The following is a 54,281-nucleotide window of genomic DNA, read 5'->3' on the forward strand; positions in this document are numbered from 1 at the left end:
GCGTGCCGTGCTCGTCGGTGGCGCAGATGTAGAGGACGTCGTGGCCACGCTGGCGGAGGTACCGGGAGTACACATCCGCCGGAAGCATCGACCCGACCATGTTGCCCAGGTGCTTGATCCCGTTGATGTAGGGAAGCGCGCTGGTCACCAGGTGTCGAGCCATCCTCGGATGCTCCATTTCGTACGTACGGCGCCGGTGGCGCTGCCACGGCGGGGCCAGGTCGGGAGGCCGCAACGACGCGGACCAGGCAGGTCGCGGGGGAGCGTCACACGAGGTGACGGATCGTGGTTGCAGGCCGCCGCCATCGTATCGAAGGTGCTGGACCCCTTCGCGGTGATTTGAGCGCCGGCCTGAACGGCCGAAAGTGCTCGGCCGTGCGGGACAGGCGGCCAAGCGAGTCCCGTACGGCCGAGGCACCCCTCATTCTCGGACTGGGGGCTGCCGTGGAGTCGCCGCCGAAGCCCGACGCAATGGGTGTGAGCCCACGGCGGCGCGCCCAGGAAATCGGCGAGACAGCAGCTCAGCGCGCGGTATGGGAGTGCCTTGCAGGAGACCGGCATCATCGCCGAGATCACCGGCTTCCTCGGCGTCTACACCAACCCGAACCGCATCGTCGCCCTACACCGACGGCGAGATCCGCCCGCAGTACGGGAACACCTACATTGGCCGCCCCGTCGGCGCCGCAGCACCTGCGGTGATACTGCGGGCTGTGCACAACGGGCGGCGGAACGAGGCGGGGCCAGCCCAGCCGTTCCAGCGAATACGACTTCGCTTGCTCCCCGGTGATCCACACTGTTGGTTCAGCGAGATGCCCCGTGGGAAGGCGTAGCTACAAGCGAAGTCCCAGACGCCGCGTATCGCTATGCCTCCGGTGTTCCGTCCGCCGAGATGCGGCGGAAGCCGAGGTACGGGAAGAGGGATTCGGGAAGGACGATGGAGCCGTCCTCCTGCTGACACTGTTCGAGGAGCGCGGCCAGGGTGCGGCCGATGGGGAGGCCGGAGCCGTTGAGGGTGGCGACGAGCTTGGGCTTGCCGTCCTCGCCTCGGGTCCGGATGTTCGCCCGGCGGGCCTGGAAGGTGCCGAAGGTGGAGACGGAGGAGATCTCCCGGTACGTGTTCTGGCTCGGGATCCAGACCTCGATGTCGTACGTGAGTTGGGCAGAGAAGCCCGTGTCGCCGGCGGGCAGCTTGATGACCCGGTAGGCGAGGCCGAGTTCCTTCAGGCACGCCTCGGCGTGGCCGACCATCGTCTCCAGCTCGGCGTCCGCCGTCTCCGGGTCAACGATCTTGACCATCTCGACCTTGGCGAACTGGTGCTGGCGGATCAGACCGCGGGTGTCGCGGCCGTACGAGCCGGCCTCCGAGCGGAAGCACGGGGTGTGGGCGGTCATGGCCAGCGGCAGCTCGGCCCGCGGGATGATCTCGTCGGCGTAGAGGTTGGTCAGCGGGACCTCGGCCGTCGGGATGAGGAAGAGCTCGCGGTCGGCGACGCCGGTCTTGAACAGATCCTCCTCGAACTTCGGCAGCTGGCCGGTACCGGTCATGGTCTTGCGGGTGACCAGGTAGGGGACCGCATACTCGGTGTACCCATGGCGGCGGGTGTGGATGTCGAGGAAGAGCGTGGCCAGCGCCCGCTCCAGGGCGGCGCCGGCGCCCCGCGAGACCGCGAAGCGCGGCCCGGACAGCTTGGTCGCCCTACCGAAGTCGAGGATGCCGGTGGCCTCGCCGAGATCGACGTGGTCCTTCGGCTCGAACGCGAAGGCGGGAGGAGTTCCAACGCGCCGAATCTCGGCAGCGAACTCCTCGGAGTCGCCGTCGGGGGCCGAGTCGTCCGGCAGGTTCGGGATGCTCAGGAGCAGTTCGCGGAGCTGTGCCTCGATCTCTTCCTGGGCGGCCTCGATCTCGCGGATCTGGTCCTTGATCTCGCGGGCGCGCTCCTTCAGCTTGCTGATGTCGCCGCCCTGCTTGGCCGTCTGCTGAACCTCACTCGCCACCCGCTTGGACTCGGCCCGCAGCTCATCGGCCGAGCGGATGTTCTGGTTGCGACGAGACTGGAGGGACTCCAGCTCGGACAGGTCCAGGGAGTAACCGCGACGAGCGAGCCGACGAACCGCTTCGGCACCCATTTCAATCAGGGCGCGGGCATCATGCATCAGGAAGATCCTTCTGATCCAGCGAGTGATGGGCTACGGGATCGACGGTAGCAACTGCAGAAGTAGCGCCGATCTGAATTTCCGTCGACCACGTAGCACTGGGCAACCGAGTGCTCGTGGCCGCTCTTGTCTTCTCTACGAGTGCCGCGGAACCCCGAGAGCACTGGTGGTCACCACTCACGAGGCAGGTATCTCAGTGTCGAGGTACTGCTGCACCGGGTAGCGGCGGACCATGCTTCATGCGTCCAGCCAATGAGCCATTCTGGCCGTCCGTCTCAGGTCTCCCGCGAGGCTGCAGCCCCGGCTGCTGGCGGCTCAGATGTGAAAGGCAGAATCGGATCATGGACGCTGGACTCGCCGCACTGCTCGGCGCTGCCGTAGGTTCGCTCGCCACCCTCGGCGCGGCGATCGTGAACGGGCGGGCGGCGGCACGCTCGCAGTTCGGCCAGTGGCGCAGGCAGCACCGCAGGGACGCCTACGCCAACTACCTCGGCGCTCTTCATGACCGTGACATCGCCATGGACGCCATCTTCGCGGCGCTGCATCCGAACACTCCTGACCTGCAGGATATCGACGAGAAGGTGCAACGCTTCGTCGTGCTGGCGCGGGAGGTCCATCGTGCCGTCGAGATCGTCGTCCTTGAAGGACCGTCTTCCGTGGTGAAAGCAGCCGAGCAGGTGACTCACACATCCGGCAAGCTCTCTGAGGTTATGCGGCGCATGGTGCAGAACGCCCACGCAGGCGACGCCTCACTCAATGCAACGGACGGCGCTCTGGCCGCCGAGCGACAGCACCTGCTCTACCAGGCCGTGAAGAGCTTCCGCACGACAGCCGGTGATGTCCTCGGCAGCGCAGACTGACCATCCCGTGACGACGGCGCCGCGCAGCCGGTCAGGGGTGATCAGGCGTATACGGCCCCGCCACGTGGGGCAAGTTGGGGCAGAGGAGATCCCACGAGGCTCTTACGCCTTGCCCTGTGGTCCCCACCCCGATTGAGCTTCCCGAGGCTGGAAGCCCGACGAGGCGTTCACCAACTGCTACTTGGTCGCGATGACGTAGACGCTCGCCCACTGCCGCTTCGGGTTGGCCATGCGAGGGTCGAAGTCGGCCCTCTCCTCGGACAGGTGGAGAGGTTGTCGAACTCCCAGGGGGCGTGGTGCCAGGCTTCCGGGACCTGGCCCGGGGTGAACAGCCGGGCCGCCCGAGCCAGGCATAGCGGGGCTGGCTTAGTTCAAAGCGGTGTGTGATTGATCAAGCGTCCGGGCGGTGCGGTACGCGGGCGCGCGCCGCACCGCCGCAGGGGAGGAGCGTCAGGCGAGCTCGCCGAAGCGGTCACGCACGATGCCCTCGTGCACGTAATTCGGGAGCGGTACGCCGCCGACGGACACGCGCTTGGTGGCGACCTGCTCTTCGGTCTCGTCCGGGAAGCCCTACAGCTGGAGGCACTGCTTCACCCACTCGCGGGACTTCTCCCAGTCGCCTGTGTCGCGCCTGCGGACGGCGAGCGCGAAAGGCGGTCTCCGTCGGGGCCTGGCCGCAGGCCACATTATGGGGCCGATTCACAGAACGCGGGTCCATCGCAGGCCGCAGTACAGCCAGCAGAAGCCGTCGACCCAGTGGTTGGCGTCATCGGGCGTTGCCGCGACGGACAGGCCGTCGCGAGCGAAGCTGGCGATACCGTGGGATCGCCCTGTGGGCGTGGCCAGGTCCAGAATCATGGCTTGGCCCTCAGGGTCAGTTGCTCTGGACCGTCGCGGGGGTGGGCCCGCTCTCGACTGCACCGGCGTCGGCGAAGAGGAGGGTGGGTTCGGCGAGGATGTCGCGGCCGGCCTCGCTCTTGTAGATCTCGTCGACGCTGCCGAAGCGGGCTTCGGAGTAGTCGAGTTCGAGCAGGGCGGCCGCCTGCCGGACGGATGCCTCGTCGGGTCCTTCGATCTCCAGGAAGGTGGGGAGGTCGGGCCAGGTGTCGAAGTCGAAGGCGACCTCTCCCAGGCGCCACTCCTCGCGGTAGTTCTCCTGGTAGCGGACCTCGGTGAGGCCGAGCCGGCGGAGGATGTCGGCCATGGCGTGCAGGTCGGTGACCTCGGTCTCGATCTCGGTCGTGCCGTCGATCGTGGTGGCGTCGGTGACCTGCTTGAGCGTGAGCGTCGAGCGGGTGCCCTCGTCCCGCAGGCGGAGCCACGCACCGCCGTCGAGGGCGTCGTTCTCGAAGATCTTGCGGGTGAGGAGGGTGCTCGGGAACGCCTGGACGGCGCCCAGGGTCGTGAGCTTGGCCTGAAGGTCGGCGACGTCGACGGCCAGGAACTTCGCCTCGTACTCGTGCTTCATGAGTCCTTCTTTCCGTATCAGTGGGGGCGGGTGAACGTTCGGGCCGCGAGGAACAGGCCCATGCGATGGGTGTGGTCCTGGAGCTGGCCGATGTGCGCCCGCTCGGTGAACTCGTTCGTGCGCAGCGTGAGCAGCACGTCCCAGTCGCCGATGAAGTGTTGCCGCAGACGTTCGGGGGAGGTGTAGTGCTCGACCAGGTGGTGGCGTTTCTCGACGGGCATCATGAACTCCGCGCCGAACAGCCCGCCCGGATGGACCAGACGCTGCATGCGGTCGACGAACTCGGCGAGTGGACGGTGGTGGTTGGCACTGTAGTGCCATGAACAGCTCGTCCAGATCGCGTCGCACGGGATGCGCAGGGGCTCCCCGTGAAGGAAGTCCTCTTCTACGATCCGCACGCGGTCGTGGAGTTCTTCGAGTTTGAGTCGGTCGATCAGGCCCATCGCTTGGGCGTGATTGTCACCCGGGAGGTGGACCTCTCCACCGTGCAGGGCGAGTGCGTCGCGTTCGATGGCGATGACGCGGTATCCGGCGGCGGCGAGCGGCAGGACGAACTTGCCGTCGCTCGCGCCGACGACCGCGACGGTGGCGTCAGGGGCAACCCGCTCCCTCAGCGTGGCGAGGAACTGGGGGAAGAAGGTGAGGGTGTGCTCCCACAGGCTCTGTGTCTGCACGGGAGTGTGCTCCTTGCGTGTCGGTGGCGACGATTGCCTGGAGGACCTCGTGGGGGCTGAGGTCCGTGGTGTCCACGCGGTGCATCGGGAACGGGGCGTAGGCGTCGGTCACTCGGTCCGTGACGGTCTCGACGAGGGCGTCCCAGTGGGAGACCGGCTTGTCTCTCGCGGCGAGGCGGCGACGGCGCTCGTCCTCGGCGCAGACAAGGTGGTAGGTGACGGGCTGGGGCAGGGCGGGCGGCAGCGTGATGCCGAGGCCGGCCCCGAGGGCGCGGTGGTTGGCGAGGCAGCGGGCGAAATAGCTCTCGACGACGACGGGGACGCCGGCCGTCAGGTGGCGCCGTATCTCGTCGGCCGCGGTGAACAGTGCGGAGAGGTAGAAGCACATCCGTGCCTCGACGTTCTTCCGCTTGTCCACCTCATGCCTCAGGGGCTGGAAGATGGGTGGCACGGTGGGGACGAGGACTGCCTGGCGGGCCTCGGCCAGCATCGGCGCGATGGTCGACTTACCGGTGCCCCGTAAGCCTTCGAGGCTCTCGAACAGTGGGTGGTCAGGCACGGGCGTACACCACGTCCGGCACCGCGAGCGTGAGCTCGTCCGTGGCGGAGGGCCGGTGGACGATGTGGTTGGCGGACTTCTCGTACCAGAACGCGTGCGAGTCCTTGCCGACGGCCTTGCAGGACATGGTGAGCGCGCCGCGCGGGTCGGCCTCGATCCGTTCGATCTCACCCGGGCCGTCGGCCGGCGCGCAGATCTCAGGGGCGCCGTGCTCGGACAGGTCCTCGTCGACGATGACCTCGATGGACAGTTCGGCCGTCTGGAGTTCCTCGCGGAGCCTGCCGTAGGCGGTCGGGTCGGTGACCAGCATCTCGGGGTGGTCCGCGGCGTTGCCGACCGCCCGCAGGTGGTGCAGCTTCAGCTGACGCACCCCAAGGCGCGTGAGGGTACGTGCCAGGGGCAGCACTTCGTTGATGTTCTGGGAGGTGACCGTCATGGTGACCCCGGTGGGGACACCGAGTCGTCGTGCGAGGGCGAGGGCTTCGAGCGCGCTCTGGTAGCTGCCGGCCTTGCGGATACGGTCGTTGGTCGAGCCGATCCCTTCCAAGGAGACGCGCAGCAGGTCCAGGTGGGGAGCGATCTCGGTCAGGCGCCGCTCGATCCGGTACCCGTTGGTGCAGATCTCGACATGCTGGCCCAGTTCCTCCTTGGCGTGTCGGACGACCTCGGCGAGGCCCTTGTAGACGAACGGCTCCCCGCCGAGCAGGGTGACGGCCTCGGTGCCGTACTGCTCGCGCATCAGCGTGATGATGTTGATGGCTTGCTCGGAGGTGAAGGCGTCGGCGTGCTGGAGCCTCTTGCCGTGGAAGCAGTGGTCGCACTCGAAGTTGCAGCGGTACAGCAGCTGGAGATAGAGCATCCGGATCTTCCGGATCCCGGTGACTTCGCCGATCACGTGGGCTCCTTGGGCTGGTTGCCTGATGGGAGCCCTGATACTGGCCGAGCGTCCGGGGACCCCATCACCGCGTCTAGGGACAGCCCAAGGACGTCCTGGGACGTTTTCCGTGCACCGCGAAGGTCTCCAGGAACCCTAGAAGCTCTGCGGTATCCGACAGATCCGGCAGGACCACGGACGCGCCGGCAGCGGCCAGCTCCTCGGAGCTGTGGATGCCCGAGGCGACCGCGATGATCCCGGAGTCCGTGGCAAGGGCAGCCTCGACATCTCGCGGCGTGTCCCCCACCAGCACGATGGGCACGTCGGCCGCCACGTCGTGGAGCCGCCGGGCCCTCTCGCGGGCGACCGCTACAAGGTCGGGGCGGAGCTCAGCGTCAGCGCCGTAGGCGCCCGCGGACAGGTCCAGGAGGGGATCGAGGTCGAACGCGGACAGTTTCACACGGGCGTTAGCGGCGATGTTGCCGGTGAGGACCGAAGACACCCAGTCATCATGTGCCGAGGCCGCCTTGAGTGCCTGGCGCACGCCTGGCAGAGCGGTGCCCCGTAGCCGCAGATCGCCGAGACGCTCCTCCCCAGCGCGGGCGAGGGCGGCCTCGACAGCGGGCCAGTCCGGCTCCGGCAGACCATCCCGAAGGAACATGTCGCGCATGATCAGGCGATCCGTACGCCCCTCGGTCCGCGCCGGCCCGGTCGGCCGACGTCCCGCGAGTGCCGAGAAAGCGGCCGCGTAGATCTCCTTACTCACCCCCGCGTTCTCGATGAGGGTGTGGTCGATGTCCCACAAGACGATGAGCTCCATGCCGCCAGGGTAGGCACCCGACGCGACAGAGGTCCCACGAGAACGTCCCATAACGTCCTTGCGTGATCACGCCGGGCACCGCTTCCATAACTCCGTGAACGAGCGACTGCACTCCGTACTCGCCCAGCGCGGCGTCTCACCCGAATCGCTCGCGGAAGTCTGCGAGGTGGACCCCAAGACGGTAAGTCGCTGGCTCGGAGGGCGCGTTCCCCACCCACGCCACCGCTTCCGGGTCGCGCGCCACCTGCGCGTGGAGGAGACGTTCCTCTGGCCCGCCCCACCACGACAGGTCGCGCGGCGCGGTGGCGGGTTAGGCACCGAGCTCGTCGGTACCTACCAGAACCGCGCGAGCGTCCCGCGGGACATGTGGATCTCCCTGCTGCGAGGGGCACGGGAGGAGATCGGCGTCCTCGTCTTCTCCGGCACCTTCTTCGCGCAGTCCAACCCGCACGTCGCCAAGATGCTCGCCGAGCGCGCAGCCGACGGCGTCCGCGTACGGCTGTGCTTCGGCGACCCGGAAGGTCAGGCAGTCGTCATCCGGGGCCGAGAAGAGGGCATCGGCGACACCCTGGCCGCCAAGATCCGCGCCTCCCTGACGTACTACCGCCCCCTGCTTGCCGAGGCCGGATGCGAAGTGCGGCTGCACGACACCACGCTCTACACGTCCCTGTTCCGCTACGACGACACCCTGCTGGTCAACCCGCACGTATGGGGCCAGCCGGCCAGCGCCAACCCCCTGCTCCACCTCAACAAGGTCGACGACACGGGGTGGTTCGACAACTACGCTCAGAGCTTCGAAGCCGTCTGGGCCGGCGCACGGCCCTGGACACCCGACCAGGAGGGGACCGCCGCACATGGGCAGGACTGAGTACTACAACGACCCCGCCGCACCAAAGGCGAACACCCTCATCCCCGCCAGCAACCTGCTCGTCGTCGACGACAGCGGCGCGATCCTGCTCCAGCGCCGCCGCGACACCGGCCAGTGGGCCCTCCCGGGCGGAGCTCAGGACATCGGCGAGACCGCCGCTCAGTGCGCGGTGCGGGAGTGCCTGGAGGAGACGGGCATCGTCGCCGAGATCACCGGCTTCCTCGGGGTTTACACCAACCCGAACCACATCGTCGCCTACACCGACGGCGAGATTCGCCAGCAGTACGAGAACACCTACATCGGCCGTCCCGTCGGTGGTGAGCCCACCATCAACGACGAGGCCGACGGTGTCCGCTTCGTCCAGCCGGCCGACCTCGACCAGTACGACATCCACCCCAGCATGCGCCAGCAGATCGGCGACTACCTCGCCGGCACCTACCCATACCTCGGCTGAGCCGCCAGCCCCCTCTCTACCTGCTCCACGGCGGCGAAGATCTCCGGCGCCGCCCGACGGATGAACCGCCCGACGATGCTGTCGGCACCGTAGCGGCCGACGATCTCTGCGACCCGCTCCCTGGCGGTGGTCTGGTCGCCGTGGGGCGTAGTTGTCATGTCGCAATAGACCAGCGCGTCCACCAGGAGTGGTTCCTCCAGCAGCGGGAACTCCGTCTCCAGCTCCTCCCGCAGCCCGCGCTCCTCGGCCTCCAGCAACGCGAACGAGTGGTTCGCCACCAACCGCACCAGCCGCTCATCAGCGCCGTGTGCCTCACGGAGGAACCGGGCGCCGTCGAGCGGATGGAACCCCGTCGCGGCCAAACGGGGCGCATACCCGACGTCATGCAGCACCGCGGCGGCGATCAGCAGGTCTCCATCCTTCCCTAAGATCCGCCCGATCTTGGCCGCGCGGGATGCGACTCCCTGGCTATGCGCCCACCGCCGAGGGAGCGCATCACCGAGCTCAGCCTCTGCGATCTGCCTGGCCCAGTCCACCATCACCTCATCCATGGCCCACTACATGCCCGAAAGGAGTGGCTTCCAGTCGTACTGGCTCTTGTCCCTGGGGCATGCCATTCCCGAATGATGAGGGCCGAGCGATAGCAGACCGAGAAATCCCTCGCACAGGGGGAAGGATTCCCTCACCCTTGCAGAATGCCGCACATCGTCACGCCGCGCCTGCAGTACGCCTCCACCGCCGCACGCCCGCGCTGGGGCGACCTTCCACCGGGCATTCGCCAGCTGATCTCACGGCACCTGGGCGGTGCAGTGGAGGCAGAGCCAAGCGCAGGTAGCGGCTTCACCAGTGGCTTCGCCGCGGTGGCCCACGGGACCAGCCGCACACAGTTCATCAAGGCGGTCAATGGCGAGTCGAACCCCGTGATCGCCAATTGCTACCGCCGGGAGGCGTTGATCAACCAGGTGCTCCCCGCGGAGGTTCCGGCACCACGCCTCCACTGGATCGAGGAACAGGACGACTGGGTTGTTCTCGGCTTCGACGCCGTCGACGGTGGCCGCATGCCCGCCGAGCCCTGGCAGCCCAACGAGCTGGATGCCACCCTGACCGCCTACGCCACGACGGCCGAGGCGCTCGCCGCCCCCTCTCCGCAGATGCTGGAACTCGGTCTCAAACGAGTTGACGCCGAGGGTGACTTCACCGACTGGCGTGACCTCCAAGCAGGCAGAACCAAACCGGAAACCCTGCCTTCATGGATACCGCTCCGGCTTACGTCACAGCTGGCCGACCTAGAGAACCACTGGCGGACGGCCACAGCGGGCAACGCCGTCCTGCACCACGACCTGCGCAAGGACAACGTGCTCATCGACACCAGCGATGCCGCGTGGATCTGCGACTGGAACTGGCCCTGCCTCGGGGCAAGCTGGTTCGACCTCGTGCTGCTCCTCGCCACGGCATTTGCCGACGGCCACGACGCCACCACCCTGTTCGCCGCACATCCCGCCGCCCACGGAGTCGCTGACGAACAGCTCGACGCAGCCCTCGCCGCGCTCTCCGGCTTCTTCCTCGTCTCCGGCGCACAGCCCCCGGCGGACTGGTCACCGCATCTCCGCCAGCATCAGACATGGTGCGGCGAAGTCACTCTGCGATGGCTGTCCGACCGGCGCAGATGGACGTTCTGACCGCGTCGCGGAAGACGAGTGATGCGGCTGGCCGGCGCAGGCAGCACACGCACTTCCAGTCCGACGCAGCCCTCGCCCCAGTGAGGGGAACGGGCGGCAACCCGCGCGACTTCGCCAGCCGCGTCGTCGCGGCCGCGCAGTTGGCGCCGGGGCATGCTGCTGCGCTTCAGCGATGCGCGACGACAGCCCTGAGAGACCGCTCGGGCACGAGCTAGAAGTCGTACACCGCGAAGTCCATTACCGGGCGGTAGCCGACACGCTGGTACAGGCCGTTGCTGGTGGAGTTGGCCAGGTCCGCGAACAGCAGCACCTCCGCAGCGCCCGCCGCCAGTGCCGCCCGGCTGACTTCGACTGTCGCCGCGCCCGCGTAGCCGCGGCCGCGCAGATGGGCCGGGGTGTATACGGGGGCCACCCTGATCTGGCCGGCGACCAACGGGGTCATGCCCGCCATCGAGACGGGGGTGCCGTCCGGGGTTTCCCAGAACGTGACGCGTTCGTGGGCGATGCGCGTATCGGCCCAGGATCCGGGGTCCGCGGAGGCAGTTCCCCCGATGGCCGCGACGAACTCTCTGTACCAGCACATGAGTTGATCGCGGTCCTGCTCGCCCGCGACGCGACCCCGGCCCTCCGGACGCGGCTCCGGCAAGGTGAGCGTGCCGAGGCGACGCGCCGGTGTGCCGTTGCCATGCCTCGGCGAAGGCGGCGGCGGTGTCGCGGTCCGCGCTGACGCCGTGGACGGGGAGGCCGAGGGTGGCCAGATGGGCCGCGAGGGCTTCGGACTCGTCGGGGGTCAGGGGGGTGAGGTTCAGGCGGTGGGGCGGGGTGCGGAAGTAGGTCGCGCGGACCTCTCCCGCCCTCTCCAGGATGCCGAAGACGGGGTCTTCGGCGCCGTACGCGTGCGGTCCGCGCGTACGCAGCGCCTCGGTCACCGTCAGCGGGATGGTGTGCAGGGCGGGTCGCGAGTGCAGGAAGTCTCCTGCGCGGGCTAGGAAGCTGTCGACGTCATCGGTGAGGTACCAGTCGTCCGGGCGCATGCCTCATGATCCCGCGTGTTCACGGACTGCGCCCGTGGTTTTCCGACGGGGCGAGGTGACGGGGCGCGGTCAGGCGCCGCCCCGGCCCGCCACGCCGGAGACGGTGATCGAGCTCCCACAGTGCCGTCCGGTTGGAGTCCCACTGCACCGCCTTCATCGCAGCGTCGAAGGCGAACCACCTGTACTCAGTGTGTTCATCGGAGAGAAGCAACTCTGCGTTGGCGACTCGGACCCCGAAGGCGAACTCGGGGATCACCAGTACATCCGGCCCCCATGTGAACTCACCAGTGACGTGCACCACCGGGATCGTCGCCCGCGCGTCCAGTTCGAGGAACTCGAAGTCGCCGACCAGACCTGCTTCCTCGGATGCCTCTCGCCTGGCGGCCTCCAGCGGTGATTCTCCTGCCTCACCACCAGCTACGCCCTGCCAGTAGGCACCGTCCGAGCGGCGGAACAAGGCGTAGAGCAGGCCCGCCTCGGTCTGCCGGACCGGCAGCACCAACACCTGAAATGCAGCGCGACGGCCCACAGCTTCAGCCATCGCTCCACCCTAGAGCAGACGGGCTCGCGGCCGCTGTCTCGTCGGGGAACCCCGCGTTCTCGCAATGGCCGAAACGGCCATCTCAATCGGAGGCACAGGGCCACGGAATCAGAAGGGCTTCGAGTCTCGTACCCACAGGCGGTGGGTACACGGCCGGGTGTATCCCCGAGTCGCACTGCGTCCTACTGCGGGTGATCTACTGCCCGTTGCTTCCTGTGACCGTTGAACAGCCTAAGGGCCGCTGCGCGGCCATGCGGTGGCCGGCAGACCGTGTCGATTCACTCCGAGAGTAGATCACTCTGATGTCCTGCTTGCGCCGCGCCAGGCTTGGGTGAGGGCTTTGACCGAGGTGAATCGGTCGGCCGGATCAGCAGCAGTGGCACGTTCGATGACCGCGAGCTGTGAAGGCGAGCCACGCCACTCCTGCTCCTCGTCGCCGGCATCCAGCAACAGTCGCAGCACCCGGCCCAGTACATAGACGGTCGTGCGAATGTCGATAGTCGAGCCCTTGACGAACTCTTCAGGCGCCATGAAACGCCGCGAGCCAGGCAACGGGTCGGCCTCCAGCACGAACGGCCCAGGCCGATACTCGTCCAGATCGCACAACACCATGCGACGCGCTTCGAAGTCGTACAAGAGACACCCGTCATACAGATCGACAGCAACAAAGCGGGCCTGCTCGACCGCCAGGTGCGCGTTGAGGATCTCGTCCAGGGCCCGCAGGATCTCAGATACAGGAAGCGTGCGGAACCGGGCCATCGGACTCTCCAGAGCCGACCGCCCACCGCGGCGGGAGGCAGTCGGGTGATACAGGACCTCACCCTCGACCCACGGGTAGACCAGCGCCAGACCGCCTCGGACCCGGAAGTGGTGACGCAGGGGCACAATCGCCCCGTGCCGTACCGCGTCATGCACCTCTACGGCGCGGCGCAACGATGCCGTTGCTGACGGAGTGGTCGCACCCTTCACGAACCACCGCTCGTCGTCGACAGCGACTCCGAACGAGACACAGCCCGAGTCCTGATCCCGGAAGGCTCGGAATACGGTGCCCACTTCTTCCAGGTACGTCTCCAGAACGTCGACGGATTTGGCACTCAGCAGCGGGTGCGGTGACATGGCACACGATCCTGTCAGCTTGGCCGCAACCACGCCCGTGAACCGACGGGGTCCTACCGGCGGGGACGAGTGGGCAGGGGGATGACGGTGAGTAGCTCCGCGCTGGCTGAGTCCAAACCGTCTGGGGCCTCGACGCTGTCGAGCTGAGCGAGGTGACGTTCGATCGCGGCGACATTGGCCGAGTTGTCGATGGCGGCGACACCGTTGACGGTGACTTTGAGCGGGTTGGCGACCAGCGCGGCGAGTTGGCGGTCCGGCGTCGGCCTCGGTGTCCGCGGCCAGGCCGGCGGCCGGATGGGAGACTGTTCGGGTGAATGCGTTTGGATCTTCAGCATCCGGGGCCGTCACCCCGGTCGGCGCCGTGCGACGGCGCGCCGTGGTGGACGCGCTGCGGCGCGGCGCCGTCCCCGAGAGCGGCCTTGACCTGCTCGCCACCGGCCTGGGCCGCTTCGAGCAGGCAGTCGACGAGGAGCTGGACACCGTCGCCGCTGGCGGCTCGGTGTTCAAGGCCGTGCGCGGCGAGTACGGATCCGGCAAGACCTTCTTCACCCGTTGGCTCGGCGAGCGCGCCAAACGACGCACCTTCGCCGTGGCCGAAGTGCAGGTGTCGGAGACCGAGACTCCGCTGCACAAGCTGGAGACCGTCTACCGGCGACTCACCGAGCGCCTGACCACCGTGAGCTTCCCGCCCAGCGCCATGCGGCCGGTCGCTGACGCCTGGTTCTACGCGCTGGAGGAGGACGCGCTCGCCGATGGCGCGAGCGAGCACGAGCTGCCGCAGGCCGTGGATCGGCTTCTCACCGCCCGGCTTGCCGAGGTCTCCCGACACGCCCCGGCCTTCGCCACCGCCCTACGCGGATACAAGCAGTCCCTGGACGCCGGAGACGAGGCCACCGCCGCCGCGGTCATGGCCTGGCTGGGCGGCCAGCCACACGTCGCCGCAGCGGCCCGGCGCAGCGCAGGTGTCCGCGGCGACCTCGACCACTTCGGTGCATTCGGCTTCCTGCAGGGCCTGCTCACCGTGCTCCGGGACGCCGGGCACGCCGGACTCGTCCTCGTCCTGGACGAAGTGGAGACCCTGCAGCGGGTTCGCTCCGACGCCCGCGACAAGGCACTCAACGCGCTACGGCAGCTCATTGACGAGGTCCACTCCGGCCGCTTCCCTGGCCTGTACCTCGTCATCACCGGAACGCCCGCCTTCTACGACGGACAGCAGGGCGTACAGCGACTTGCACCGCTCGCCCAGCGCCTCGCCACCGACTTCACCACCGACCCTCGGTTCGACAATCCCAGGGCTGTCCAGATCCGGCTGCCTGGATTCACCGAGGAATCACTGACCGGTCTTGGCACCACCATCCGGAACCTGTACGCGGAAGGCTCCCAGTCCCCCGACCGGATCAAGCAGCTCGCCGATGACACCTACCTCACCGACCTGGCACGGGCCGTGGGCGGTGCCCTTGGAGGAAAGGTCGGAGTGGCACCACGGCTTTACCTGAAGAAACTGGTCGGAGATGTGCTCGACCGGATCGATCAGTTCCCCGACTTCGACCCGCGCACGCACTACAAGCTGACGGTCTCCAGCGGCGACCTGACCGCCACCGAACGAAACTTCGCTGCGCCCGCGCTGGCCGCCTCGGCGGACGACCTCGACCTCGATCTCTGAAGACCCAACTCTCGAAGTCCCGAACTCTGACGGACCAGTTCAGGAGCCACAAAAGTGCAGGATCAGCCGCGCGGCACCGACCCGGTGGAACGCCTCGACCCGGTAGTCCTGCACCACATCGTCAACACGCTTGGGTGGCCAGACCTACGCCCCCTGCAAAAGGCCGCTGTGCACCCGCTGATGGACGGCGAGGACGCGATCCTGCTCGCGCCGACGGCAGGTGGGAAGACTGAGGCCGCCACTTTCCCGATGCTGTCCGCGATGCGGGAGAAACGCTGGACCGGCACCTCCGTCCTCTACCTGGCCCCGCTCAAGGCGCTCCTCAACAACCTGGTGCACCGGGTCGACACCTACGCCCAGTGGCTGGGACGCCGAGCCGCCCTCTGGCACGGCGACACCCCCGAATCCGTACGCCGCCGCATCCGCACCGAGTCCCCCGACTTCCTGCTCACCACACCCGAGTCCCTCGAAGCGATGCTCATCAGCGTAAAGACGGACCATACGCACATGCTGGGCCGAGTGCGTGCCGTCGTGGTCGACGAGGTGCACGCCTTCGCCGGGGACGACCGCGGCTGGCACCTGCTCGCCGTACTCGAACGCCTGGAGCGACTGGCCGGCCAACGGATCCAGCGCATCGGCCTCTCCGCGACCGTCGGCAACCCCGACACCCTGCTCACCTGGCTCCAGGGCGCCAGCCCCACCGACCGCCCCGGCCGGGTTGTCGCCCCCGGCGTGACCCTGCCTGCCACCGGGACCGCCGCAGCCGACACCGAAGATCTCCCGCGCCCCGCAGGAGAGGTGGAACTCGACTACGTCGGATCCCTCGCCAACGCCGCCAAAGTGATCTCCGCCCTGCACAAGGGCGAAAAGCGTCTCGTCTTCTGTGACTCCCGCAAGCAGGTCGAAGAACTCGGCGCGGCACTACGAGCACGCGACGTCACCGTGTTCCTCTCCCACGCCTCCCTCTCCACCGACGAACGCGCCCGCTCCGAGCAGGCATTCGCCGAAGCACGCGACTGCGTCATCGTCTCCACCTCCACCCTCGAACTCGGCATCGACGTCGGCGACCTCGACCGCGTCATCCAGATCGACTCACCCAGCACCGTGGCCTCTTTCCTGCAACGCATCGGCCGCACAGGCCGCCGCACCGGCACCTCACGCAACTGCCTGTTCCTCGCCACCCAGCCCGACACCCTCCTCCAAGCCGCCGGCCTGCTCACCCTGTGGACCCGCGGCTGGGTCGAACCCGTCACCCCGCCCCCCTCGCCCCGCCACCTCGTCGCACAACAACTCCTCGCTGTCACCCTGCAGGAACACCGCATCGGCGACCGCCTGTGGCCCGAACAATGGAACGGCCTGGCTCCCTTCGATCGCTCCGCCGCTCCCCTCCTGGCCCACCTCGTCGAAGGCGGCTTCCTCGACAGCGACGGCGGCATGCTGTTCATCGGCACCGAAGCCGAGAAACACTTCGGCCGACGACACTTCATGGAGCTGACCGCCTCCTTCACCGCACCCCCCGAATTCACCGTGCTCGCCGGCCGCACCGAGATCGGCACCACCGACCCCACCGTCCTCACCGAAGAACGCCCAGGCCCGCGCCGCCTGCTCCTGGCCGGCCGCAGCTGGCAGGTCACCTTCATCGACTGGGCCCGACGCCGCGCCTTCGTCGAACCCGTCGAAGACGGCGGCATCGCCAAATGGCAGGGCACCGAAGCCCGCGGCCTGTCCTACGACCTCACCCGCGCAATGCGCCACGTCCTCCTCGGCAAAGACCCCGATGTCCGCCTCACTCGCCGCGCGACGGCCACCCTTGCCGAACTCCGCATGGACCGAGCACCCCACGAAGTACACCCGGCGGGCACCCTCCTGGTCCGCAACGCCGATGCCACCCGCTGGTGGACCTGGGCCGGCTACCGCGCCAACGCAACCCTCGCAGCCTCCCTCGGCAACCTCGCCGACCCCGTACAGCGCCCCACCGACACCCACGTCCGTCTCCGCCAGGACCTCGCCCCTGACGACTGGAAGACCGCCCGCGCCGAACTTCCCGACTCCCTCACCCTGCCCACCGTCGACCCGCGCGCCGTCCGCGGCCTCAAATTCTCCGCCGCCCTCCCGCCCCGACTCGCCACCACCACCCTCGCCGAACGCCTCGCAGACCTCGACAGCGCCCTCGCCGCCGCCCGCGAGCCCGTGCGCCTGGACTGGGGCGGCTGAACAATCAAGCTCCTGGCCTTTCTGTGACAGATGCAGGAGCTGGTCAACGGCGCGCGAGCCTGCTCCTGTGGGCGTGATCGGTGCGGACTATCCCCGCGTACGCTCCGGCGTGCTGCGGGCGGGGGCAGGCTGCGATGAGTGTGTGCAGGTACGAGACGGTCAGCCAGATCCCGACGACATCGGCGAGATGGACCAGCTCGAGCAGGAGGGCGCTGATGAGGGCCTGAGTTCTGGGAGATGGCCGGCAGCGGCAACTTCACGAGCGTTCTCCGATCGGGAGAGCAGCTTTCATCGACGGGTGCCCCGTCGGCACGAAGCCCAGGCTGCGGTACAACGGCTCGGCCTCCGGCGCCGAGTTCAGGGCAACAGTGGCGCACCCGCGGCAGGTGAGCCAGCCCAACGCGGAAGTGACGCACGAGCGCCCGTACCCCCGGCGTCGGTAGCCGGGTTCGGTGACGACCTGGATGACGAGTCCGCGGCGTGTTGCAGCATTACGGGGGCTGGGGAAGTTCGGAGTGACCACGGCGACGGCACATGCGACGAGCCCGCGGAGATCCGGATGCTCGACAACGAAGGCCGCGAAGGTGTCGACGTCGCGAAGCTGTGCGCCGAAGGAGTTCACGCATTGCTCGAACCACGGCCCATGGGGGTATCCGAGCATGATCGTCCTCAGGCGCGTCAGCTCACGAGCGTCGTCGGGGGTCGCGCGGCGCGGGTTCACTGCTGCGCTCCTTCCTCCATGAAAGCAACGGTCCCGGCGCGGCGTCCCGCGTCGATCTCCCGAAGCTGGGCGAAGTTCCGCGGAGTCATCTCCCGCTCCCACTCGTCCAACGTGCGCACGCAGACCTCGGTGTGCTCCTTCGGATCCAGCACGATGTTCTTGATCTGCTCGTCCCTGAGGGTCCCTCCGTCGAAGATGAATCCGATCTGGTTCGTCGGCCATGCAGCGTTCTTGACGAGGAACTGCATGCCCAACAGCCGCCTTTCTCCCTCGAAGACGATGCCGGATTCCTCGCGGCACTCGCGCACCGCGCACTCCCACGGTGTCTCGCCGGGGTCCATGTTCCCGCCGGGCCACCGCCGGATCTCCTGGTTCCGAACGGATCGAGTGGTACCGGTCGGCCAGCGGTATCGGTGAAGTAGAAGCAGGCGTGCGCGGTCGACTGGGCGATCGTCTTGACGTACTCCTCGAGAGGCAGCCAGGTAGAGGTCACGCGGATTCCCTCCCGAGCAACTGGGCGAAGGCCAGCACGGCAAGAGCCGACCCCGCCAGCGTGAGCCGTCCGTTCAGCGCGGCGTCCACTGCTTCGTTGAGGGGGAGCCATTCGACCTTCATGCCGGTCTCGGTTCCGGTGAGCCGCTGCTGTCCGATAGTGAGGTCTCGGGCTGCAAACATGTGGAGTCGCGCGGAGCACTTGGTCATGAGCGCGGTTTCGCCGAGCTTGGTCCAGGTGCCGGCCGTGACTCCGGCCTCTTCCGCCACTTCGCGAGTCGCGGCGTCCAGCGGTGTCTCACCGGGTTCGAGCGTTCCGCCCGGCAGGGTGAGGATTTCGCCGTGGACGTAGGTCGTGTAGCGGACCAGAGCAATCTCGTCGGCGTCATTGACGGCGACGATGACCGCACCGTCGCAGGTGGACTCGTGCCACTCGAAGGTGCCGGGCCCGCCGTCGGGCTGGGTCACATGGTCGCGGTGGATGCGGTACGAAGGGGTGTCGAGAAGCGTTTCCCTGCTGTGCGCAGGCCAGTGACGATACGAGAGTCGCGTCATGTGGTGATCTCCTTCGCAATGCGCGGGGTGGGGATGGTGCGGTCGTTCTGCAACTCCCACAGCTCGCGGAAGAGGCCGGGGGCCTTCACGAGTTCGTCGAAGGTGCCGTCCTGGATGACGCGGCCGTGGTCGAGGACGACGATGCGGTCCGCGACGGCGACGTTGGCGAGCCGGTGTGTGACCAGGACGACGGCGCGGTCCCGGGCGACTTCGCGGAGACCGGAGAAAATGCGGTGCTCCGCGCGCGCGTCGAGAGCACTGGTGGGCTCGTCCATCACCAGGAGGCCGGCGGGGCGGTGGAAAGCGCGGGCGATGGCGATGCGCTGCCACTGGCCACCGGAGAGTTCGACCCCGCCGAACCATTCGCGGGCCAGGAGCGTGTCGAGGCCGCTACGGAGGTCGTCCACGACTTCGTGGGCGCCGGACTTCTCGGCGGCCGCGCGGACGTTGTCGTCGTCGCCGTGGGGCTGGCCGAGGGTGATGTTCTCGCGGGCCGTGAGCGGCCAGCGGGCGAAGGATTGGGGCACGACGGCGGTCTGAGCCCACAGGGCGTGGGGATCGAGTTCGGTGGTGTCGTGGTCATCCCACTGGACCCGGCCGTCGGTGGGCAGGTAGAGGCCGGACAGGAGCTTGGAGAGGGTCGTTTTGCCGGAGCCGTTCTCGCCGACCAGGGCCAGGACTTCACCGCGGCGGACTTCCAGGGTGACCTTGTCCAGGGCGGGTCGGTCCGCGTCGGGATAGAGGTACGTCAGAGAGTCGGCCTTGACCACACTAGGCGCTTCGGGGATCAGGGTGCCCCGGTTCAGGCGGTGGCCACCGGCCTCCTCGATGAACTCCACCCAGTCGTCGAAATAGAGACCGGTCCGGAAGAGCTGGGTGCCGTAGCCGACCATGCCGCGCAGGGAGGAGCCGACGGTGCGCATCGCGAAGACGGCGGTTCCGGCGGATGCGACGGACATGTGGCCGGTTGCGAGTAGCAGGCCGAGGGCGATCCAGACGGCGGCGGACGCGATCCCGCCGGTGACGGCGCCGATGAACGCGTAGCGGGCGCCTTGATGGACGGCCTTGTCGGTGACGGCGTCGACACGGGAGCCGATGGCGCGGTAGCGGCCGAGGAGGAAGTCGGCCATGGTGCCGGAACGGAGTTGGTCGGCGGTGTCCTTGTCCACGATGAACCAGCGCAGGTGGCTGAGGGTACGACGCTCGGCGGCCATGGCGCGGGAGGACTCGTAGTGGATGCGTGCGCCCTTCATGCTGGCGATGCCCTGGGGCAGCACGGCCAGGACGAGGAGCGGCAGCAGCGCGGGGTGCAGGACGGTGACGACGCCGGCCGCCGCCGTGATCGACGCGAGGCAGGCCATGAGCTGCTGGGACTCGGTGATCAGATCCCGTGCGACGTCGGCGCCGCGGTCGGCGTTCTCCCACTTGTCGTTGAAGCCGGGGTGGTCGTAGGCGGCGAGTTCGGCGTGGACGGCCGCCTGGAGCATCTCCAGCTCGGCCTCGCGTGAGATGCGGGGGGACAGCCGGGTGGAGACGTTGACGATCACGATGGCGAGCAGAGCACGCGCCCCGGCTGCCCCGGCGAGGACGCCGATCGCGGGTAATGCCTCGACGAGGCGGTCCTGGATGCGCCCGGAGGCGATCAGGGCCGTGATGGTGCTTGTGGTGGCCACGAGCGCGAACGCTTCCAGGGCGGCCGAGAGAGCCTGGCAGGTGAGGAGGACGATCACGGAGCGGGGATTCACGCGCCATGCAAGGCGAAGGGCCCGGCGTACGAGCTGTGGAAGGCGCCGGGCCATGGACCAGGTGGTCACCGAGTTCCGCTGGAAGACGGCCACCGTGGGGGACTTGAACCTCAGCTCCTCGACGGGTTTCTGGCCGGGTTTGTCGGCGTCTGTGTGGGCGGACAACGAATCAGCTCCTTGCGTCGAGTTGTGGTGGAGCGCGTGAGCGTACGGGCGTAAGAGCGCCAGGGGAACCGCTCTGCGCGTTGATCACCCGAGGGTGTGATCAGGCGTTCTCAAACCCGCTGACCTGCTGTGATGCGAGTGGCGTGCGTGGCGGTCGTCGTCTTCTGCCACGAGGCGGGCAGGTCATGATGACGCCCCTCTCTGGACCTGGTGTGGGTGTGAGCGGGGCGTCGGGTTGCTGTGTCAGGTGCCGGCCGGGATCAGGCCGTTGTGTAGGGCACTGACGATCACCTCGGTGATCGCGTCCGGCTTCAGGTTGATTCCACGCAGGGCCTCGGGGGTCAGGGGCAGTTCCTCCAGGAGGTATTCGCCGCGGCCCTCCTGGCTGAACTCCGGGCCCGTACGGTCGTCGAAGGACCAGGTCGTGATGTCGGCGAGGTAGAAGAACTCGATGTCGTCGCCCCGCTGAAGGGTGTGCAGAAGGCGCGGGGTCTTGATCTGGCCCGCGAGTTCTTCGTGGATCTCTCGCCGGAGTGCTGCCTCGTGGTCGAGGTCTGTGGACTCGACACCGCCGCCCGGGAGGACCCAGTAGGCGGGGATGCCCGGCTTCACTCGCTTGATCAACAGGGTGGTTCCGGCGGGTGTGGTCAGGATGGCGCGGACGCGCTCGGTCATCGGGGGTGCTTCCTTCTCGGTCAGATGAGGGAGGGCAGCGTGCCGAACGCCCAGCGCCCGAGCCAGAAGGCAGCGGCCGAGGGCTGCTCCTGGCCCTCGGTGGAGCCGTCGTGGAGCAGGAATTCGGTGGGGGCGATATAACCCTCTCCTGGGTCGAGCCGGATGCGGACGCAGTGGGTCGGGCGGCCGGCGGCGACGTGCGTGCGGTAGTCGTTGGTGTGGGGGTAGCGGTGCGCGTAGTCCTCGGGGTGGACGGCGCGGCATATGGCCTGGGCGTCGATGGCGCCGAGGATGATGTAGCGGGTTCCGGGGCCGAAGTTGAGCGCGAGACGGCGTCGCCCGAAGGGCTTCTGCTCGTAGATGAGCTTGTCCCAGTTGTCGAGGTGGAGGCCGATCAGTCGGCCGTCGCGATAGTTGTCCGTGGTGGTGAGCATGTCGGGCTTGGCGTGAGCCTGCCCGATGTATTGGGCGTCCGGGTCGCCCATCGGCTTCGCCAGCTCGTCCAGATGGTCCCCAGTGGGGAGGGGCGGACGAACGATTTCCACGAGCGTGTCCGGCGGGGTCCCGGGCGGGGCGGCCAGTGCGAGACCGGCAGTCTCCGGGAGTCGCTGCCACAGCCCGGACGGGATGACCGCGCCGTCCTCGAACTCAGGCTCGTTCTTCGCGGTGCGGACGGCGGCGACGTCGCACCGCTCGCGCAGGGCGTCGAGGTTGCTGACGGCAAGGTGTAGGGGCACGGTTCCTCCCGGGTCAGTCGTCTCCGAGGGTGATGTCGAGTTCGTTCACTAGGGCCTGGGCGAGTTCGGTCTGCTGCCCGGGGGCGATACGGATCTTGGCGAGGTTCGCTACGCCGCGGATTGTGGAGAGATCGTTGCCACGCAGGTCGGTGTCTCGGTAACGGCCGGCGCCGAACTCGGTGAGCCTCAGCGGGCAGTCGGAGAACACGACATCGGACAAGTCGCAGTCGGTGAATACGGCTTCGGTGAAGACGCAGCCGGTGAACACGACGGGCCCGGTGGCACGAACCTTCTCGAAGGTTGCGAAGTCGAACTTGCAGCCCTCGAACAGGACGTTGTCCAGCACCAGGCCCTCCAGAGCCGCACCCATCAGCTTGGAGTCCCGGACGACAACGCGCGTCAGCTTGCTCTCGCTCCAACGGGCCGAGCCGAGGTCACTGCCGGTGATCTCCACGCCGTGCAGATTGAGTGCCTCGAACTCGGCGCGATGCGTGCGCACGCCGGTGATGCGGCCGGTGATGAGGTGAGCGTCGGCCAGGTCGAGCGAGCGCAGGTCCGCGTCCCCGTATGTGAAATCCTGGAGGGTGCCGCGCGGGCTGTCGAGCGTTTGGACGTTGGTCAGGTAGAGACCCGGCTCGTCGAGGTCGGGGGTGGTGACGGTGACGTGGCCGAAGGTGCGGGTGGCCATGGTGCTCCTTCATCGTGGTGCCGGGGCGGCCCCGATCTTCTGGCAGGACCGCCCCGGGTGTCAGCGGGGGCTAGGACCTCTTGCTCCAGTCGTCCCAGGTGGGCCGGTTGTCGAACGCGGGGGTCGGGTTGTCCCAGGTGGGGCGGTTGTCGAAGGTGGCGAGGACCTGCGTCCCGGCGACCTCCAGGAGGGACTGGAAGCCCAAGGGCGAGTCCATCACGAGGGTGGTGGCGTCAGTGGGCATGCTCGCGGACATGGCGCGTTACTCCTTCCAGAAGGGCAATCTTGGCGGTGGTGCAGTACCGGGTCCTGGTCCCGTCCATCCGGCCGTCGTGTTCGAAGTACCGGTTGGCGGGGTGGGCTCCGCCGCAGAAGGCGAAGGAGGGGCATGTGGCGCGGCAGGCGTCCACGCCGTTCCAGAACTCGGTGATCCAGGGGGTGCGCTCCTCGGCCTCGGCCACGAGGATGTCGAGGCCGTCGCGGAGCACGTTGCCAGTGGTGAAGTCGCCGAACCGGTCGTCGGTGAATCCGGCCAGCTCGGGGGAGAGCAGGACCACGCCGCCGTCGTAGGCGATGGTGGGCAGCGGGTCCCACGGATCGGAGGCCGGGGTGGGGGCGGTCACCTCGCCTTGGAGGACGGCGCCGGCGAAGTTCAGCACGCGCTGAATCTCCCGCAGGCGTACGACCGGGTTGGCCCGCCAGGCGTCGGCGAGGGCGGCCCAGAACTCGGCCGCTCGAACGGCGTCGGTCTCACGTACCGAGAGGTTGACCCCCTCCTCCTCTTCGACGTTCACGCCGAGGGTGGTGACGCCCAGCTCGGCGAAGAACTCGTAGAACCGGGCGGCGTTCGCCGGGTCGGGATCGGAGACGACCGCGATGGCGGAGAACGGGATGCCGTGGCGGCGCAGCCGCTCGATCCCGCGCATCGTCACGTGGAATCCGGGGTGCCCGGCGAGGGTGACGCGGTGGGTGTTCATGTCTACGGGGCCGTCGATGCTGACTCCCACGGCTACGTCGCGCTCCAGCAGGAACTCGCACCAGGCGTCATCCAGCAGGGCGGCGTTGGTCTGCATCGAATGCTTCACGCCCCCGAAGGGAGCCATGAGCGCCGCCAGGTGCTCGCGTCCCGTGGCCAGGGGCTCACCCCCGTGCCAGACGACCTCGAATGCCGGGTCGTCGGCCGCCCACACGTTGACCGGCTTGGCCACCGTCCTGGCGACTTCCACCGTCATGAGGTGCTTCTTCTTCCGGAAGGGCAGATAGCAGTACGTGCAGTCCATAGGAAGGCACAGCGTCGTCGGCTGCATGATCACCGCACGGGGGACGGCCGCGAGCCGCGTGGGGCTGCGGAAGGCCATGGTGCTCCTCTCGATCGGGTTCGAGTGGTGCTGTGGGGTGGTGCCGGAGTCCTCGGAGGGAAGACCCCGGCACCGATCCGCCCGGCTCGACCTGTCCAGGGCTGTTCCAGGCGGAAATCTGTGGGGCTACCCGTCCGGCGTCCCGGCCAGGGCCAGCGCGACCACGGAGACAGTGGCGACGACGACACACGCGAGGACGGCGAGCTGCTGGTGCCAGCCGGGCCAGTGGCGTAATCGGGTCACGGAACGAGCTGGATATTGTCCGCGGACGTGGTCCACTCGATCCCGGACGCGGGTCGGATGTGAGCGACGCGTACGGTCCGGCTACCGGTCTTCTCGTGGACGATCGCGGTCAGCTCGCCCTCGCCCCGGCTCGCGATGTCCCGCACCGTCTTGTGCAGCCAGGGGTGGCCGTCCCCATGGAAGAAGGAGCCGGCGCTGCTCATCGCGTGGTCTCCTCGTCGGACTGGCAGTCGTCCTTCACCCCGGGCGAGGAACTTCTCGAACCCGGATTCGGCTCGGGCGGTCAGTTCCGGGCTGGGGACGCCGAACTCCGGCGGCTCGCCGGGGTCGCGGGGGAGGGCCGTGGTCATCGCGCACTCCTACGGGTGAGGTCGGCATAGCGGGGCGCATCACCGGACGGGACGCGTGCGCCCTGCTGCTTCGGGGGAGCTGCCCGGAGGGTCCTTCGGCCTCCGAGCGGCACTCAACACGCTAGGGACGCCAGTGATTTGCCCTCAACGAAATTGCACGGCGTTGCACAACTTCACCCGAGGGCGTCGATCGCGGCGGTGATGAGAGCCCGCGCCTCGTCGCCGTAGACGGCCATCCTGGACAGTCCGGCGAACGCGCGGGCGTAGTCGGCGATTTCACGCGGCTGTGTCACATTGATCTCGGCTGTCAGTGTCTCCACGACGGCGCGTCGGTCGTCGTACAGATAGAACGCCTCCAGTGGCCAGACAGTGCGCTCGGCTCCGAAGGGGATGATGCCGACGGAGATGGAGGCCAGGGGCATGGCGGTGAGGATGTGCCGGAGCTGGCCGGCCATCTCCTCGGGGCTTCCGATCCGGTGACGCAGTACCGCTTCCTCCATGACCACGGCGAAGCGGTGGCCGCCTTCGTAAAGGAACCGGCTGCGGGCGATTCGGGCGGTGACTGCCTCCGCCACGTCGTCAGGTGTGCCCTGGAAGCGCGTGATGGACCGCAGGAGAGCCGTGATGTAGGGGGCGGTCTGGAGGAAGCCGGGGATGACGTTAGAGACGTACGTGCGGCACAGGCGTGCCTGCTCGTGCAGGGCGTAGAAGTCCTCCTGCACCTTGCGCATTCCGTCGCGCTGGAGACGGCGCCATTCCAGGTACATCGACTCTACAGCGCGGTTTGTGGCGATCAGGTCGGCGGCTTGGTCCTCCGCGCCGCAGGCCGCACACCAGAGGCGGATGTCGGAGTCGGACGGCGGGGTCTTGGCGTTGATGATGCGGGAGGTCTTGGCGGCGTTCCACCCGCACCGGACAGCCAGCTGATTGCCCTTGAGCCCCGCGTCCTGCATCAGCTCACGCAGGCGGGCAGCAACCGCCTCCCGGGCGGCCTGGGCGCTGGAGGAAGGAGACTTGGGCATGGGTTGGCTGTCCGGTGCTGCGGGTCAGACGGTGTACTGGTCGTGTGGGATGCCGCGCTCCCACACCGCCTCGAACGCAGTCGAGACCATCTTGACCACGTCCGGGTCCTCGTTGAACTCGTGTCCGGCCCAGTCGCCGTCACCGGTGAACCAGTGGAAGAGGATCAGGCGGTCGTCGATGAGCCACAAGTCGTTCCCAGGCAGCGCGATGTCCGACGCTCGGCTTCGCGGAAGCCAGCGGACCAGCTCACCGGCCGCCACATTCACGGGGGTACTGGCGTGCTCGAAGCGGATGTACTCGGTCACCGGCTCGGAAACGATGCGGGCCCGGCGCATCACAACGCCGCGTCCGACGGTCTCCCGGACCAGCGGCACCCAGCCACCCCAGTCCGCCGAGGCGGGGTCCGCGTCGGGGTGGACGCCGGTGCGCTTGAACCGCTCGAAGTCTTCGGCTTCGTCGCCGACCCCGTAGACGTCGCGCATCTCCAGGTGTACGGCCGTGCGCTCGGCCCCGCGCAGCAGCTCAGTGAAGTCCGGCACGTTCTGCGTCATCGCACGCCTTCCTCAGGATCGGCACCATGCGTGCCGGGATGCGTATCAGGGTCTCGTGGTCCGGGATGCCGGTGTCGTGTCCCTCCACCCAGGTCGTTCCGCTGACCTTGGCGGTGAGGGTTTCGTCCGCCTTCCACCCTTGGATCACCAGCTCGTTCTTCTCGTCGTCCACCCATACCGTCGGTGAACCGCCGCCCTGGGTGTTGGGGTCTATCCCGACGAACCGTAGCGTCATAACGATCTCCCATGTCCAGCTGGTTGCGCACTTTTGCACGACGATTTCGCTCGGACCGGAGCACGTCAAGGGGGCCTTGAGTCAGGGAAGTTGAGCATGGGCCGAAAACGCGCATGGCCCACGCGCGGAAGCGGTGTGCGCGGGGGCCTTCGTCGTGCTCGGGAGACCACCACCGTGCGGGAGACCTTGTACGAGACGGGTGTCCACTGCGCGGTCCTGTAGCACCTGGGCAACCGGCCTCACCCCGTGACCGGCGTGCTGTGCGAGTACTTCCTCTGCGAGTACCTGGCGGGTGAAGCCTGCAACACCGATGCGGTCGAGAACATCGACGTCATGTGAATCGCCAGAAGTTCGGTGACCCGCTTCATTACGATCTTTGCACCCATCCTGGCCGTCCTGGAGGAGCAGACGTGACGCAGCAGAACGCGGAGGATCAACCGGGCATCGCCGCGGCCATCGTCGTCCGCGAGGGGCGCGTGCTCATGGTGCGCCGCCGGGTCAGCGAAGGTCAGCTCTCCTGGCAGTTCCCGGCCGGCGAGGTCGAGCTCGGGGAGGCCCGCGAAGACGCCGCCGTGCGGGAGACCCGGGAGGAGACCGGCGTGGACGTGACCGCCATCAAGCTGCTCGGCGAGCGGATTCACCCGAAGACGGGCCGGCTGATGTCATACACGGCCTGCGAGGTGGTGGGCGGTACCGCTTACGTCGCGGACGCCGAGGAGCTGGCCGAGCTCGCTTGGGTGGCCCATGGCGAGATCCCGCAGTACGTGCCGTATGGACTGTTCGAGCCGGTACAGGACTACCTCGACGCAGCCCTGACCGCTTAAGTGGTCCGGTCTCAAAGGAGGCGGCCTCGGGATCCCGAGCGAGTGCGTTGTCGGGGCGGAACTGGCGGGACTGTCCACCGCCGTCGTTCTCTCCGAGACTCCGCCTGACTGGGGGCACTGGCCCTGCCCGGCGTCCGCCCCTGCGAGTTGGCGTGAGCTCGTGGCCGGCTCCCGGACAGCCTCAGCCACTCAGGGGAGCTGACCGACTCCCTGGGGAGGAGTCGAGCTCGGCCATGAGACGCGCGGATGCCCTCCGGGCCGGCTCCAGGCGCGGGTCCTCCGGGTGGGCGTGCGGCCCGGTGACCTTCGCACAGAAGAACAGCGCCATCAGCCGACCCGACTTGCTCTCCAAGTCCGGCCGGCGCTCGCTCCACACACGGTCTGCCAGAGCTGGTACAGCGAGGGCGTTGCCCCACAGGGTCGCGGCGTCCAGCCCGCGCGGTGCCATGCCCCAGTCCTCCCAATCGATGATGCAGAACTCTGGTCCGGTGATGTTGGCCCACGTCAGGTCCGCGTGCGCCGGGGTCCACTCGTCGACCTGGGTGTCGGTCACCTCGGAGAAGACTGTCTGGATGGTGGCGGTCACTAATTCTTGGCTGATCGTCTCGGTGTCCGGCGTGGCGACCCTGGGGGTGCTCTGCGTGGCGAGCGCGTCCAGCGAACTGTTCAGGGTCGCCCACCACCCGTCCTGTAGCTTGGGATCCTCGATGACGAGAGCGCTTCGCCCGATCGGCGAGGCCGTGACGAGGTCCATCTCATCGGCACGCCACATCGCCGGATCCTGCGGTTCACGCCAAGCAAACCCCGCGTACCACCGGGCCATGGCGACCCCGCTCAGGATGGCAGCGGCTTCCGGCCCGTTCCAGCCCTGGGCGCCGATCCGATCGAAGCCGCGTCGCTCAATCCGTACCCAGGTGTTGCGGTGCGTCCGCGCCCCGACGGAGCGGCGCTTGCGAACCAACGTCTCCCGGTCGAGACGCACTTGAAGCGACCGCTCCACACGGTCCAGCACCTCGACAACTGATTCCCGACGTAGATCAACAACAGGAGGCATGGGTAGCGTCATACGCGGGACCGTAGCAACCATGCAGCCCCTGGATGTAGAAGAAGTCCGCCTGGCCGGTGCTCTGGATTCGCTCGGCCAGCGCCGGCCACCGGTCCTCAGGATCACCCGTGCCCGTACGCAGCCCATCGAGCCCGACGTTCTGGACCACGATCCGCAGCTCCACCGCACCCCCTTGAGGTAGACCGGCCCCTCGGAGCCACCAGGTGCCCCTACCGCCGACAGGATCCAGGACGGCATGCAATCAGAGCTGGGCACTCGCGCCGAAGTCATGTGCTGAGAGGGGAGGAGCAAAGTCGGCGCAAGTGTCAACGACGCCGAGGATCTCCATCACGAACCAGCGACCTCATGTTCAAGGCGTCCGGCTGAACAATGCCTGCCTGCGCCCCTCCGACAAGTCGCTCCTGATCAGCGATGACGGGGGCGCTGCTGCGGGACGGCGGCGGGCAGGAGGCGGGGCGTCGGTCGCTGCTGGGGACGTGGCGCCGGTACGGTGCTGTCGGCGAGCGCCGCGGTGAGTTGGGTGAGGATTTCGGGCGCCGCGGTGGCCGAGAGCCGGATCGTCCAGGCGTGGCGGTTGGGGTCGTCGCCGCCGTGGGCGATCCATCGGTCGTCCAGCCCGTGGGGATGGTGCTCGAAGCTGAGGCTGCGACCTGGAGCTCGCCACGTCGTGCCGAAGGCGTGGCTGTCCTCGGCCCAGCCAGCGTTGCGCAGTGGTTCGCACGGGGCTTGAGCGTCCCGCGGCGCATCGGTTGTGAGGCTTTCCAGCAGGGCGCGGATCAGGGGGACGGGGGCGGTGGCGGTGATCGTGGCGTGCCAGAGCCGTTCGCCGACGGGACTCTCGTAGGCGGCGATCGTCCAGGCGGTGTCGGTGCGATGCCGGGCCTCGTGGTCGAACTCGGCGCGCAGGGTGAGTGATTCGTGGCTCGCGATCGTGGTCTCGTCGGTCCAGGTCCGGTATCGCTCCCAGTCCTTGTTCGACTCCAGGAACGCGTTCAAGAACTGTTCGTGCTCTCCGGGGCCCGCCAGCGGCACCGTCGGTGGCATGACTGGGTCGGCCTGGGCCTCGCCGAGGTCGCTCGTTTCCCGCTGAGGCGTGGCGGCGAGGAGCTCGCGGACGGATCGCTCGATGTCGGTGAGCGGGGCGGGTCCGGGGCGGACGGCCACGGAGTACAGGTGATGGAAGTCGGCGATGGCCTCGGCTTCGTCGGTGTAGGCGTTGGTGATCTGGCGGAGGTGGTTCTCGCCGTGGAGGTGGAGGCTGCGGCGGATTCCGGTGGTGTAAGTGCCGACGGCGACGGTGGTGTGGCCGTCGTGGGCGTGGAGGTGGATGACCAGGCGGCCGGCGGCGATGTCGTCATGGAGCCGCTGGGCCGTGGCGCTCACCTCACGGATTTGCTCGCGGGAGTACCACGGCATGGGGTAGTCGGGCCAGGTCCATTCGGTGTCGATCTCCTCCTGGAGCGCCGCGTCGATCTCGACGGTGAAGCCGCACTGGCGGAGCTGTTCGGCTGTGGCGTGCGCGTAGTACGGCTCTTCGCGGTCGATCCTGGCCAGGACCATCGTGCTTGTACCAGTGCTGCGGAAGCCGAGGTCGTGCAGGTGGGACCGGGCGGCGTCGCTCGTGGGGCCGGCCGTCGTGGCGACGACGGCGGGAGCGTGGGTGGGATGGAGGGCGAGGCGGACGTGCGCGTCCGCCGGGGCGTAGGGCATGCGGGCCTTCTGGTCACAGTGTCCGGCCGACGATCGGTCGGCCGGACACTGGGCGGGCGGGGACAGTGGTGCGTGGACGGCGTGGCCCAGCGCGCGCGGCGACCGCGACGCTGGCCTTCGGTGCCGGGGCAGGCGACGGGCTGGTGGCCTGCTGCCAGCGGATGCGTATGGCGGTCAGGTCGGCCAGCGCGCGGCGGCTGCCGATGACGAGCTGGTACGGCGTCGTGGCCGGGTTGTCGGTGAACGCCTCGATACGGCAGGCGACTTGGTGCGCCGTCGCGAGGACGGAGCGCTCAAGGATGCGCTCGCCCCAGTGCTCCGGGGAGCCCGCCGGAGTTCCGAGGAGGTAGAGCAGCTCCTTGGGTTCGGTGCCGTGGGTAAGTAGGCCGCGCTGCTGGGCCTCCCAGAGCACGGTGACCGGGTCGACGGGGGCACCGCGCCCGGACAGGGCGGTCAGGCACTGCCACAGCCCGGCGTGCAGGGGATGGCTGAAGTCGTCCGCCGTCAGCCACCGCATCTGCTCGATGTCGGCAGGGTGCGCTGTCGCTGTCGCGAGCAGGAGCCGCTCCTCGTCGACCGCTTCCTCGGCGTCGTCGGGGGCGATGGCCGGCGGGAGTGCGGTGGTGCGGGGCAGGGAGCTGGAGTGCGGGGGGAACCGAGCTGCGAGGTCGTCCACGACGTCGGCGAGGCTGTCGGCTTCGGCGAGGGTGGTGGGGACCGGGTGCGGGAGGGAGCGGTCCCGCGCGGTCCGTGCGAGGTGCTCGGCGGCGGCGCGCAGACGGCGGCGGGCGTGCTCGGCCTCGACCATTCGCCCGTACGCGGGCGCGTGTCGGGGCCAGGGGCAGATCTGGATCAGGCTGTGGAGGTAGGAGGCGGTCAGTCCACGGGCCTGTTCGCGAGCGGCGGTGAGAACTTCTTCGAGCCACTTGGTGTTCTGCGCGTGCTGGGTTGGGTCGGGGGCCGGCAGGGAGCGGACGGCGGCGAACAGTGCGGCGTGTGCGGCTGTGGAGAACGCGTCTGGATCGATGCCGGGCACGTCGCCGAGGCGCTGCGGGTCGAGGAGGAGGGCGCCGAGGAGGGCCTGCTCGGCGTAGAACACCGGCTGTGGCGGCGGGATCGTGTCGAGGTCGTCCTCGTCGGGACTGGGAGTACGGGGCATCAAGCGGCCAGGGCGAAGTCGTCGGGGTTCAGGGGGCGGCTCAGGTGCGGTGCGAGGAGGTGGCCGGCGAGCAGCGGCGGGACTGCGTTGCCGATCTGGCTGAAGACCTGGCCCTTGTTGCCGGCCCAGGGGTAGTCGGCGGGGAAGGTCTGGAGGATGCCCGCCTCGCGGGCGGTGATCCGTATCGGTTCCGGCGTGGGCTCGGGTTCATCCACCAGCTGTGGACTGATGGGTTCGGCGACCCAGGTGCACTCGTTCGCGCGGTGCCCGAAGAACAGCGTCCCCGCCGGCTCCTCGATGGAACGGACGGTGGCATTGGCCTGGTTGTTGCTCCGCAGGGACCACGACCAGCGATGCGCCTCCGCGGTGAACGTGGGTGCCGGGGCGTCGGCGGGCCGGTTGTCCCGGGTGCCGTGCCGGGCAGCCCACCCTGCTCCCTCCCGGCGGGATTGCAGCACGACTGAGTCGGCCCGGTGTGTCCAGGTGCCGCGGGCACGCGCGTCGGAGAGGGTCTTGCGGGAGCCGGACGGGAACGGCTCGGGGCCGCCTCCCGGGCCGCCGCCGGCGCAGACGGTGGGCACGGGACGGTCGGTGGCTCCCCAGCCGAGAGCCTCGGCCATGCTCACCCAGCGAGCGCGGCCGGGCCCGAACAATGTCTCCGGCTCGGCGACTTGGGCGTGGCTCGGCGGGGGCGGCTCAGCGGTACGGACCCGGGAGGCAAGCAGGATCGCTCGTCGGCGTGTCTGGGGTACGCCGTAATCGGCCGCGTTCAGGATTCCGGTCCACACGGAGAAGCCCCAGCGGCGCAGTACGGCGGCGTACTGGCGCCACAGCGGCAGTACGTCGGGGACCTCCTCCATCGCGACCCACTCCGGCTCGCCGACGGTATGGAGGGCGTGCAGGTAGCGCATGGGCTCCGCCGCGAGCAGGGATCGCTCGTCCCGGCAGGCGGCCAGGAGCTTCTCGCGGGTGTCGCGGCCTGTGGCGAGGTCCGCGACGGCCTGGTGGACGAGGGGCTGGTCAACCAACCCGAGCCGCTTGCCGGCCATCGACCACGCCTGGCACGGCGGACTCGCGATCAGCCCCTGGGTCCGCCCGACGAACGGCCACGCCGGATAGAGAGCCACGTCCGTGCGTAGCGTCAACTGCCCGGCCGATGCACGGGACTTACAGGCCCAGGGATCCCACTCGAGGCCGACGTCACGGGCCCCAAGCACGGACAGGGCATGGCTCCAGCCGCCGGGCCCCGCGAACAGATCCAGGATCAAGAGGCCAGCCCGAAGTCGTCCTGCACCGACCCGGCTTCACCCCGGCACGCCCACGGCGAACACCCGCCCACCACGCCCTGCTCCAGCTCCTGCGCGTCCGGTGCTGCGCCCAGCTCCTGTTGGAGGGCGGCCCACTCGGCATCCGTGACGTGGTCGATCGGCGCTTCGCTCAGCGGTACCCGGGAGCGGTGCAGAAACGCCTCGCCCAGGAGGCGGTTGCCGCTCGCGTTCGCCCGGGCATTGCCCTGCCGGATGGCGGCGTCGAACTCCACGACGTCGCGCCATTCTTCGGGACTGGTATCGCGGATTTTTCTCCATTGGGCGTTACCGTGGAATGGGCATCCGAGGCAGCTTGATTTCGGTGTATCGGCCAGGCCGAGCGAGGTCAGGTATCGGATGCAGTCGGAGCGCGACCATCCCATGTCGATGAGGGGATGAATGTTGCGCATGTACTTGACGTCGGCGTCCTTGGCGCGGTGAAATTCGTCGGTGGATATGCCGATCCACTGCTCGACGAATACGCCCTTCGGGATTCGCGTCGGATAGGGGTATCCAAGGAGTTCTCGAACCTTCTTTTTGATGGGTTTCACCTTGTATTCCCCTGTGCACTGGCGCCTGGTCATCCCAGGTCGACCGTCCTTGTTGAGGATGTAGAGGGGCATGGAGGCGAAGCGGTGTTCCGGGTCCAAAGCGTCCTTGCGAATGTTTCCGGACGAGACTCGGAGGATGGGTATGCCTGCGGGTTTGGCTATCTCGCGCTCCAGGCGTTCCAGGTGTGAATAAACGGCCCGGGGTTCCCATCCTGTATCAGCGAAAATCGCGTAGTCGACCTTCGGGAGAACGCCTTCCGCTGACAGGGCGAGCATGGCGCTGGACTGAATACCGGCGCCTAGTGAAATCGCTCGGAAAGTAGGGAGTTCGGAAATGACGGATCCTTGGGGAGATGAGGGCGGGGGTGCGGTCCGGCGGCGAGATGGGCGATGCGGGCACTGATGAGTGCCGGGTGGCGCGCGGGCAGGGCGTGCGTGGCGCGGGGGACGATCTTCAGCCGGGCGGCGGGCAGGCGCTCGGCCAGCTGCGCGGTGCGGGCGGCAGGGATGTGCCGGTCGTCCGCACCGGCCATCAACAGCAGCCGCTCGCCGAGCTTCTCCAAAACGGGCAGGTGGCGCGCCCGGTAGCCGCGCAGGCACTGCCACAGCGCCGCAAGATCGGCGGTGGGGGTGTGGCGTACGCCGTGGCCGCATGGCGGCGGTCCGTCGTCAGGCCCGGTGCTGGGGCGGGGCATGAAGGTGTAGCGATGGGTGTCGGGCAGCAGGCGTCGCGCCCGGTCCATGGCCTGGGGAGCGTGGGTGCAGGTCAGGGCGAGCAGGCTGCGTCCGGCGGCCAGAAGCAGGGCGCGCGGGCCGCGGCCGGGCAACACACTCGCCCCTTGTGCGGTCGCCGACAGCAGCACCATGCCCCGGATTCGCGACAGGAGCTGTGGGCGCAGGGCGGCGAGTTCCTGCAGTACGAGTGCGCCCAGGGAATGGCCGGCGAGCACCAGAGGCCCCGTGGAGGCGAGGGCGCGCAGGATCTGGTCCAGGTCGTCGGCGAGCTGCTCGATGCTCAGCGGTGCTGAGCCCCGCGGGGTGCGGCCGTGCGCGCGCTGGTCGTAGCGAAGGACGCTGAAGCCCAGGCCGGTCAGGCGCTGGACGTGGACGCGCCACAGGTCCGCGGTGACCGACGCGCCGTGCACCAGCACGATCGTTGCACCGTCGGATCGCGGGCGGGCCGGGGTGTCGCGGTAAACGGCCAACGGGGTGCCGTCAGCGGCGAGCGCCGTCAACGCCTCTGTGACGTAACGGGATGGGGACAAGAGAAGACCTCGGGGAGGGAGGAACAACAACGAGGGGTCGTGGGACGGCCTGCACCGCAGGGGCGGCAGGCGCCTCGCCATCACTGGCGGTGTGCAGGGGCACGGCCTGGGCCGGGGCGAGCGCAGCGGGTGAGCGGTCAGCGGTGCCCCCTTCGCCGCTGGAGGGCGGGGGCGGTGCGTGCGATCAGGGGGTGTGGCACAGCCTGGTTAGGCAGCCGTGCCGTAATCGCCCTGCCGAGGAGCATGCTTGGCGACGGCGCGGGCGGTGATCGCCTTCGACGCCCGGGCGGAGGCGGCAGCCAGTGCGTCGGCGCGGGGCTCGGCGTACCAGGGGCGCAGGTCGAGCATGGCGACCCGCATGCCGGTGGCGAGGCACAGGGCGGAGCCCTTGGGGAGGGCGCGGATCGCGTCGGCGGGCAGGATTCGCTCCTGCCGCATGCTGATCGAAGTCGACTTGCCGGACTCGGAGATCGAGGTGGAGGTCGTTGCGACGTCGTGGTCGCCGATCATCCTGCTCAGCTTGTCGGCGAAGTCGGGGTCGTCGATGCCGGATCCGATGACCTTCACGGTGGCGGCGCTCCACATGGCGTCCATGCCGGCGTCGCCCCAGACCTTCTGTCCCTGCCGGTAGCTCTGCAGGATGGTGATCGGGATGATGCCGCGGCTGCCGAGGTGCGAGTACAAGTCGGGGAGGTCGCTGATCTTGCAGACGTTGGCGGCCTCGTCGAGGATCGCCAGCATCGGCGGATCGAGCCGGCCGCCGGCCCGCTCGGCCTGGGCGGTCGCGGCCCGCATCACGCTGTCGGCGCACGCGGCGATCAGCGCGGAGGCTCCGCCGCCGCCGTCCTTCGACAGCAGGAACAGGCTGTCGCTGGAGGTCACGAAGTCGGCCGGACGGAACTCGGAGATGTCTTTCTGCGGGGTGGCCCAGGCGGCGATATCCGAGTTGAGCAGGGCGGCGGCGTACTGGCGGGCGGTCTCATAGATGCCGTCGCGCGTCTCGGGCGGGCCTTCGACGGTGCCCTTGAGCTGGGAGGCGACCGCGGTGAACTTGTGGTCGCGCAGGATGTCGAGCGGGGTGCGGTCGGCGGGGAAGGCGAGCCACTGCATCACGTCGGTGATCGGCCGTTCGTCGAGCGCCGCGGCCAAGAAGAGCTGCGACAGGATGTTGCTGCCGGCCTTGGACCAGAAGTCGCCCTGCTGCGAGGCGTCGACGGAGGCGGCGAGGAAGTGCCCGGCCAGTCGGCCCGCGCCGTCGAGGGTCTTGGCGTCGGCGAGCGGATTCCACCACATCGTCCGCTCGGCGTGCGCAATCTGCTGCGGGTCCATGGACCACACCCGGCCGACCCGCTCGCGCGCATCGAGGCACGTGGTGAAGGCATCACCGGCGGCCTTGTTCGAGGTGAGCAGCACCGGGCCCGGCGCGGCGAGGATGGAGGGGATGGCGAGGGAGGTGGTCTTGCCGGACCGCGGGGCCATGATCGCGACCGCGACGTCCTCGAACCCCATCCGCACCTCGTGGCGAGTCCCGGCGAGGTTACCGAGGAGGATGCCGGTGTCGGCCGGCGCGATGTGCTTAGCGTCCTTCAGGCTCGGCCGCAGGGAGCGGGCCTTGGCCTCGATCGACTTGGCGAGCAGCGGTTCGATGTCGCGGGCCTTCGCCATACCGTCGACCTTCTTCTTCCGGCCTCCGGTGCGGTTCTTGTAGCGGAACCACAGGACACCGGCGCCGGCGGCGAGGAGCAGCGTCAGCAGGACGGGGACGATCCGCGTACTCATGAGCAGGGACGTGTCTCCGGCCTGGGGCCAGAGCTGTTCGGGCTGGAGCAGGGCGTCGCCGGGCCGGTACGGCACCCAGGGGCCGGTCCCGGTTGCCCAGGCCGTGAGATTCCCGGTCAGCCAGGCGATCGAGGCGAGGGGAACGCCGATGGCGAGGGCGCCGAGGAGCATCTTCAGGGCTATGTCGTAGCCGTCGGAACTGGAAGAGGGGGAAGGGGACAAGCGGTGGTTCCTTGAGCGGAGGTGGTGTCGGCCAGCGGGCCGTCAGCGGGAGCGGCAGGGTGCCGACGGCGGGGCGGGCGGCGGTGGCGGGGGAGTGCCGGTGGTGCGGGAGGCCAGGTGGTTGATCCGCTCGGGCAGGGCGTACGCGACGCTCTCGGCCGTCCACTGCTGCCAACGCAGGCTGATCCGGCGCCGGCTGAGCCCGATGGTCTGCTCGTGGGAACGGCGCAGCGGCTCGTGATCGGCGAGAGCCTGCATGAACGCGGCCACGAGGGAGGGCGGAGTGACGCTGTCGAACCAGGCTTTCCATACGGGATCGTCCTCGTCGAGGGTGGCCGTGACACGCCAGTTGCGGCTGCCGGAGAAGTTGAAGCGCTCGCCCCTCACGCGGCCGTCCGGCGAACGGAACTCCCCGTTGGGGATGGCGTCCCATCCGGCCCGGCGCAGCGGCTGGTAGGGATCGGTCACCTTCCGTGCGTTGTAGTCGGGGTCGGTGAGCGCGTCGGTGACTGCGGAGATCAGCTCGACCGGCGTTCCGCCGCCGAAGGACGCGCTCCAGACAGATCCGGTGCGGCCGTCGCGGTGGGAGAGGCGCCACCACGGCTCGTTCAGATCGGGTTCGAGGCGGAGCATCGTCTTCTGGTCCGGGCTGGTCAGGATGACCCGGGGCATGAGCGGATCGTTCCCGTGGCTCCAGCCGGCGGCCTCGTGCAGCGGGACGGTGACCCAGGCCGGGTTGCCGGGGCCGGCGAGGTAGCGGGGCGAGATGAGCGCCTGCTCGACCAGGTTGCTCATCCGCGCCTCCCCGCCGTACGGCCCGCCGCCTTCGAAGGCGGGGCGGGCGCGGGGGCGCAGGCCAGCCGGGGTGGTGCCTTGAGCGCGGCGGCGTTGATGTCGAGGACGGCTTGGCCGTGGGAGGCCCAGTCATCGAGATAGCTCCACGCCTCGGCGTGGTAGTCGACGAGTACGTCGTCGTAGGCGTCGGTCCCGGGGCGGGCGTTGGCGGGCAGGCTGTCGCGGGTATGCAGCCATTCGGCGTACAGGGACTTGAGCCGCTCGAGGGCGTTGTGCAGGGTGCCGAGCTGCCAGACCCAGCGGTTCTGCACCGCGCCGGCGGGGAGCGCGGTGAGCTGCGCTTCGGCGGTGGCGAGGAGATGGTGCGCGCTGGCGCGGACGCTCTCGAACGCCTCGGCGGTGTCGGCGTCACGCTGGCTGGCGCGCAGACCGTAGGCGTGTTCGTCGTAGGGCCAGCCGTCGAGATCGGTGTGCTCGTCGGAGTACGCGTCCCAGGCGGCGAGGATCCACTGGCTCTCGCGCAGGAAGCGGCCGAGCTGCTCCAAGGCATCGCGGTGGGAGTCGGGGATTGCGGGAATGGCGGGTCCTTGAAGTGGAGGACGGACGCGGCTGCCGCCCAGTCGGGCGGGTCACCGGCGTACGGGTGTCGTTGCCGACGCGGGTGGCGTCGGTGCCTTGGCAGTGGCAGGGGTAGTGGCGGGTCGCCGGCGGCGGGCGGCGCGTACCTGCCGCTGGATGTCGGAAAGTCGGGCGGTGTGCGCCTCGACGACCTGCTCGGGGGACAGCGGGCTCGGCTGCTGTACGACGCTGTGGTGGGCGGTGCGGTCGTACATGCCGCGCTGGACCGGGGCCGTGTCGGCAAGGGCAGTGATGAAGGCGTTCACCAGGCGCTCGGGCGTACGGCCGTCGAACCAGGCGTGCCAGATCCGGGGCCCCATCGGCGTGCCGTATCCCGGCTCGAAGGTCTCGACGTGCCAGTACGCCGCGGCGCTGTCGCCCCGGTCGGCCCGCTGCTCGACACGGCACATGGCGTCGGGTGAGTAAGCCGCGTTCCGCGCGTCGAGCAGCCAGCCCACCGACTCCAGCAGGGGGAAGAGGTCCGGCCGCTGGGCGGGCGGCGGGGCGATGAGGGCGTCGGTGAGGCTGCAGAGGACCTCGGCGGGTACGAGCTCGCCGAATTCGGTGTACCAGCCCGGCTCGGTGTCTGTGGGCTCGGCCCGCAGCCGCCACCAGGCGGAGGTGGCGGACTGCGGGTCGAACTGGAGGGTGTGCCGGCGGTCGGGGCTCGTCAGGACGATCTCGGGGCTGAGCGGGTCGGACGTGCGGGTCCATCCGGCCGCGGCGAGGCCGTGTGTAACGCGGCGGGCGTCACCGGGGCCGGCGAGGTGACGGGGGCTGGTGTCGAACGGGATCTGCCAGGCGTGTTTGTCGGCGAAGGCAGCAAGCTGCCGTTCGCTCACCGGCACCGGCCACACCCCTGCGTGGGCGGCGGAGTCTTCGCGTACAGGGCACGGAGGTCGTCGATAGCGTAATGAAGGGCGAACTGATCGGTCTGCTCCCACGCGGCGGTGCGCAACTCGGCGAAGAGCGAGCTGACTTCGGGGCTGCGCGGCCTGCCGGGGTGGTCCTGGAGGGCGCGGGCGAGGGCGCGCAGGGCGTCGCCGAGCTGGATGGGGACGCCGGTGTACTCGTCGAGGAGCGGCTCGACGAGGGCGAGTGCTTCGGCCGGCTCGGGGTTGTCGCGCAGGTACTCGGTGAGCCGCGACAGGGTCTCGGTGGCGTTGCGGATGTCGTCGAGGGTCGGTGCGGGCACGGGGCTCCTTGGGGTAAGAGACCTTCGGTCAGCGGTGGGTGCGGGCGTCGCCGGTGTGGGCGTGCGGGCGGGCGGTTGTGCGGGGCCGGGTGGTTCGGACGGAGTTGCGGGCCCAGGTGGCGGCCCGGGCGGCGGTGATCCGGGCTTGTTGCCAGGCGCTGAGTTGGGAGGGCAGGACGGAGACGGACGTGGTGCGGATCTGTGCGCTGTGCGGGACGCGTCCGCGCGGGCGCATCACGGGCTCGGGGCTGGCGAGGGCGGTCGAGAAGGCTTGCACGAGGTGCATCGGCGTGCTGGGTGTGAACTGAGCGTTCCACCCGTTGCCTTGCTGGTCCTTCGCCCCGGACCACCACATCGCGCGGCCGTTCGGACCGTGGTGGAACTGCATCCACGCCGAACCGTCGGGGCTGGTGGCGGTGTAGTGCCCGCCTTCGGCACGCGCGTGCCAGTCCTGTTCTTCCAGTGGGGCCCACACGTTGGGGGCGTGGGCGGAGCGGGGTCGGGTGAGGGCGTCGGTGAGACCGGCGACGATCTCCACAGGTGTCTGACGGCCGAGGGTCGCCCACCATTCGGCTTGGTTCCCGGTCGCCTTGCCGTGGATCGTCCAGCCACCTGGCAGCACGTAGGGGTCGTAGGTGATCCGGACTGTGCGGTCGGCGCTTTCCAGGAAGAGGGGACCGCCTGCTTTGGACTTGTCTCGCCAGCCGGAGGCGCGCAGGAACTCGGAGACGTGGCGGATGTCGCCGCCGCCGGCCAGCGCGCGGGGCTCGACGAGGTAGTGCTGCTCGGCCTGCTCGCCGGGCCCCCAGCCCTGCCACTGCTTACGCTTCACCTGCGGCGCCGGACGACGAGCGGAGCGGGGGACGGAGGCTTCGCCGCCTGGGCGGGTGGCCGGGTGCTGATGTGCTGGAGGGTCTCGCGGTGTTCGTCCAGGTCTCCGCCGATGGCGTCGAGTTCGTTCGCCGCCCGGCCCAGGGCGAGCCACACCTCTGCCGGCAGGGTGCCGCGTTCGGCCTGATTCTTGGCGAACACGCTGCTGGTGGAGATGAGGTGGGTGAAGCTGCCGAGGACTCCGTCCGCGGGGTCTACCAGGCGAGTGATGACCTGTGTGGCCTCATGCGGGGGGAGTTGCGCGAGGTGGTCGGCGAGCTGGCCGAGCTGGCGGCTGAGCTCGTCGGCCACATGCACCAGGTGCGGGACGGGATGGGTCATGCTCCTCCGGGGCGGATTCGGGGTCAGTGGTGGTGGCGGTGGCCGATCCGCCGGGACTCGTCCAGGACCGCTTCGGGGCGGGCGCCGGCCAGGGGGACGGTCCGGTCGGGGCCGGTGGGGATGCAGGCGCGCAGGTAGCGGCGGAACAGCGCGGTGGCGAGGCGGGGTTTCAGACGCCGGGAGACCGGCGGGGGAATGCGGGGGACTACGGGATTCTCCGGTCGGGTGTGCGGGGCGGTCCCGGCGAGGAAGCCGGGACCGCCGTGAGGGCTTACGGGGTGCGACGGGACGGCGCGCGGCGCGAAGGGGCGGCGGCCGGCGGCGGGTGTTGTGCGGCCGGGCGGGTCTGGCCGGAGCGGATCTCGTGCACGGCCTGCTGGTAGGCGGCTTCGTCGAAGAGGTCGGGGGTGCAGTTGACCTTGTATCCGGCCATGAGAAGGGCGGGGATCGCTCGGCTCGCCAGGCACTTCTGCTCGTCGGGGCCGAGCTGTTCGGGGACCTCGTGCCAGACGTAGACGGGCCCGGCGGTGCAGACTTCCTGGCGCTCCAGGCCGAGCTGGTCGAGCAGATCGAGGAGTTGCTCGGGAGCGCCGGTGGCGGTGTCGGCGTGGATCGTGTCGGTCAGGGCCTTGCGGTAGATCTCGACATCGGTGCCGCACTCGTCAGCGCGGTTGCCCATGAACGTTTCTCCAGTTCAGTGGCGGCGGGGTACGTCTGAGCGCGACTCGTTCTGCTTCATCGAGCCCGGGTGGCCCCGGCCCGGGACGCAGTCGGAGCCGATGCCGCAGGTGGGGTGGCGGTGGGGGCGATCCGGCCCGAGGGGTGCTGGAGCGCTGTGGCGATGCCGCGGGCATCGAGCTGTCGGCCGGTCGCGCGCACGGCGCGTGCCTGCGCGGTGGTGTCGTCGCCGCTGAGGCGGTAGATACCGGTCTGCGTGTCGGCGACGAAGCCGTTGGCGGCCAGAATCGCGGCGGCGGTCTCGCCGACGGGAGCGGCGGCGAGGCTTCCGTCCGGCTGCCAGGTCAGGACGACCCGCTCCGGTTGAGACGGGTGGACGCCATCGGCCGCGTTGTGGCGGGCCTGGGCGAGCGCGGTGTCGTAGCGGGCCAGCAGGTCGCCGGCGACCTGCTCGGCGCTCAGGAAGGGGTCATCGGCCAGGGCGATCCCGTTCGGCTCGCGGATCCCCCGGTACGCCTGGTCGGGGAGGCTGCGGGGGGCGACGGCAGCGATGAGGAATCCGTCGCGTTCGTCGTGCCGGTCGAGGACGACGAGCTGGGCGCCGTCCTGGCGGGTCAGCACGGCCGCCTCCTGCAGCGGGTGGGCGGCGAGGGACTCGGCGACGAGGTCCATGTCCCAGATCCGGTCCGCCAGTTCGGCGAGGTCGTCCTTGCTCTTGGGCGGGTGGTAGGTGCTGGTCCAGGTGCCGGGGATTTCGCCGGCGAGGACGTCGGCGTACGAGGCGAGGCGCTCGGAGTCTTCGTGGTTGTGCATGGTGTCCTTGGCGGGATGGGGCGGTGTCATCGGCGCAGTCCGGCGGCGACAGGCGGCGGGGCGGGCACGGTGCGCGGCGGCGGTGGGCAGGCGCACACGGCGGAGCGTTCGCGTTCGGTGGCCGGGACTTCTTCGGTGCAGGTGCTGCGGCTGGGGTGCGGGGTGTTCCGGTCGGCGAGCGCGTCGCGGGTGTGGGAGAGGTCGCTGCGGATGACGCGGAGACGCTCGTCGGCGAGGTAGCGCAGACGGCGGGCTGTGTAGGGGGCGGCCGCGTCGCCGAGGCCGTCGTGGAACTCGGCGGTGGCGAGGAGGACTTCTTCGAGGGCGGCGAGGATGCCGTCGTGGGAGGCGGTCAGCTCGGTGAGCACGCCGGCGGCCTCCCACGTGGTGGTGGCCTCGCGGATGCGTTCGGCGAGATGGGTGACCGAGGCGCCCAGCGGCAGATCGTGGACCGGGCGGCGGTCGGTGTCGAAGTCCTCGTCGCAGTCGACGTGGTATCCGACGGCCCGCAGCCGGGCCACGGCTTCGATACCGAGGCGGGTTTCGTCGTCCTCGATCAGGTTGGTGGGGGCGCGGTGGTAGGTCTCGTGGACGCGGACCACCGGGACGAAGCCCGCGCGCTGCAGGACGCTGTGGGCCTCGGGGTCTCCGCCGCGGGCGAGGACCTCCTCGGAGTGCGGATCGCGGCGGACGGTCAGGAAGCGGTCGGCCAGGGGCAAAGCGACGTTTCTCCTACGGTGATCGACGTGCGGGGGCTTGGACGGCGGGCCGCGCCGGGGCGGCCGCCCGCGGGCGGGGCGCGGTGACCAGAGCGGTGGCCGTGGTGCCGAGGTCCTCCTGGATGCCGTGGAGGCGTCGGGCGATCAGCTCCAGCCGCTGCGCGAGATCGGGTCCGGCGGCACCCGGTTGCCGGGCGATGCGGTGGGCGGTGTGCTCGACGAGCCAGCGCACGGTGGCCAGCGGACCGGACTGCTCGTCGGCGAGCTGGGCGAGAACCGTCGCGAGTTGGGTCGACGCGGTCGGCACGGCCCGGACTATGTCTCGGTGGTCGGCCGTGACGGGTACGGGGATCAGGCGCAGGTCCTGCTCGATGCGCCGGGCTTCCACCTGCAGCCGTCGCAGTAGGTCGGCGGGCTGCTTCTGCCAGGTGCCGTCGAGCCGGATGAGGTTGGCGATCAGGTCGAGGCGGCCGGGTTTGCCCTGGACGGCGATCCAGTGGCAGCCGTTCTTATCGCCCGGTGTCTCGATGCCGGAGGCGCGGGCGAGGCGGTGGGCGGCCTCGGCCCATTCCGCACCGGACAGGTCACGGTCGTCGGGGTGGAGCCGGGCGTCGAGGTGGAAGATCGCCCGCCGATCGTCCTGGGGGCTAGCGGCGAACGGATGCTCCAGCAGGGGATCTTCGAGGTGTTCGGCCCATTGGGTGGCCGTCCACGTGGCCTGCTCGTCGTCCAGGGTGTAGGAGTCCAGGCCCGGCCAGTAGGCCACGACGGCGTGCTCGGGCAGTCCGCTCTCGATGGGCACCGAATGTCCCAGCGCCTCGCTGAGCGGGTCGTGCGGGACGTGTGCGCGCTCGTTGACGCGGGGGATCACGTGGGCGTGCCTCCGAAGGCGCGGGTGAGCTGGTGCTGGTGGATGTCGCGAGCGGCAGCGATCAGGGAGCGCTCGCGGACCAGATCGGCGTGCACCGCCATGTCACCCGGGGGCAGAAGGTCCAGCGCCCGGGCGATGGCCACGAGCCCTTCGTCGTATCGGCCCAGGCGACGCAGTGCGCTGGCCACGCGGAAGAGCACGATCGGATCGCTGCCGGAATCGAAGGGGGGTCGGCTGCTGAGGGCGAGGAGCCGCTCCGCGCCCTGGTCAAGGTCCTGGCCGAGCCACAGGCCGTGCAGCAGCAGGTGCTGGGTCCTGGCGTGCTCCCCGGCGTCGTCGAGGACTTCGTCCATGAGGTCCAAGCCCTCGGGGCGGGACTGGCCCAGCATCGCGAAGGCGTACAGGGCCCGGCTGTAGCAGTCCAGCCCCGCCCGCGCGGCCGGAGGCAGCTGCTCGACGACGGACTGGAGCGTGGGACAGCGGAAGTCGTACCGCAGGCCGCTCAAGTACAGATGCCGGTACGTGCGGGCGGCGTGTGGGTCGAGGTGGGCGGCGGTGACGTGGTCCGGGCTCAGCAGGCTGAGGACGCTGTATCCGGCGGCGCGGGCCGCCCAGGCGGCGTCCGCGCAGACCTCGGCCGATTCCCGCCAGTCGGCGTCCAATTCGCGCAGGTCGTCGGCCAGACGCGCAGGCCACGACGGATCCGCCGGATTCGAGACGGCGCGGGCCCGGGCGCGCAGGAGCGCGAGAGCGCGGCCGGGACGGCGGACAGGAAGACTCACCGGCCACCCCGGGCATCGCCGACGTGCACGAGCTGGCCCAGGGCCGTGGTGGTGTACCAGCCACAGTCGACCAGCGCGTCCTGTCCGGGGTACTTCGGCAGCAGGTGGTCCTCCATGGCTCGCAGGTAGATCAGGCAGTCCGGGCAGCGCCGCGAGAGGTGCACGAGGTAGCGAGGGTGGGCGGTGATGTACGTCTGGGCTCCGCCCGTTGCGTCGCGCAGGCGCCAACCGTCCTCGTCGGTCGGGGTATGCCAGGACGGGGCGACGACACGCATGGCATCGCCCCACAGCTCCCCGCCGGCGGCGCCCTTGAGGACGACGACCTGGTCGCCGGCCTGGAAGTGGGCGTGCGTGATGTCCCGGGCGGGGGTGAGCGGGTCGGGCGTCGGCGCGAAGGCCGGGGTAGGCGCGGGCGTACGGGACGGCGGGATCATCAAGGTCCTTCCACACGGAACGGAGTGGCGGTGGGAGGATCAATAGTCCGGAGGATCGCCGGTTTGGCTAACCGGCGATCGTCGGCTATGTTCCGGCCGCGTCAGCGGAACGGGTTCTCCGTCCCGCGGTCCGCCTCGCCGGCTGCGTCGAGGAGTTCGAGCAGGTCAGAGCCTTCCGCGTCCCTCTGATCGATCCACCACCCGGCCCGGGTGACGGCTCGTGCCTTCTCCTCCAGTTCCGCCCAGTCCGCCTCGTCCCAGGTGCCCTCGACGACGAGAGCGGTGTGCGCCGCTGCCATCAGCTGGTGGCGGGAGCGCGTGGCCCAGTCCAGGGCCCGCTCCGGTCCCTCCAGCGGCGGCATGTCGAACTTCTCGGCCCACTCGGCGGCGGCCTGCTGCTCCTCGGCACGCTTCGCGGCGAGCCACTCCTCCTTGGACTCCGTGTCGGCGTCGCGCGCCGCCTTCCAGCAGTCGGTGCAGTCCCTGGCCGCAAGCCAGCGGGCGAAGCCGGCTCGGCGGTCGGCAGGGCGGCCGGACAGGTCATGGACGACCTCGTCACCGCACGCGTGCTTGACGGTCCACTTCGTACGTGACCCCGGGGAATTGCGTTGGATGCGTGATCTGGAGTTGGTTGAGCTGGTGTTCTGCGGCTTCATGCCGAGTACCTCTCTTCGAAGTTGAGGCCAGTGGCCTGGGGTGTTGCGCGCTCGAGTGCATCTGATGCATGATTCGCGCGGCTAATGGAGGAGGTGAACGGATGCCCGGAGCGGAACTGCGGGAGGCTTCAGCCCCGCTCGTGCTGCTCCAGGGCGTGTCTCTGCTGCATCCCGAGGACGCGGTCTTCGAGGCGATGCTCGAAGGCTGGGGGCGGCAGCAGCGCGGCGGGCGCCGACTGCAGCCGGACACGATCAGCGACCGGCAGAGCGCGGTGCGGCGCTTCGCCGCGTACAGCAACGCCTATCCGTGGCAGTGGTCGGCGTCCGATCTGGACGAGTGGATGACCTACCTGATCGCCGAGTTGAAGCGGGCGGAGTCGACGATCCGCGGGTACCAGGGCGCGATCCGGATGTTCTGCGACTACGTCGCCTCGCCGCACTACCAGTGGCCGGCCGAGTGCGAGACTCGCTTCGGGGCCCACCCGGTGCAGATCTGCCACGAGTGGAACACCGTCGCGCACCTGGTCGACTACGAAGGCGGCGCCCAGCGGCGGCCGATGACGCGGCAGGAGATCCAGATCTTCCTCGACCACGCGGACGAGCAGGTCGGCCGGGCCATCCGGCTGGGGCGCAAGGGAGCGCTCGCGGCCTACCGGGACGCCACCGTGTTCAAGTTGATGTACGGCTGGGGTACGCGGTGCACCGAGACCTCCCGGCTGGACGTCACCGACTTCTACCGCAACCCCAAGGCGCCGGAGCTGGGCAACTTCGGTTCGCTGCACGTGCGTTACGGCAAGCGGACCAAGGGGTCGCCGCCGCGTCGGCGCACGACGCTCAGCGTGATGCCCTGGGCGGTGGAAGCGGTCGAGGATTACGTGATCAACGCCCGGCCCCGCTACGCGGCGGCCCCCGAACAGTCGGCGCTGTGGCTGACGGAGCGAGGCGGGCACCTTCAGGCCCGCGAGATCGAGGATCGTTTCGCGGCTTACCGTGACGCGTTGGGTCTGGACAAGGCCCTGGTCCCGCACTGCCTTCGGCACAGCCACGTGACCCACCAGATCGAGGACGGCGCGGACCCGGCCTTCGTCCAGCGGCAGGTCGGCCACCGCTACGCCTCCACGACCGCGCTCTATACCGGTGTGAGCGGGGACTTCATGAACACGATGATGCGCAAGGTCTTGGACCGCGCTCTCCAGGGCGGACAGTAGGGAGACGACGTGACGCCGAAGCTGGACTACCGCTGGCACCTGCGGGAGGTGATGGCCACCCGCGGCATGTTCTCCACCACCGACCTGCGCCCCCTGTTGGCCGAACGCGGCATCGACCTGTCGCCCAGCCAGACCTACCGCTTGGTGGTGGAACGGCCCGAGCGGCTGAGCCTGAAGACCCTCATGGCGTTGCTCGACATCCTGGGCTGCACCATGGACGAGCTCATCGAGCCCGTCGCGGCGGCCGGTTCGCGGCGCCGTCACAGCGCCGCAGCCGGCGGCGGACTGGCGCCCGGGAAGGACACCGGGCTCGGCGACTTGCGGCCCAAGAGGGCCCGGATCGTGCCCGAGTAGGCGCCGATCATGCCCGACCCTGAGCTGCCGCGCTCCGCTACGGAGCCCGAGGCCGTGATCAGCGAGATCGTCCGGGCGGCCGACCCCGCGTGCGAGCGGATCGACGTCGTCGCCGTGCTCCAGACAGTCTTCCGCCAGCGACCCCAGCTGCGGACGCTCGCCGAGGTCCTCCAGGCCAGGGGAGACCTGCTGACGTCCGGTCGTCCCGACGGACCACGCGCGATCGAACGGCTCGTCCGGGCGCTGCGCGAGGCCGGCGCCGAACAACTGGTGCTGCCCCGCTGCGGCGACTGCGGGCGCGAGCGTCCGCTGACCGGTCTCGGAGACGGTGCACGCATCTGCGGCGCCTGCAGCAACCGCCGCGTTGCGCGCGCCAACCCCTGTGTGATCTGCGGAAGCACCACCCTCGCCGGACGCGACCGCGCCGGGCGGCCCCGCTGCCGGGCCCATCCGCCCTGGGGCGCCACAGACCCGGCCGAGGAACTGGCCAAGCTGATCGCAGCGCGCCCCTTCGGCGTCTCGCCCGCGACCGCACAGCAGGCCATCCGCTCGATCGAACCCACCCGCCCTGGCCAGCTCCGGCTGCTGTGGGCGCTGGAAGGCACCCCCGACCTGCTGACCGGACGCGGCGCTGAAGGCCCGCCCAAGATCTCCGCCCTGGCCCAGGCACTGATCGACCGCGGCGCCCGCGGCGTAGTCGTCCCCTTGTGTCCGTTCTGCCAGCGCACCACCGACCTCAAACAGCGTCGTGACGGACTGCGCTGCTGCGGGCCGTGCTGGAGCGACACCAAGATCGCCACCTGCGCGGCCTGTGGTCGCGCGCGACCGATCGGCGGCCGCAGGTTCGACGGCCAGCCCCTGTGCGGCACCTGCCGCCAGCACGACCCCTTCAACCACAGACCGTGCAGCGTCTGCGGCGAGATGCGCCTGAGGAATTCGCGCACCGACGACGGCGGAATCTGCGCCGCCTGCCGAGAGATCCCCACCGCCCTCTGCGCGACCTGCGGTGAACGCGGACCCTGCTACTTCGCCGCCACCGACGCCCCCAAGTGCCTGCCCTGCAGCGCCAAGGAACGTGCGGAGGCCGTGTGCGCCGCCTGCGGCAAGCACCGGCGCGTCAACAACCGCACCGCCACCGGCGAGCCGCTGTGCAGCAACTGCGGCAACAAGCCCAAACCCTGCGCCGGCTGCGGCGGGATCTTCCGCACCAGCGGCCGGACCCCCGAAGGCGAGCCCCTGTGCCAGACCTGCTGGGCCAAGCATCCCGCCGCCCACCGTCCCTGCACCCAGTGCGGGTCCGCCGAACGGCTCCACCGGCACGGACGGTGCGCTGCCTGCGCACGTGCCGCTGACCTGCGCCAACTGCTCAGCCCGCCAGGCGGCCTCATGCGCACGGAACTGGAACCCGTCTTCCAGGCCCTGCTGAAGCCGCCGCCCCGCACCGTCTTGCACTGGATCCACAAGGTCCCCGCCCGCAGAGCCGTCCTCCAGACCCTGGCGACCGAGCGTGGGCCGCTCACCCACGAGGTCCTCGACCGCTTCGCCACCGCGCCGACTATCGAATATCTGCGGGCCGCGCTGGTCGCCGCAGGAGCCCTGCCCGACCGGGACGAGCAACTCGCCCGACTGGAACGCTGGTTGGCCAAGACCATCGCCCGCGTCTCGTCCGCCGAGGAGCGCAGGATCCTGCGCAACTACACGAACTGGCAGCCTCTGCGCAGACTCCGCCGCCTGCCCGCCGGACAGCTGGTCACCCACGGCCGGGCCGAGACAGTCCGGATCGAGATCCGCAACGTGGCCCGCCTGCTGGAATGGCTCCACGACGGCGGCACCACCCTGGCCACCTGCACCCAGGACCAGATGGACGCCTGGCTCAGCGACGGCCCCACCACCCGCGCCACGGTCCGCGGATTCTTGCTCTGGACCAGCAGGCGCGGCCACAGCCGACCACTGACCGCACCGGTCATCAGCACCTACTTCGCCGCGCGCACCATCGGCAAGGATCAACGCTGGGCCCTGGTCCGCCACCTCGTCCACGACGAGCAACTTCAGGTCGCCGACCGGGCCGCCGGCCTGCTCCTGCTGCTGTTCGCCCAGCCCGTTGGCCGCATCAGCCGCCTCACCACCGAGCACATCGTCGAGCGCGGCGAGACACTCGCTCTGAACCTCGGGCGCGTCCCCGCCGAGATCCCCGCGCCCCTGGACGACCTGATCCGCCAGCTCGTCGAACGACGGAACGGCCGCGCGGCCACAGTCCCGCTCGAGGAACCCAAGTGGCTGTTCCAGAGCATTTACCCCGGACAGCCGATCGACCCGCACACCCTCGGCCGACGCCTGAAGGCGATCGGCGTCCCGCCGCAGCTCGCACGCCACGCGTCGCTGATGGACATCGCCTCGGAACTGCCCGCCGTCGTCATCAGCCGACTGCTCGGCTTCCACCAGTCCACTGGAGACAACTGGACCCGCGAAAGCCAGGGCTTCGGCGCCGACTACGCCGCAGAAGTCAGCCGCCGGTGAGCTGCCAGCAAGCACTTGCCGGGAATACCCGGTACTTCCAGAGCGCGTGTCCGTGGAACGCTGTCCCTCATGAGCGAGCCGACTCCCTACGACGACGACCGAGCCGCCTACTCCCGACAGGGACTGGCCCGGCTCGTCCTCTCCGACCATGCGCGAGACGTGGCGGACAGCGCCGCTGGGCTCGTGGGCACCCGCCACGATGCCGAGACCGGACTCGCCGGTCGCGCCAGTCAGGCCCGACAGCTGGTTGAACTGGCCGAACAAGCCCTGCTTTCGGCTGTCGTCTATGAAGTCGAACGCGGCGCCTCCTGGGGCCAGATCGCGACCTACCTGGGGATCAGCGCGGACGAGGCGGAAGAGCGATACTCGCCTGGTCTCCAGGCGTGGAAGGGCGCCTTCGAGAAGCCGTATCGACTGGACGAGACGGGGCGCAAGCGCATTCCGCAACTGCCCACTGCGGCATACGACCCCAGCTGGGCGTGCGCCCAGCTCGACCAGTGGGCCCTTCTCCAGCGCATCGGAATCAACGACCAGCAAGCCGTCAGTGCCGGTCTCGTCATGGCCGGCGCGACAGACGAGCCACTCCCGTAGGCGGAGAGAGGTCCAGCGCTCGCGCCCACCATCCTCGGTCCCGAGAGGGCGGAATGAGTCTCGGGTCTCACCATCGACACCGAGGCTGAGCCACCGTCCCATGGTGATCATGACTGTTGGCCCATGGCATTCCGCAGCCTGCGATAGCCGGGCTTACCGGTATCCTGCGGCCCGGTTCTCCTGCCCGAACACGGTCCGGACGGCGAGAACGGCTGCCGTTGCGACCTCGACCTGCTCGGCGCTGGGGCAGAAGCGGACATATCGCCGGTGGCACTATTGAGTGCCACCGAAATTCCGACAATGTGTCCGCTCCAGCCGCCTAGTGTCCTGGCCATGGACTCTGAACAGCTCAAGCTCTCTTCGCGCAAATGGATGATCGCGGCCTTCACCGCGCTCGCCGAAGGCCCGTCGTCTCATGACCTGGCGGTCCACCACGCCGGGATCGCTGCCGAGCATCTCCTCAAGTCATACCTGGCCAGCCTCCACCCGGCTCTCGTAGTGGAGGGCAAGGACTTCAACTCCTTGCTGCACGCGACGGGTCACGGGGCACACGCTTCGGTTCCCGCGGAGCAGGTCAAGACCATCGGCTTGGCCGAAGCCCATGTCCGAGCGCAGAAGATCTTGCGAAAAAGGATGCCGGTCGATCAGCGGGCGCTTGGACCGCTAGCCAATGCTCGTAACGGCGTCGCACACAGTGGCATGTACGACCGGTCAGAGGTCAATGCCGTCTTCACCACGTGTCTCCGGCTGATCGACCCCTTGCTCGTCGAGCTCAAGATCGACACTTCCTACTGGGGCCGTTACGAGTCCCTGCACGACCGGCTTCTCGAAGAGAACGTGGAAGCTGTCCGTGTCCGGCTGGAGAGCAAACTTGCTCGGGCCAAGGATGTCTTCTCTGAACGTTACGGCCACTTGCCCCAGAAGGAACGCGAGCTCGTCCTCGGCACGATTGCACGAGTCTCTCCTCCCGGCTACATCGAACACGACGAGCCCGCCACCTGCCCGGCATGCGACTCGCAGGGCTGGCTTAGTGGTGACACGCACGTGGACGAGGATGAGTGGGCGGTCATGTTCACCCCGTTCGTCTTCACCTGCCCAGCCTGCGATCTGCGTGTCGAGCACGAGGAACTTGAAGAGCTGGGGGGGCTTGCGGAGGAGGTCAAGCTGGATGAGCCACCAACCGACTTCTACGCGGACTGGGAGCCAAGTGAAGTCCGTGGATCTTCATGGGATGGAGGACCATTCCACAACTTCTGATAGCCGGACTTACCAACAACAGCCATAAATGAATCTCCTTGAAGACGTGAAAAGACGGGAGTTGGAGTGCCTGCTCAGGCGTGTTAGCGGCGGTGCCGGCCGCGGCGGGCCAGGAGCAGGACGGCGAGGGTGAAGGCGGCTCCGGCGGGGGGGAGCGCGGCGCTGGCGAGGGCGTGGTCGGCGAGGCGTCCGGCAATCGCGGTGCCGGTGGCCTGTCCGACGCCGATCGAAAGGATCAGCCACGCGTACGCCTCGCTGGTGCGGCCCGTGGGCGTGAGAGCGTCGGTGGCCTGGTAGGCGCAGGCGACGACGACGGTGAGGAACGCGCCGGGCAGGAAGATCGCCGTAGTCGCCGCGTACGGGCCCGGCAGGGCGAGCAGCGGCAGCCATCCGGCCAGGAACGCGACTGTGCCGATGAGGAGTTGGCGCGCGGTGGAACCGGGCCAGGTGCGGCGCCCGTAGACGAGGCCGCCGAGGAAGCTGCCGGTCGAGAACGCGGCGGGCAGCAGCCCGGAGAGCATGTCCCGGCCGTGCTGCTCGGCCATGGCGACCGCCCAGACGTTCAGGGCGCCGATCGCGAAGCCGATGCCGGTGAGGGAGAGGAACAGTGCGACCAGTTCGGGATTGGCTAGCTGCCGCGTTGGTCCGTCGCCCGTGGTTGCCGGGGCGGGTCGCCAGCGGCGGGAAGGCGGCGCGGTCGCGACGACGAGAGTGCCGGCGAGGCCGAGGGCGGCGGTGACGGCGAGCGCGAGGGTGGGGCTGTGCGCGGAGGCGAGGGCGGCGACGAGCAGAGGGCCGACGATGTACAGCAGGCCCTGGGTGCCGGTGTCGAGAGCGAGGGCGGCGTGACGGAGCCGAGGGTCGGGGAGCACTCTCGGCCACAAGGCCCGCAGCCCGGCCTCCAACGGCACCGAGGTCAGCCCGGCGCCGACGACGATCGTCGTGGCGAGCGTCGGTCCTCCGTACGGTCCTGCGACCGGCAGGGTGAGCAGGAGTGCGGAGTTGAGCAGGGCGGCTGGAACATGTACGGAGGGTTGGCCGTAGTGGTCCATGAGGCGTCCCTTGACCGGCTGGGACAGGGCGGACGCGAGCCCGTACAGGGCGGAGAGCAGGCCGCCGAAGGCGATGCTGCCGCCGGCCGCGAGGGTCCACAGGACGATGGCGACAGGTGCCATGGCGTTGGGGAGGCGGCCGGTGAGGGTGCCGCCGAGGAGGCGGGCGACGTGCGGGCTGCCCAGCACCGCGCCGTAGGTGATGCGCGGTGCCGGGTCCGTCGAAGCGGTCAGGGACAACGGGTGCTTTCTGTCAGGGAACGGGCGGGGCCGCTACGGGCGGCGTACGGGGGCCGTGGTGCGGGGCGGCGGAGCTGGGGGTGTGGTGTCCAGAGCGGGGCGCGGCCGGATCTGCGGCGGCTTCGGGGCGCGGTGCGGTGGCAGGACGGCGACGGTGGCTTCGAGGTCCTCGGCCGCGGAACGGACTTCGCGGGTGAGGAAGTCGAGCTGGCGGCCGAGGGTGTCGAGCCGGGCGGCGATCTGCCGGCCCTGCACGGTCTCCAGGGCGCTCGCGAACACACCGGCCGTGTGCAGGAGTTCCTGCAGGCGGACCATCGGCCCGGCGTCATAGCCCTGTTGCGTCGCGCTGAGCAGGGCCTCGGAGACGTCCCCGGCGGCGCGGCCCTCGACGACGTCCCGGAGCAGCTCCTGCAGGGGCCGCTCGGGCGCGGGCTCCGGGCGGTTGAACCGTGAGACGTCCGGCCGCAGCACGCCGGGCGGGACGGCTCGCGGCAGCGCTTGCCCGGCGGCGTACTCGTGGTCGTAGTGCCCGATCACTTCCCAGCCCGGCCCGTCCGGGTCACCGGCCAGGGCGACCACGGTCGTCGAGGTGTCGTCCTCGACCAGATAGGCGAGCGTGATGCGCCGGCCGTCGGCCGCGTACCACGACTCGATCAACTCCAGCTCGCCTCGTCGCTGGGCGACCTGCGCCCTTTCCGTCCACATCCGCCGTTCCTCGCCGGTCAGCTCGGGCTTCGGCTGGTGGTGCTGGTCGGCGAGGTTTGCGGCGATGGAGCCGTAATCCGCCCAGACGGCGAGATGCGGCCACACCGTGCTGTGCTGCTCGCGCTCGGCGGCAGAGCCGGGGGCGGCGGGACGGCTGAGGACGCGGACGACCTCGGCGTGGGAGGTGGCGAGGGAGTCGAGCAGGTCGCGCCAGGCGGTGGTGTGCCGGGCGGGCGGCAGCTCGTCGAGAGCGCGGCGGGCCGCGTCCAGCAGCTCGTCGCCGTGCGGGGCGAGATACGTCGCGTAGGTCTCGACGGCTGCTTGGTTCCGGCGAGCGCGGGCTGCTGCTGCGGCCTCGTGGTGGACGGTCCGCCCGTAGCGGTCGCGGACGGTGTCGAGCGTGGTCTGGGTCTCGCGGTCGATGACCGCCATCCGCAACCGGAAGCCACGCGCCTGGGCGACGAGGACTGCGACGGCGGTCGTACGGGTGTCGGGGATCTGTTCCTCCTGATGGGCGGGTCAGCGGCCCGTCCGGCGACCGGGAGGTGCCTGCGCGGTCATGGCCGGCGGGCGTGCCGGCCCGGCGGGGACGATCGCTCCAGCGGTGTCGCGATGCAGTTCGGGCGCAAGGTGCACGGGGTAGCGGGCGGCGGTGAGCATCTCGGCCGCCCAGGTCGCGCGTTCGTTCTCCCAGCCGACTCCCGTGTCGAACGGGAGCCGGATCCAGTGGCCGCTCAGGGACGGTTCGAACAGGAACCCGGCGCGTCGCAGGACGTCCCCGGCAAACGAGTCGATGGAGCCGTCGACTTCGACCTCGCCGCCCCTTCCGCGAGTAATGCTGATCTGCCCGGTGTCGGGGGTCATCGAGACCGCCCTGTGGCGGAAGCGGTCAGGTGGACGGTGGGTGCGTAGGTGGGCTTCGGCGGGATCGACCGCGCTGCTGGTGGGGAGGTGGTCGGTGCCGGGCTGCGTTGCAGTGACCGGCAGGCGGCGGCCTGGGCGATTCGGCTACGGCGTTCCATCAGCCCGTTGGGTCGGGCCGGGCGCGGCGGGCTGGCCGAGGCCGCCGGGTCCAGGGCGACGTCGGCGTGCACGGTGTACCCGTGGCGGCGCAGGTCGTGGACGGCCTGCCGGGTGCGGCGCGGGCCGTCGCGCTCGGGCTCGGTCAGTCGGTACAGCCCTGGC

At 69.4% G+C, this 54,281-nt stretch carries 62 protein-coding genes and 3 pseudogenes (2 of these 65 only partly in view); 14 read left to right on the forward strand and 51 right to left on the reverse strand.

The annotated features are described in order from the left end of the window. Nucleotides 1–163, reverse strand: the 5' end (the start) of a protein-coding gene (gene metG, locus ACFV9D_RS05490; RefSeq protein WP_385141263.1) for a methionine--tRNA ligase. It extends 1,562 nt beyond the left edge of the window; 163 of the gene's 1,725 nt are visible here — the first part of the coding sequence; the start codon lies at nt 161–163; its stop codon lies beyond the left edge, outside the window. Nucleotides 164–495: 332 nt separating this feature from the next. Between metG and ACFV9D_RS05495 the strand changes: the two are divergent. Then, nucleotides 496–680: pseudogene (locus ACFV9D_RS05495) on the forward strand (NUDIX hydrolase); the annotation flags it as partial. 181 nt (nt 681–861) lie between these two features. On the opposite strand, the gene serS reads toward ACFV9D_RS05495, so the two are convergent. Then, complete coding sequence (gene serS / locus ACFV9D_RS05500; protein ID WP_385141265.1) at nt 862–2,154, reverse strand: serine--tRNA ligase; 1,293 nt, start codon at nt 2,152–2,154, stop codon at nt 862–864. A gap of 341 nt (nt 2,155–2,495) precedes the next feature. On the opposite strand from serS, the gene ACFV9D_RS05505 reads away from it, so the two are divergent. Beyond that, nucleotides 2,496–3,014: a proline dehydrogenase gene (locus ACFV9D_RS05505; RefSeq protein ID WP_385141268.1), complete on the forward strand. Its 519-nt coding sequence runs from the start codon at nt 2,496–2,498 to the stop codon at nt 3,012–3,014. A gap of 699 nt (nt 3,015–3,713) precedes the next feature. Here the strand turns inward: ACFV9D_RS05505 and ACFV9D_RS05510 are convergent. From ACFV9D_RS05510 to ACFV9D_RS05535, 6 genes are all read right to left on the reverse strand, one after another. Further along, nucleotides 3,714–3,872 carry a hypothetical protein gene (locus tag ACFV9D_RS05510; RefSeq protein WP_385141270.1) on the reverse strand — a complete coding sequence of 53 codons (159 nt, stop codon included), beginning with the start codon at nt 3,870–3,872 and terminating at the stop codon, nt 3,714–3,716. A gap of 16 nt (nt 3,873–3,888) precedes the next feature. After that, nucleotides 3,889–4,482: a class IV adenylate cyclase gene (locus ACFV9D_RS05515; protein ID WP_385141273.1), complete on the reverse strand. Its 594-nt coding sequence runs from the start codon at nt 4,480–4,482 to the stop codon at nt 3,889–3,891. Nucleotides 4,483–4,499: 17 nt separating this feature from the next. Beyond that, nucleotides 4,500–5,156, reverse strand: a complete 657-nt coding sequence (locus ACFV9D_RS05520) for an SAM-dependent methyltransferase (RefSeq protein ID WP_385141276.1) — start codon at nt 5,154–5,156, stop codon at nt 4,500–4,502. Continuing rightward, nucleotides 5,074–5,715 carry a hypothetical protein gene (locus tag ACFV9D_RS05525; protein WP_385141279.1) on the reverse strand — a complete coding sequence of 214 codons (642 nt, stop codon included), beginning with the start codon at nt 5,713–5,715 and terminating at the stop codon, nt 5,074–5,076. Before ACFV9D_RS05525 ends, ACFV9D_RS05520 begins: the two co-directional genes overlap by 83 nt. Then, nucleotides 5,708–6,610 carry a radical SAM protein gene (locus ACFV9D_RS05530; protein WP_385141282.1) on the reverse strand — a complete coding sequence of 301 codons (903 nt, stop codon included), beginning with the start codon at nt 6,608–6,610 and terminating at the stop codon, nt 5,708–5,710. The genes ACFV9D_RS05525 and ACFV9D_RS05530 overlap by 8 nt, the downstream gene beginning before the upstream one ends. A gap of 73 nt (nt 6,611–6,683) precedes the next feature. Then, on the reverse strand, nt 6,684–7,409 hold the full coding sequence (locus ACFV9D_RS05535; protein WP_385141285.1) for an HAD family hydrolase: 726 nt from the start codon (nt 7,407–7,409) through the stop codon (nt 6,684–6,686). 94 nt (nt 7,410–7,503) lie between these two features. Between ACFV9D_RS05535 and ACFV9D_RS05540 the strand changes: the two genes are divergently transcribed. Together ACFV9D_RS05540 and ACFV9D_RS05545 are read left to right on the forward strand one after the other, a co-directional pair. Next, nucleotides 7,504–8,277, forward strand: coding sequence for an XRE family transcriptional regulator (locus tag ACFV9D_RS05540; protein WP_385141287.1), 774 nt, complete (start codon nt 7,504–7,506; stop codon nt 8,275–8,277). Beyond that, a complete protein-coding gene (locus ACFV9D_RS05545; RefSeq protein WP_385141289.1) occupies nt 8,264–8,731 on the forward strand; it encodes an NUDIX hydrolase in 468 nt (155 codons plus the stop codon). The genes ACFV9D_RS05540 and ACFV9D_RS05545 overlap by 14 nt, the downstream gene beginning before the upstream one ends. On the opposite strand, the gene ACFV9D_RS05550 is transcribed toward ACFV9D_RS05545, so the two are convergent. After that, on the reverse strand, nt 8,713–9,282 hold the full coding sequence (locus ACFV9D_RS05550; protein ID WP_385141292.1) for an HD domain-containing protein: 570 nt from the start codon (nt 9,280–9,282) through the stop codon (nt 8,713–8,715). The genes ACFV9D_RS05545 and ACFV9D_RS05550 overlap by 19 nt on opposite strands. Before the next feature lie 144 nt (nt 9,283–9,426). Here ACFV9D_RS05550 and ACFV9D_RS05555 point away from each other — a divergent pair, with 144 nt between their 5' ends. After that, entirely contained in the window at nt 9,427–10,410 is a 984-nt protein-coding gene (locus ACFV9D_RS05555) for a phosphotransferase family protein (protein WP_385141295.1), read from the forward strand. A 211-nt stretch (nt 10,411–10,621) separates the two neighbouring features. Here ACFV9D_RS05555 and ACFV9D_RS05560 read toward each other — a convergent pair. From ACFV9D_RS05560 to ACFV9D_RS05575, 4 genes and pseudogenes are all read right to left on the reverse strand, one after another. Continuing rightward, a pseudogene (locus ACFV9D_RS05560) lies at nt 10,622–11,444 on the reverse strand (GNAT family N-acetyltransferase). A gap of 19 nt (nt 11,445–11,463) precedes the next feature. Then, entirely contained in the window at nt 11,464–11,985 is a 522-nt protein-coding gene (locus ACFV9D_RS05565) for an NUDIX pyrophosphatase (protein WP_385141297.1), read from the reverse strand. A gap of 294 nt (nt 11,986–12,279) precedes the next feature. Then, the gene (locus ACFV9D_RS05570; RefSeq protein ID WP_385141300.1) at nt 12,280–13,101 is read right to left on the reverse strand and encodes a serine/threonine protein kinase; all 822 of its coding nucleotides are present in this window, start codon (nt 13,099–13,101) and stop codon (nt 12,280–12,282) included. A gap of 53 nt (nt 13,102–13,154) precedes the next feature. Continuing rightward, on the reverse strand, nt 13,155–13,436 hold the full coding sequence (locus tag ACFV9D_RS05575) for a hypothetical protein (protein WP_385141302.1): 282 nt from the start codon (nt 13,434–13,436) through the stop codon (nt 13,155–13,157). On the opposite strand from ACFV9D_RS05575, the gene brxD reads away from it, so the two are divergent. Continuing rightward, nucleotides 13,412–14,764: a BREX system ATP-binding protein BrxD gene (brxD, locus tag ACFV9D_RS05580; protein WP_385141305.1), complete on the forward strand. Its 1,353-nt coding sequence runs from the start codon at nt 13,412–13,414 to the stop codon at nt 14,762–14,764. The genes ACFV9D_RS05575 and brxD overlap by 25 nt on opposite strands. Before the next feature lie 54 nt (nt 14,765–14,818). Further along, nucleotides 14,819–16,978: a DEAD/DEAH box helicase gene (locus tag ACFV9D_RS05585; protein ID WP_385141308.1), complete on the forward strand. Its 2,160-nt coding sequence runs from the start codon at nt 14,819–14,821 to the stop codon at nt 16,976–16,978. A gap of 256 nt (nt 16,979–17,234) precedes the next feature. Here ACFV9D_RS05585 and ACFV9D_RS05590 read toward each other — a convergent pair whose 3' ends face one another. From ACFV9D_RS05590 to ACFV9D_RS05650, 13 genes are all read right to left on the reverse strand, one after another. Continuing rightward, a complete protein-coding gene (locus ACFV9D_RS05590) occupies nt 17,235–17,699 on the reverse strand; it encodes a GNAT family N-acetyltransferase (RefSeq protein WP_385141310.1) in 465 nt (154 codons plus the stop codon). Further along, nucleotides 17,696–18,235, reverse strand: a complete 540-nt coding sequence (locus tag ACFV9D_RS05595) for an NUDIX domain-containing protein (protein WP_385141313.1) — start codon at nt 18,233–18,235, stop codon at nt 17,696–17,698. The genes ACFV9D_RS05590 and ACFV9D_RS05595 overlap by 4 nt, the downstream gene beginning before the upstream one ends. Beyond that, the gene (locus ACFV9D_RS05600) at nt 18,189–18,746 is read right to left on the reverse strand and encodes an NUDIX domain-containing protein (RefSeq protein ID WP_385141316.1); all 558 of its coding nucleotides are present in this window, start codon (nt 18,744–18,746) and stop codon (nt 18,189–18,191) included. Before ACFV9D_RS05600 ends, ACFV9D_RS05595 begins: the two co-directional genes overlap by 47 nt. Then, complete coding sequence (locus ACFV9D_RS05605) at nt 18,743–20,656, reverse strand: ABC transporter ATP-binding protein (RefSeq protein WP_385141319.1); 1,914 nt, start codon at nt 20,654–20,656, stop codon at nt 18,743–18,745. Before ACFV9D_RS05605 ends, ACFV9D_RS05600 begins: the two co-directional genes overlap by 4 nt. A gap of 243 nt (nt 20,657–20,899) precedes the next feature. Next, nucleotides 20,900–21,331, reverse strand: a complete 432-nt coding sequence (locus ACFV9D_RS05610) for an NUDIX domain-containing protein (protein ID WP_385141322.1) — start codon at nt 21,329–21,331, stop codon at nt 20,900–20,902. Nucleotides 21,332–21,351: 20 nt separating this feature from the next. Beyond that, nucleotides 21,352–22,068, reverse strand: coding sequence for a hypothetical protein (locus ACFV9D_RS05615; protein ID WP_385141325.1), 717 nt, complete (start codon nt 22,066–22,068; stop codon nt 21,352–21,354). A 13-nt stretch (nt 22,069–22,081) separates the two neighbouring features. Then, nucleotides 22,082–22,756 (reverse strand): pentapeptide repeat-containing protein, encoded by a 675-nt coding sequence (locus ACFV9D_RS05620; RefSeq protein WP_385141328.1) that lies wholly within the window; start codon nt 22,754–22,756, stop codon nt 22,082–22,084. Nucleotides 22,757–22,826: 70 nt separating this feature from the next. Continuing rightward, entirely contained in the window at nt 22,827–23,012 is a 186-nt protein-coding gene (amcA, locus tag ACFV9D_RS05625; RefSeq protein ID WP_385141331.1) for a multiple cyclophane-containing RiPP AmcA, read from the reverse strand. Further along, nucleotides 22,990–24,114, reverse strand: coding sequence for a cyclophane-forming radical SAM peptide maturase AmcB (gene amcB, locus ACFV9D_RS05630; protein ID WP_385141334.1), 1,125 nt, complete (start codon nt 24,112–24,114; stop codon nt 22,990–22,992). The genes amcA and amcB overlap by 23 nt, the downstream gene beginning before the upstream one ends. 239 nt (nt 24,115–24,353) lie before the next feature. Beyond that, complete coding sequence (locus ACFV9D_RS05635) at nt 24,354–24,707, reverse strand: hypothetical protein (RefSeq protein WP_385141337.1); 354 nt, start codon at nt 24,705–24,707, stop codon at nt 24,354–24,356. 173 nt (nt 24,708–24,880) lie between these two features. Next, on the reverse strand, nt 24,881–25,729 hold the full coding sequence (locus ACFV9D_RS05640) for a helix-turn-helix domain-containing protein (protein ID WP_385141341.1): 849 nt from the start codon (nt 25,727–25,729) through the stop codon (nt 24,881–24,883). Nucleotides 25,730–25,753: 24 nt separating this feature from the next. After that, nucleotides 25,754–26,281, reverse strand: a complete 528-nt coding sequence (locus ACFV9D_RS05645) for a DUF6879 family protein (protein WP_385141344.1) — start codon at nt 26,279–26,281, stop codon at nt 25,754–25,756. Then, nucleotides 26,253–26,516 (reverse strand): hypothetical protein, encoded by a 264-nt coding sequence (locus tag ACFV9D_RS05650; RefSeq protein ID WP_385141347.1) that lies wholly within the window; start codon nt 26,514–26,516, stop codon nt 26,253–26,255. Before ACFV9D_RS05650 ends, ACFV9D_RS05645 begins: the two co-directional genes overlap by 29 nt. 162 nt (nt 26,517–26,678) lie before the next feature. Here ACFV9D_RS05650 and ACFV9D_RS05655 point away from each other — a divergent pair. Further along, a pseudogene (locus ACFV9D_RS05655) lies at nt 26,679–26,930 on the forward strand (NUDIX hydrolase); the annotation flags it as partial. After that, nucleotides 26,927–27,340 carry an NUDIX hydrolase gene (locus ACFV9D_RS05660; RefSeq protein ID WP_385141349.1) on the forward strand — a complete coding sequence of 138 codons (414 nt, stop codon included), beginning with the start codon at nt 26,927–26,929 and terminating at the stop codon, nt 27,338–27,340. The pseudogene ACFV9D_RS05655 and the gene ACFV9D_RS05660, both read left to right, overlap by 4 nt. Nucleotides 27,341–27,521: 181 nt before the next feature. Here the strand turns inward: ACFV9D_RS05660 and ACFV9D_RS05665 are convergent, their stop codons facing one another. The 21 genes from ACFV9D_RS05665 to ACFV9D_RS05765 all read right to left on the reverse strand — a co-directional run bounded on the left by ACFV9D_RS05665 (nt 27,522) and on the right by ACFV9D_RS05765 (nt 45,172). Then, nucleotides 27,522–28,406, reverse strand: a complete 885-nt coding sequence (locus ACFV9D_RS05665; RefSeq protein WP_385141353.1) for a hypothetical protein — start codon at nt 28,404–28,406, stop codon at nt 27,522–27,524. Further along, nucleotides 28,378–28,569, reverse strand: coding sequence for a hypothetical protein (locus ACFV9D_RS05670; RefSeq protein WP_385141356.1), 192 nt, complete (start codon nt 28,567–28,569; stop codon nt 28,378–28,380). Before ACFV9D_RS05670 ends, ACFV9D_RS05665 begins: the two co-directional genes overlap by 29 nt. A 242-nt stretch (nt 28,570–28,811) precedes the next feature. Next, complete coding sequence (locus ACFV9D_RS05675; RefSeq protein ID WP_385141359.1) at nt 28,812–30,116, reverse strand: DUF317 domain-containing protein; 1,305 nt, start codon at nt 30,114–30,116, stop codon at nt 28,812–28,814. Nucleotides 30,117–30,129: 13 nt separating this feature from the next. Continuing rightward, nucleotides 30,130–31,275 carry a DnaB-like helicase N-terminal domain-containing protein gene (locus tag ACFV9D_RS05680; RefSeq protein ID WP_385141362.1) on the reverse strand — a complete coding sequence of 382 codons (1,146 nt, stop codon included), beginning with the start codon at nt 31,273–31,275 and terminating at the stop codon, nt 30,130–30,132. Then, entirely contained in the window at nt 31,275–32,543 is a 1,269-nt protein-coding gene (locus tag ACFV9D_RS05685; protein WP_385141364.1) for a DNA cytosine methyltransferase, read from the reverse strand. Before ACFV9D_RS05685 ends, ACFV9D_RS05680 begins: the two co-directional genes overlap by 1 nt. After that, nucleotides 32,540–33,409: a hypothetical protein gene (locus ACFV9D_RS05690; protein ID WP_385141367.1), complete on the reverse strand. Its 870-nt coding sequence runs from the start codon at nt 33,407–33,409 to the stop codon at nt 32,540–32,542. Before ACFV9D_RS05690 ends, ACFV9D_RS05685 begins: the two co-directional genes overlap by 4 nt. A 23-nt stretch (nt 33,410–33,432) precedes the next feature. Next, complete coding sequence (locus ACFV9D_RS05695) at nt 33,433–34,398, reverse strand: alpha/beta fold hydrolase (protein WP_385141370.1); 966 nt, start codon at nt 34,396–34,398, stop codon at nt 33,433–33,435. 207 nt (nt 34,399–34,605) lie between these two features. Beyond that, nucleotides 34,606–36,399 (reverse strand): type IV secretory system conjugative DNA transfer family protein, encoded by a 1,794-nt coding sequence (locus ACFV9D_RS05700; protein WP_385141373.1) that lies wholly within the window; start codon nt 36,397–36,399, stop codon nt 34,606–34,608. A gap of 42 nt (nt 36,400–36,441) precedes the next feature. After that, nucleotides 36,442–37,194, reverse strand: a complete 753-nt coding sequence (locus tag ACFV9D_RS05705; RefSeq protein ID WP_385141376.1) for a DUF317 domain-containing protein — start codon at nt 37,192–37,194, stop codon at nt 36,442–36,444. After that, nucleotides 37,191–37,739 (reverse strand): hypothetical protein, encoded by a 549-nt coding sequence (locus ACFV9D_RS05710; RefSeq protein WP_385141379.1) that lies wholly within the window; start codon nt 37,737–37,739, stop codon nt 37,191–37,193. The genes ACFV9D_RS05705 and ACFV9D_RS05710 overlap by 4 nt, the downstream gene beginning before the upstream one ends. 84 nt (nt 37,740–37,823) lie before the next feature. Then, entirely contained in the window at nt 37,824–38,654 is an 831-nt protein-coding gene (locus ACFV9D_RS05715; RefSeq protein ID WP_385141382.1) for a DUF317 domain-containing protein, read from the reverse strand. Continuing rightward, complete coding sequence (locus tag ACFV9D_RS05720) at nt 38,651–39,007, reverse strand: hypothetical protein (protein ID WP_385141384.1); 357 nt, start codon at nt 39,005–39,007, stop codon at nt 38,651–38,653. The genes ACFV9D_RS05715 and ACFV9D_RS05720 overlap by 4 nt, the downstream gene beginning before the upstream one ends. A gap of 28 nt (nt 39,008–39,035) precedes the next feature. Further along, nucleotides 39,036–39,839 (reverse strand): DUF317 domain-containing protein, encoded by an 804-nt coding sequence (locus tag ACFV9D_RS05725; protein WP_385141387.1) that lies wholly within the window; start codon nt 39,837–39,839, stop codon nt 39,036–39,038. Continuing rightward, the gene (locus ACFV9D_RS05730; protein WP_385141390.1) at nt 39,836–40,219 is read right to left on the reverse strand and encodes a hypothetical protein; all 384 of its coding nucleotides are present in this window, start codon (nt 40,217–40,219) and stop codon (nt 39,836–39,838) included. The genes ACFV9D_RS05725 and ACFV9D_RS05730 overlap by 4 nt, the downstream gene beginning before the upstream one ends. 271 nt (nt 40,220–40,490) lie before the next feature. Beyond that, entirely contained in the window at nt 40,491–40,898 is a 408-nt protein-coding gene (locus ACFV9D_RS05735; RefSeq protein WP_385141393.1) for a hypothetical protein, read from the reverse strand. Nucleotides 40,899–40,954: 56 nt separating this feature from the next. Continuing rightward, nucleotides 40,955–41,710 carry a hypothetical protein gene (locus tag ACFV9D_RS05740; RefSeq protein WP_385141396.1) on the reverse strand — a complete coding sequence of 252 codons (756 nt, stop codon included), beginning with the start codon at nt 41,708–41,710 and terminating at the stop codon, nt 40,955–40,957. A 26-nt stretch (nt 41,711–41,736) separates the two neighbouring features. Further along, complete coding sequence (locus ACFV9D_RS05745; protein ID WP_385141398.1) at nt 41,737–42,429, reverse strand: hypothetical protein; 693 nt, start codon at nt 42,427–42,429, stop codon at nt 41,737–41,739. A gap of 13 nt (nt 42,430–42,442) precedes the next feature. Further along, on the reverse strand, nt 42,443–43,300 hold the full coding sequence (locus tag ACFV9D_RS05750) for a relaxase/mobilization nuclease (RefSeq protein WP_385141401.1): 858 nt from the start codon (nt 43,298–43,300) through the stop codon (nt 42,443–42,445). Next, nucleotides 43,297–44,082: a hypothetical protein gene (locus ACFV9D_RS05755; protein WP_385141404.1), complete on the reverse strand. Its 786-nt coding sequence runs from the start codon at nt 44,080–44,082 to the stop codon at nt 43,297–43,299. The genes ACFV9D_RS05750 and ACFV9D_RS05755 overlap by 4 nt, the downstream gene beginning before the upstream one ends. After that, on the reverse strand, nt 44,079–44,516 hold the full coding sequence (locus ACFV9D_RS05760) for a hypothetical protein (RefSeq protein ID WP_385141406.1): 438 nt from the start codon (nt 44,514–44,516) through the stop codon (nt 44,079–44,081). The genes ACFV9D_RS05755 and ACFV9D_RS05760 overlap by 4 nt, the downstream gene beginning before the upstream one ends. Before the next feature lie 101 nt (nt 44,517–44,617). Next, entirely contained in the window at nt 44,618–45,172 is a 555-nt protein-coding gene (locus tag ACFV9D_RS05765; RefSeq protein WP_385141409.1) for a hypothetical protein, read from the reverse strand. A gap of 101 nt (nt 45,173–45,273) precedes the next feature. On the opposite strand from ACFV9D_RS05765, the gene ACFV9D_RS05770 reads away from it, so the two are divergent. The 5 genes from ACFV9D_RS05770 (at nt 45,274) to ACFV9D_RS05790 (ending at nt 51,099) form a co-directional block, all read left to right on the forward strand. Further along, nucleotides 45,274–46,380: a tyrosine-type recombinase/integrase gene (locus ACFV9D_RS05770; RefSeq protein WP_385141411.1), complete on the forward strand. Its 1,107-nt coding sequence runs from the start codon at nt 45,274–45,276 to the stop codon at nt 46,378–46,380. A 9-nt stretch (nt 46,381–46,389) separates the two neighbouring features. Continuing rightward, nucleotides 46,390–46,734, forward strand: coding sequence for a helix-turn-helix transcriptional regulator (locus ACFV9D_RS05775; protein WP_184930782.1), 345 nt, complete (start codon nt 46,390–46,392; stop codon nt 46,732–46,734). Between the two features lie 9 nt (nt 46,735–46,743). Next, the gene (locus tag ACFV9D_RS05780; protein ID WP_385141415.1) at nt 46,744–49,251 is read left to right on the forward strand and encodes a hypothetical protein; all 2,508 of its coding nucleotides are present in this window, start codon (nt 46,744–46,746) and stop codon (nt 49,249–49,251) included. Nucleotides 49,252–49,320: 69 nt separating this feature from the next. Further along, nucleotides 49,321–49,842: a hypothetical protein gene (locus ACFV9D_RS05785; protein WP_184930780.1), complete on the forward strand. Its 522-nt coding sequence runs from the start codon at nt 49,321–49,323 to the stop codon at nt 49,840–49,842. A 333-nt stretch (nt 49,843–50,175) separates the two neighbouring features. Next, entirely contained in the window at nt 50,176–51,099 is a 924-nt protein-coding gene (locus tag ACFV9D_RS05790) for a hypothetical protein (RefSeq protein ID WP_385141418.1), read from the forward strand. An 83-nt stretch (nt 51,100–51,182) separates the two neighbouring features. Here the strand turns inward: ACFV9D_RS05790 and ACFV9D_RS05795 are convergent, their stop codons facing one another. From ACFV9D_RS05795 to ACFV9D_RS05810, 4 genes are all read right to left on the reverse strand, one after another. Then, nucleotides 51,183–52,391: an MFS transporter gene (locus ACFV9D_RS05795; RefSeq protein WP_385141421.1), complete on the reverse strand. Its 1,209-nt coding sequence runs from the start codon at nt 52,389–52,391 to the stop codon at nt 51,183–51,185. A 33-nt stretch (nt 52,392–52,424) separates the two neighbouring features. Beyond that, nucleotides 52,425–53,528, reverse strand: coding sequence for a hypothetical protein (locus tag ACFV9D_RS05800; RefSeq protein WP_385141424.1), 1,104 nt, complete (start codon nt 53,526–53,528; stop codon nt 52,425–52,427). Between the two features lie 87 nt (nt 53,529–53,615). Then, complete coding sequence (locus tag ACFV9D_RS05805) at nt 53,616–53,960, reverse strand: hypothetical protein (RefSeq protein WP_385141426.1); 345 nt, start codon at nt 53,958–53,960, stop codon at nt 53,616–53,618. After that, nucleotides 53,957–54,281, reverse strand: partial view of a hypothetical protein gene (locus tag ACFV9D_RS05810; protein WP_385141551.1) — the 3' portion only. Its footprint extends 134 nt past the window's final position; only the last 325 of its 459 coding nucleotides appear in the window; its start codon lies beyond the right edge, outside the window; the stop codon is at nt 53,957–53,959. Before ACFV9D_RS05810 ends, ACFV9D_RS05805 begins: the two co-directional genes overlap by 4 nt.

The sequence above is a fragment of the Streptomyces sp. NPDC059875 genome, assembly GCF_042731085.1.
GTDB lineage: Bacteria > Actinomycetota > Actinomycetes > Streptomycetales > Streptomycetaceae > Streptomyces.

What these genes read in the sequence shown, in the direction of transcription:
- serS (WP_385141265.1), bottom strand. Translation starts at nt 2,154, where the DNA reads ATGCATGATGCCCGCGCCCTGATTGAAATGGGTGCCGAAGCGGTTCGT.
- ACFV9D_RS05505 (WP_385141268.1), top strand. Translation starts at nt 2,496, where the DNA reads ATGGACGCTGGACTCGCCGCACTGCTCGGCGCTGCCGTAGGTTCGCTC.
- ACFV9D_RS05510 (WP_385141270.1), bottom strand. Translation starts at nt 3,872, where the DNA reads ATGATTCTGGACCTGGCCACGCCCACAGGGCGATCCCACGGTATCGCC.
- ACFV9D_RS05515 (WP_385141273.1), bottom strand. Translation starts at nt 4,482, where the DNA reads ATGAAGCACGAGTACGAGGCGAAGTTCCTGGCCGTCGACGTCGCCGAC.
- ACFV9D_RS05535 (WP_385141285.1), bottom strand. Translation starts at nt 7,409, where the DNA reads ATGGAGCTCATCGTCTTGTGGGACATCGACCACACCCTCATCGAGAAC.
- ACFV9D_RS05545 (WP_385141289.1), top strand. Translation starts at nt 8,264, where the DNA reads ATGGGCAGGACTGAGTACTACAACGACCCCGCCGCACCAAAGGCGAAC.
- ACFV9D_RS05550 (WP_385141292.1), bottom strand. Translation starts at nt 9,282, where the DNA reads ATGGATGAGGTGATGGTGGACTGGGCCAGGCAGATCGCAGAGGCTGAG.
- ACFV9D_RS05555 (WP_385141295.1), top strand. Translation starts at nt 9,427, where the DNA reads ATGCCGCACATCGTCACGCCGCGCCTGCAGTACGCCTCCACCGCCGCA.
- ACFV9D_RS05565 (WP_385141297.1), bottom strand. Translation starts at nt 11,985, where the DNA reads ATGGCTGAAGCTGTGGGCCGTCGCGCTGCATTTCAGGTGTTGGTGCTG.
- ACFV9D_RS05570 (WP_385141300.1), bottom strand. Translation starts at nt 13,101, where the DNA reads ATGTCACCGCACCCGCTGCTGAGTGCCAAATCCGTCGACGTTCTGGAG.
- ACFV9D_RS05575 (WP_385141302.1), bottom strand. Translation starts at nt 13,436, where the DNA reads ATGCTGAAGATCCAAACGCATTCACCCGAACAGTCTCCCATCCGGCCG.
- ACFV9D_RS05600 (WP_385141316.1), bottom strand. Translation starts at nt 18,746, where the DNA reads ATGACGCGACTCTCGTATCGTCACTGGCCTGCGCACAGCAGGGAAACG.
- ACFV9D_RS05610 (WP_385141322.1), bottom strand. Translation starts at nt 21,331, where the DNA reads ATGACCGAGCGCGTCCGCGCCATCCTGACCACACCCGCCGGAACCACC.
- ACFV9D_RS05620 (WP_385141328.1), bottom strand. Translation starts at nt 22,756, where the DNA reads ATGGCCACCCGCACCTTCGGCCACGTCACCGTCACCACCCCCGACCTC.
- amcA (WP_385141331.1), bottom strand. Translation starts at nt 23,012, where the DNA reads ATGTCCGCGAGCATGCCCACTGACGCCACCACCCTCGTGATGGACTCG.
- amcB (WP_385141334.1), bottom strand. Translation starts at nt 24,114, where the DNA reads ATGGCCTTCCGCAGCCCCACGCGGCTCGCGGCCGTCCCCCGTGCGGTG.
- ACFV9D_RS05635 (WP_385141337.1), bottom strand. Translation starts at nt 24,707, where the DNA reads ATGACCACGGCCCTCCCCCGCGACCCCGGCGAGCCGCCGGAGTTCGGC.
- ACFV9D_RS05640 (WP_385141341.1), bottom strand. Translation starts at nt 25,729, where the DNA reads ATGCCCAAGTCTCCTTCCTCCAGCGCCCAGGCCGCCCGGGAGGCGGTT.
- ACFV9D_RS05645 (WP_385141344.1), bottom strand. Translation starts at nt 26,281, where the DNA reads ATGACGCAGAACGTGCCGGACTTCACTGAGCTGCTGCGCGGGGCCGAG.
- ACFV9D_RS05650 (WP_385141347.1), bottom strand. Translation starts at nt 26,516, where the DNA reads ATGACGCTACGGTTCGTCGGGATAGACCCCAACACCCAGGGCGGCGGT.
- ACFV9D_RS05665 (WP_385141353.1), bottom strand. Translation starts at nt 28,406, where the DNA reads ATGACGCTACCCATGCCTCCTGTTGTTGATCTACGTCGGGAATCAGTT.
- ACFV9D_RS05675 (WP_385141359.1), bottom strand. Translation starts at nt 30,116, where the DNA reads ATGCCCTACGCCCCGGCGGACGCGCACGTCCGCCTCGCCCTCCATCCC.
- ACFV9D_RS05680 (WP_385141362.1), bottom strand. Translation starts at nt 31,275, where the DNA reads ATGCCCCGTACTCCCAGTCCCGACGAGGACGACCTCGACACGATCCCG.
- ACFV9D_RS05690 (WP_385141367.1), bottom strand. Translation starts at nt 33,409, where the DNA reads ATGCTCGCCCTGTCAGCGGAAGGCGTTCTCCCGAAGGTCGACTACGCG.
- ACFV9D_RS05705 (WP_385141376.1), bottom strand. Translation starts at nt 37,194, where the DNA reads ATGAGCAACCTGGTCGAGCAGGCGCTCATCTCGCCCCGCTACCTCGCC.
- ACFV9D_RS05730 (WP_385141390.1), bottom strand. Translation starts at nt 40,219, where the DNA reads ATGACCCATCCCGTCCCGCACCTGGTGCATGTGGCCGACGAGCTCAGC.
- ACFV9D_RS05735 (WP_385141393.1), bottom strand. Translation starts at nt 40,898, where the DNA reads ATGGGCAACCGCGCTGACGAGTGCGGCACCGATGTCGAGATCTACCGC.
- ACFV9D_RS05740 (WP_385141396.1), bottom strand. Translation starts at nt 41,710, where the DNA reads ATGCACAACCACGAAGACTCCGAGCGCCTCGCCTCGTACGCCGACGTC.
- ACFV9D_RS05760 (WP_385141406.1), bottom strand. Translation starts at nt 44,516, where the DNA reads ATGATCCCGCCGTCCCGTACGCCCGCGCCTACCCCGGCCTTCGCGCCG.
- ACFV9D_RS05765 (WP_385141409.1), bottom strand. Translation starts at nt 45,172, where the DNA reads ATGAAGCCGCAGAACACCAGCTCAACCAACTCCAGATCACGCATCCAA.
- ACFV9D_RS05770 (WP_385141411.1), top strand. Translation starts at nt 45,274, where the DNA reads ATGCCCGGAGCGGAACTGCGGGAGGCTTCAGCCCCGCTCGTGCTGCTC.
- ACFV9D_RS05780 (WP_385141415.1), top strand. Translation starts at nt 46,744, where the DNA reads ATGCCCGACCCTGAGCTGCCGCGCTCCGCTACGGAGCCCGAGGCCGTG.
- ACFV9D_RS05785 (WP_184930780.1), top strand. Translation starts at nt 49,321, where the DNA reads ATGAGCGAGCCGACTCCCTACGACGACGACCGAGCCGCCTACTCCCGA.
- ACFV9D_RS05790 (WP_385141418.1), top strand. Translation starts at nt 50,176, where the DNA reads ATGGACTCTGAACAGCTCAAGCTCTCTTCGCGCAAATGGATGATCGCG.
- ACFV9D_RS05800 (WP_385141424.1), bottom strand. Translation starts at nt 53,528, where the DNA reads ATGGCGGTCATCGACCGCGAGACCCAGACCACGCTCGACACCGTCCGC.
- ACFV9D_RS05805 (WP_385141426.1), bottom strand. Translation starts at nt 53,960, where the DNA reads ATGACCCCCGACACCGGGCAGATCAGCATTACTCGCGGAAGGGGCGGC.